Genomic DNA, 57,671 nt, shown 5'->3' on the forward strand with positions numbered 1-57,671 from the left:
ATTACCACACCCGCCGAGGCCAGTGAGCCGTAAATAGCGGCCGCTGAGGCACCCTTCAGAATCTCTATACTCTCAATATCATCCGGGTTCAGGTCAGCAATACGGTTTGAGGCGTTGTCCTGCGTAGAAGTGCTGCCCCCACCGCTTGCCGATGTCACTGCATTTAATCCCGAAGAGATGGAGGAGTTGTCCATGATGATCCCGTCCACCACGTACAGGGGCTGGGAGTTACCGAAAATAGAGGTAATGCCTCGTAGCTTCATGGAAATACCGCCGCCCGGCGCACCGGAGTTCGACACCACGCTTGCCCCCACCAGTTTACCGCTAATGGCGGCATCCATGGTCTGGGGTGTGGTGATACCAGATATTTCCCTGGTGTTGATCGTAGAGACAGCGTTTGCCGCGTTCGCCCGCTTCACCGTGGTGGCAAGGCCGGTTACCACTACCTCGTTCAGGTTCGTTACCCGCTCCTTCAATTGCACCTCCAGCTCAGTTACGGCCGGCGTGATATTGAAGGTCTGTGGCATGTAGCCGAGAAAGGAAAAGGTGAGCTTACCGCTTGCAGTAGGCAGCGTGATTGTGTAGTTGCCGTTTGCATCGGTGTTAGTGCCCACCGTAGTGCCGGGCACCACCACACTAACGCCCGGAAGTGCCCTGCCGGATCCGAAATCGGTAACGGTGCCCCGTACTGTTGTTTGCCCGAACAGGGCAAGTGGCACCATAAAAAGCAGCAACATAAGCAGCTTTAGGGGGTAATGTCTTTTCATAGAATTAAATTTTTAGGTGATAGAAAGGAAAAGAACTGACAAAGCAGTTTAACTACACCTCCGGCATTACCAGAGTATAGCATAAGATATGTATAAACTTTCTAATATTGCATTAACGTTACAACATACTTACACTGCCCTTACTCCTGCAACACATCACCATACTATTCTAACTATCAATATATAGCACCCGCACGAGCTCCTTACCTTCGTAAAACATGCCATAACACAGCATATAATATTTCCAACAAAAAAAAAGCCGCAACCAATGCTGGCTGCGGCTTCGCAAGTATAGGCAAAGGCGGGGTTAGCTCGCCAGCTCGTTTACGTACTGCACATACTCCTCGCGCGCCTGCTCCTGGCTCTTGCCCTGCTGATTTTTCCAGGCGTCCCACTTGGCGATGTTCTTAAAATCAAACCCGCCCGGGCGCTCAGTATTCACATCGCCCTCCGAGGCTTGCTTGTACAGCCCGTAAAGCTTCAGGAGCACATCGTTGCTGGGGCGCTCCGTCAATGTTTTGGACTTTGCCACTGCACTTTCAAATTCTTCTTGTGTTGCCATAGTTTCTGCTCTTCTTATTTATGATGATGATATTTCAAGGTATAAAAAATAGCGCTGCATGCATAACTTTTGTTCTTTTTGTTTGCGCTCCAAATTTCTTACATTTATAAGTCTGCTGTCGCTGAGGCTGCAGTTTTCCTAATCAAAACAGACTAGAAAAGAGCTAATCACTATGAAAAACCTCAAACCAAAAGCTGCCACCTCGGCCACGCTGCTGTCAGCCTGCCTGTTGGTGGGTGCTGGCTGCTCCTCCAGCAATACCGGAGGCAGTACCGCCACGGCAACTGCCACTACCGAGCAGGCCGCCACCGCCACTCCTGCCACCACACAGCTTCCGCAGCCGCCTGTGGCCAAGAAAGTACCGAAAGAGCTTACCACACACGGTGACACGCGCATTGACAACTACTACTGGATGAACCAGCGCGAGGACCCGGAAGTGATTTCCTACCTGAGTGCCGAAAACACCTATACCGACAAAATGCTGGCGCACACCAAAGACCTGCAGCAGCAACTGTTCGATGAAATTGTGGGCCGCATCAAGCAAAACGATGCCTCTGTCCCGTTTAAAGACGATGGCTACTGGTACTACACCCGCTACGAGGAAGGGAAGGAATACCCGATCTACGCCCGCAAGAAAGGCACCATGGAAGCCGCCGAGGAAATCATGCTGAATGCAAACGAACGTGCCGAGGGCCAAAGCTACTACTCAGCCGCCGGCATTAACGTGAGCCCAAACAACCAGCTGCTGGCTTTTGGCGAGGATACCGTGAGCCGCCGCAAGTATACGCTGCGCTTCAAAAACCTGCAGACCGGAAAGCTGCTGCCGGATGAGATTCCGAACACAACCGGCAGTGCGGTCTGGGCTAACGATAACAAGACGGTGTACTACACCATGAAGGACCCTGCTTTGCGCTCCTTCAAGATATTTAAGCACACCCTCGGCACACCCACCAGCCAGGACAAGGAAGTATACCACGAGGCGGACGAGACCTTCAATACCTTTGTTTACAAAACCAAGAGCGAGGACTACATCATCATCGGCTCTGGCAGCACGCTTTCGAACGAGTACCGCTACCTGGATGCCAACAAGCCCAACGGCGAGTTTAAGGTGATTCAGCCCCGGGAGCGCGGCCTGGAGTACAGCGTGGACCACTTCGGAAACAATTTCTACATCGTTACCAACAAGGACGGCGCAAAAAACTTTAAGCTGGTGCAGACGCCCGTGAGCAAGCCGGGCAAGGCCAACTGGAAAGAGGTGATTCCGCACCGCGAGGATGTGCTGTTGGAGGGCATCGAGATTTTCAAGGATTACCTGACGCTGCAGGAGCGCAAGAACGGCCTCACCCAAATCCGGGTGAAGAGCTGGAAGGATTCGAAAACGGATTATTACATTGATTTTGGCGAAGAGGCTTACACGGCCTATATCGGCAACAACCCCGACTTCGACAGTAACAAACTGCGCTACGGCTATACATCGCTCACCACTCCCTACTCTACCTACGACTACAACATGAAGACAAAGGAGCAGGAGTTGCTGAAGCGAGACGAGGTGGTGGGCGATTTCGACCCGGCAAACTATGAGGCCAAGCGCGTATACGCCACCGCCGACGACGGCACGAAAATCCCGGTGTCGCTGGTGTACCGCAAAGGAACAGTACTGAACGGCCAGAACCCGACGCTGTTGTACGCTTATGGCTCCTATGGCTCCAGCACCAACCCTGGCTTCAGTTCTGTGCGCCTAAGCCTTTTGGACCGCGGCTTTGTTTACGCCATCGCTCACATCAGGGGCGGACAGGAAATGGGCCGCCAGTGGTATGAAGACGGCAAGCTACTGAAGAAGAAGAACACGTTTACCGACTTTATTGATGCCGCCGAGTACCTGATTGAGCAGAATTACACGAACCCCGACAAACTGTTTGCCCAGGGCGGCAGCGCCGGTGGTTTGCTGATGGGTGCCGTAGTGAACATGCGCCCAGACCTGTTTGAAGGGGTGCTGGCCGCCGTGCCGTTTGTGGATGTGGTAACGACTATGCTCGACACCAGCATTCCGCTGACAACGGGCGAGTTTGACGAGTGGGGCAACCCTGCTGAAAAGCAATATTACGATTACATGCTGTCTTACTCGCCTTACGACCAGGTAGAGGCCAAGGAGTATCCGAACATGCTGGTTACTACCGGCCTGCACGACTCGCAGGTACAGTACTGGGAACCGGCCAAATGGGTAGCCAAGCTTCGTGACATGAAGACAGATGACAATATGTTGCTGCTGCACACCAACATGGAAGCTGGCCACGGTGGCGCCTCCGGTCGCTTTCAGCGTTATAAGGAAACCGCCCTGCAGTACGCCTTCCTGCTGAACCTGCTGGAGCAGCAGAATCAGTAAATCATAAGTATAGACCAAGTATAAAAGCAGAAAGGCGGGCCAAATGGTCCGCCTTTCTGCTTTTATACCTGGGTAGTGGCACCGGATTTACTTCACCTGCAGCACAATCTTGCCAAACTGCTTTCCTTCTTCCATATAGCGCATGGCCTGCTCGGCCTCCTCCAGCGGAAACGTCACATCCACCACCGGCTTTATCTGCTTCTCCTCCACCAGTTTCAGCATGTCAGCGAAGTCCTGTGCGGTACCCATGGTGCTTCCGTAGATGGAGAGCTGCTTCCAGAAAAGCTCGGCCGGATTGATCTGCCCGACCATGCCCGTGGTGCCGCCATACATGCTTAACCGCCCGCCCGGCTTTGCCAGTTTCACCAGTTGCACAAAGCCCTCGCCGCCGGCGCTGTCAATAATCACATCAAAGCCACCAGCCTGGCTTTTCAACTCTTTGCCCCAGTTTTCCTGCTTGTAGTTAACACCTCCCGCTGCACCTAGTTCTTTGGCCACCTGAATCTTTTCTTCTGATCCGGAGGTTACCCATACTTCAGCACCGGCCGCGAGAGCAAACTGTATTGCAAACAAAGCCACGCCACCGCCTGCACCTGTTACCAGCACTTTTTCGCCGGGCTGCAGCTCACACTTTGTGAACAGGGCGCGGTAGGCGGTAACACCTGCCAAGGGCAGGGCCGCCGCCTCTTCGAAGCTCATGTGCTGCGGCTTGCGGTGCAGGTTGTCGGCAGGCACTTTCACGTATTCGGCGAAGGCACCCTGCTCGGGCATACCCAATATGGTATACTTGGCCGCGTGCACGCGCGGATTGTCGCCCCAATTGCTCCCGGGATCAACCAGCACTTCTTGGTTTATCCAGGAGGCATCCACGCCCTCCCCCACTTCCGTTACCACACCGGCGCAGTCTGAGCCAAGTATGGCCGGGTATTCCTTTAAAAAGTATTTGCCCTTTTGTATCCATACATCGCGGCGGTTCAGGGCAGCGGCCTTCACCTGTACCACCACCTCACCGGGTCCGGCGGCTGGCTTATCAGTATCTATCAGTGTAAATGGCTGGTCAATGTCCTCTAAGTATACGGCTTTCATCGGTCTGCTTTTTTAGGGGTGATACGTTCTTGTATAGACAAAGATAGTATTTACGGCCAAAGTGCGCATCTTAGCCGGTTGGGTTTTACTTCCACAGCCGCTATCTTGCGCCTGAAGCAACAGACCTTTGAAATGAACACAAACCACACCATTCGCCAAGCCAGTACAGAGGACATCCCGGCCATCAAAAGATTAGCCGACGAAACCTGGGAGCCAACGTACAAGAGCATTTTGTCTAAAGAGCAGATAGATTACATGTTTGAGGTGATCTACTCAGAAGCGGCGCTGGAAGCGCAAATGAAGGAGGGGCAGACGTTTTTGCTCCTGCTCGAGGAAGCGCAACCGGTGGGGTTTGCGGCCTATTCCGTAAAAGACGCGGAAGCAAGCGTATACAAGCTGAACAAGATTTACCTGCTCCCGCAGACCCAGGGGAAGGGCTATGGCAAAATTCTGCTGCAGGAGGTAGAGCAGCAGGCAAAGAAAGCCGGCGCTGCCATACTTGACCTGAACGTAAACCGCCACAACAACGCCAAGGCCTTTTACGAACGCGCCGGCTACCACGTGCACCAGCAGGAAGACATTGCCATCGGCCCCTACTGGATGAACGACTATGTGATGCGCAAGGCGCTCTAAAACAAAAAGAGGATGGCCAATGGCCATCCTCTAAATACTCACTTTAAACTTAAATTACTTATTTGTGCGCGATTGGGTCTGCGTTTCCATCAGGGTCACCATTCACGGTTCCGTCTGTATTGACGTTTCCTAACAACAGCAGGCCAGCTACGTGCGGCGAAGCCATCGACGTACCGCTGATCGTGTTGTAGCCACCGTCTTTCCAGGTAGAGTTGATACCAACACCAGGAGCGCAGAAATCTACCGGCGGGTTGCCGAAGTTAGAAAAAGAGGCGAATCTATCACCGCTATCCATGGCAGACACCGTGTAAACGTTAGCATGGTTTGCGCGGGCTGGCGATGAATTGTTCGCATCGGCACCATCGTTACCGGCAGCCAGGGCAAACTTGATTCCTTTACCGGCGGCGGCAACAACTGCATCATCCAGTGCCTGGGAAACAGGGCCTCCAAGGCTCATGTTGGCTACATCACCACTTTTTCCGTTGGCAGCCACATAGTCCACACCAGCGATAACGCCGGAATAAGAACCGCTACCGCGCGAGTCAAGTACTTTCACGCCTACTACCTTTGCGCCTGGCACTACGCCAATCACACCGATTTCATTGTCGATGGCGGCAATAGTACCTGCCACGTGCGAGCCGTGTCCGTTGCCGTCGTCAGCGCTTCCGGCATCTCTGCCGCTTGTGAACATAGTTACACTTCGGGCTACGTCAACGTTCAGGTCTGGGTGATCCAGGTCTACGCCAGTGTCAATTACCCAAGCTGTAGCCGAAGAGGCATTACCAGCTCCTCCGCCAACGCGAGAAATACCATAAGGAATTACTTCTGCAGCTCCTCCGGAACCACCGGAGCCAGGCTTGGCCAGCATCACAATGCGATCTGGCTCAATGTAGGCCACACGCGGATCACGGCGCAGTTTCTCTGCTTCTGTTGCAGACATTTTGGCGGCCACACCATACAACGCCTGGCCGTAGGCTTGCTCTATCTGCACGTTGCTGATGCCGTTGGCCTCCAGCACACTTTGCGTCAGGTTACGCACGGCCTCCAGGCGCTGCGCATACGTCTGAGTGCCACTTAGGCGCTCGTTACCATCTTTATTAAATACAACTATAAACTGCCCTTCAATAATAGCACCATTTTGACTCTCTGCCTGAACCGCAACCGGCTCGGCTATGTCTCCGGTTTCTTCGCTGCAAGCAGTGAATGTACAGGCTGATGTTGCTACGGCTGCGCCAAACAAAACTGAGCGCATCAGTTTTTTCAAGTGTAAACTGTTTTTCATAAACTAAATTTAATGGGGATTAAAGATTAATTATAGAAACATTTATTCTAATATATTGACTTACGATGTTATACGCAACTTTTATTTGTAAAAATTTCATACACCTCCTCCTGAAGTTGCGTGAGGCCGCATTTATACATTCTTTGTTATAACACTGCTATTGCACCTGCAGTACTGTTGCGCCTGTTTTCTCAGCAATACCAAATCAACTCGCTGTTGCTCCAAAGTAGTTGCCGCTGCTGTTGCACTTGTTTTAGTACGCGGTTGAAATCCAAAGGGACAATACAAAATGTGCATTATTAAAAATTTTATATTTAACACAATTTTGAACCGAAGTATTAACGCTCGCAGCATGGGTTAAAAAATAAAAAAAGAGTATATTTATTAACCCAGAGTTAAAATTGACCGAACATGAAAAAAACTTTTATATTACCATTGTGCCGCAGCATGTTACTGGTAGGCTGCCTGTTGCCCCTCACCAACTGTAACAACGGCGCTGAAAATGCGAACGGAGAGCAGACAGCAGCTTCAGCCGATGATGAGCAGACACTGGAGCCATTAACAGAGGAAAATGCGGTGGCCAAACTGAAGGCTTTCGGGCAAAACAACCAGGACAGCATCGCGGTGATCGGAACTCGTTATGGCGAAATAAAAGTGCGGCTTTACAAAGACACGCCTTTGCACCGCGCCAACTTTGTGCGGCTTGCCCGGTCCGGCTTCTACAACCAGGGGGAGTTTTACCGGGTAATAGAGGGCTTTGCCATACAGGGCGGTGACTCAGACGAGCGAACCATCAGCCAGGGATCTTATAAAATACCTCCCGAACATAACCCAAAGCACATCCACAAGCGTGGCGCACTCGCTATGGCGCGCTACGGCGACGACCGCAATCCGGACAAGGAGTCGTCTTCGCATAACTTCTACATCGTTACCGGCGAGTCGGTTTCGAGGGAAGAGTTGCTGGCGTTTGAGCAGAAACATGGTATAGACTATACCCCGGCACAAGAGCAAACGTATCTGGCTGTGGGCGGCGAGCCGGGGCTGGATACAGAGTATACTGTTTTCGGGGAGGTGCTGGAAGGCATGGATGTAGTAGAGAAAATTGAGAAGGAACCAGTGGATGCCTCAGACTGGCCCCGCCAGATCATTCCGCACACCATCAAGATTGTGGAGGAATAGAAGTATTTTATACTTACCAAGTGTAACTGGCGCAAGCGTCCGCTTGTGCCGACGTGCATAATAACCCAGACTGGTACCGCATTCACTATTGTCATTTCGAACGAAGAGAGAAATCTATCTGAAATTCTGAAAAGATCTCTCCTATCGTCGAGATGACAAATTAGGCGATTAAGCATTGCCTGAAGCCTTCAATCGGTCCGTTTGATTCTAAACTACTAAACTGTCACAAGGCACAAGCGGACGCTTGCGCCAGGTATTTATGATTTAAGAATCTATTAATAGAAACAGAAACGGCGCTGCTTAACTGCAGCGCCGTTTCTGTTTAACAAGCTATAGGTCTATAGAAGTATAAAACCTGCTTAAGCGTGTTACCAGATCTTAATTCTTTCCTGATCGCTGCGCACCATTGGGTCGCTTGGCTCACAGCCGAAAGCTTCGTAAAACTGCGGCATGTTTGCAAGTGGGCCGTTGGTACGGAAGCGGCCCGGCGAGTGCGGATCGGTTAAAATCTGCTGGTTCTGCGCCTCGTCACGCATGTTTACGCGCCAGATCTGGGCCCAGGCCAGGAAGAACCGCTGCTCTGGCGTCAGTCCTGCAATTTTTTCTGGGTTGTTGTTCTCCAGGGCCTTCTGCAGTGCGGTGTAGGCAATGTTCAGGCCTCCGATGTCGGCAATGTTCTCGCCCAACGTCAAGCGGCCGTTCACGTGCAGGTTATCGAGTACCGTGTACTGGTCGTACTGATCGGCTACGGCGCTGGCCCGGGCGTTGAATTTCTCCAGATCCGCCGTCGACCACCAATCCTTCAGGTTGCCCTGGTAATCATACTTGGCTCCCTGATCATCGAACCCGTGCGTCAGTTCATGCCCTATCACGGCACCCATTCCTCCGTAATTTACCGCATCATCGGCATTCGGATCGAAGAACGGCGGCTGCAGGATGCCAGCCGGGAACACGATCTCATTCATACTTGGGTTGTAGTAGGCATTCACCGTTGGCGGCGACATAAACCACTCCTCACGGTCTACCGGCTTTCCAATCTTCCCGATGTTGTCGCGGAAGGCAAACTGGCTCGCCCGCATCACGTTGGCGGCATAGGAGTCACGGCTAATATCAAGTCCCTTGTAATCCTCCCACTTATCCGGATAACCGATTTTAACGGCAAAAGCATCCAGTTTCTGCAGCGCGCGCTGCTTGGTTTCATCGCTCATCCACTCCAGGTCGCGCACATGCTCCTTAAAAGCCTCCTGCAGGTTGTTTACCATCGTGATGGCTTTCTGTTTGGCCTCCGGCGAGAATGTTTTTTCTACATACAACTGACCCAGGGCTTCACCCAAAGCGCTGTCGGTGGCACGAAGCACACGCTTCCAGCGGGGCTGCATCTCTTTGGCGCCGCTCAGCACTTTGCCATAGAAGTTGAAGTTCTCCTGCACAAAGTCCTGGCTTAGGTATGGGGCCATGGTACGGGCAAGGTGCCAGCGGGTATAGGTTTTCCAGTCTTCCACCGGTACGCTTTTCAGCATGGCGTTAAGCTCTTTAAAGAATGCCGGCTGCCCCACAATAATTTCCTTGGCCGCCGTAGCACCCATGTTGGTGAGCATCTGGCTTATCTTCAGGTTCGGGTTCTGCTTGGCAAACTCCTGAATAGTCATCTTGTTGTAGTTCGCGTAGGGGTCGCGCAGATCTACACGGGCTTTGGAGGCCTCCGCCAGCTTGGTTTCGATGCGCATCACCGTCTGGGCTTTTTTTTGGGCTGCGGCCGCGTCATCACCCAGCAACTGGAACGTATTGCGCAGGTGCTCCTGGTAAGCAGTTCGGATAGTTTTGGAGCGCTCGTCGTCTTTCAGGTAATAATCGCGGTCTGGCAGTCCGAGCCCTCCCTGGCCTGCCTGTAGCGCATACTGCGTGCTCACCTTATCATCCTGCGACACATACATGCTGAAGAAGCCACTAATTCCCTTGGTCTTCAGGTCGGCTACCGTCTTGATCAAATCATCGGTAGTTTTGATGCTTTTGATCTTGTCCAGCTCAGGCTGTATTGGTTTTATGCCAGCCTGGTTGGCGGCCACCGAGTCCATGCCCACCGCGTAGTAATCGCCTATTAACTGAGCCGCAGAGCCTTTCGGTGCCGTGGTGTTTGATGATGCCTCCAGCAGCAATTCGCGCAATACAGCGTTGTTTTTATCAGCTAGTTCGTTAAAAGAGCCCCACCGGCTTTCCGAGGCCGGGATCGGATTGTTTGCCAGCCAGCCGCCGTTGGCATACTGGTAGAAGTCTTCGCATGGGTTGGCGGTGGTATCAAGGTTTGCCAGGTCAATACCACGGCCCATATTCATGGCTGGCGCCTCGGTGGCGGGCGTGCCGGAAGTTACCGCCCCGTCGGTACCCGACGAGGAACTGCAACTCCCCAGCAGCAGGGCTGCGAAAACAGCCGGATAGGATAACAAATAATGCTTTTTCATAAGCTGCGATTAGTTTTAACATTTTAGAACAGATACTTCTGCATTTTTGCACTGCGCCTGCATCAGAAAAAATTTTCTGAACAGGCTCCTACATGGATACTAAATCTATTGGCTGAGGTTGCTTTCTGGCTCTGGAACATGCCCCTGACCAGATTTCGCCGACCCAGCTCCCACACACGATACTAGGATAGCAGCCACTTGTACACCTTCAGGAGGCGGCGCTGGCTTACGCCCGAGCGGTAAAGACCGTAGATCAGATAGTATACTGCCTGCAGTCGGAGGACACCATGCTCCTTATACTTGCGCGCCGAGGTAACCACCTGCTGCGGCAGCACCACAAAAGGGGCTACCCGGCGCAGGCGTCTGATGATCTCCTGATCCTCCAGCAAGGTGAGCCGCTCATCAAACCCACCGCACTGCAAAAATACCCCGCGCCGCACAAACAGGCTCTGGTCCCCGAAGCGGAGCGCATCCACATCGAATCTCGTGAACCAGGCATTTGCTCTCAGAAACCAATGCGGCAAGTCGAACTTCAGGCGGTAGCAGCCACTGCCATTCCCGTGTTGAACAGCTTGCCGCAACTGCAACTCAAAGCCTTCGGGCGGAAATGTATCAGCGTGCAGAAAGTACAGGATGTCGCCCGACGCGGCTGTGGCGCCTGCGTTCATCTGCGGGGCACGCCCCCGGGGCCTGCAGCGCAGCACCAGCGCGCCCATTTCCTCTGCGATGTGCGTGGTGGCGTCTGTGCTTCCTCCATCCGCCACAATAAGCTCTGTTTCAGGGCTCGTGTGTTGCCGCAAATAAGCCAGCAGTTTTCCGATAGCGGCTGCTTCGTTTAAAGTGGGTATGATGATGCTGAGCTTCACGTTTTCTGCGGATGAAAGTATGGCTACGTACGAGCGGGAGGTGTGCTTTAGTTGTTGGCCGAATGCACTTTGTTGCCGGTGGATGGATAACACCTCTGAAAGCAAAGTGGCATGCGTTATACTTCTCATCCTGGTAGCAACACATTAACAATTGGCACGCAGTTACAGGACAAAGCCCGCAAGTATAAAAACCAACCTGTTTATATTTCAGGTAGAAAGTATAAAAAAAGCCCCGGCTACTGTAGCAGCCGGGGCTTTTTGAAGTATGAATTAAGTATTTACTGTACCGGACGGTTCTTCACATACTTATCCAGCCACTGGTCCATCTCCCACAGCATGTGCAGCACCGACTCTTTGGCGCGGTAGCCGTGGCTTTCAGCCGGCAGAAACACCAGGCGGGCTGTGGCACCGTGGCCTTTCAAGGCGTTGTAAAAGCGCGCGCTCTGGATAGGGAAAGTGCCGGAGTTGTTGTCGGCCTCGCCGTGAATGAGCAGGATCGGCTCGTTCACTTTGTTCGCAAACGAGAACGGCGACATCTGGAAGTATACTTCCGGGGCATCCCAGTAGGTGCGCTCCTCTGCCTGGAAACCGAATGGCGTGAGTGTGCGGTTGTAGGCGCCGCTTCGGGCGATACCAGCGGCAAACAGGTCGGAGTGCGCCAGCAGGTTACCCGTCATGAAGGCACCGTAGGAATGGCCACCCACGGCCACGCGCTTCGGATCAACCACACCCATTTTCACCACCTCGTCGATGGCCGCTTTCGCGCTGGACACCAGCTGCTTTACATAGGTGTCGTTTGGCTGGGCATCGCCTTCGCCCACAATCGGAATGTCGGTTCTGTCAAGTATGGCGTAACCCTGCGTTACCCAGAACAGCGGTGAGCCCCAGCTGATGCGGGTAAACTCGTAGGGAGAACTTTTCACCTGGCCGGCAGAGGCGGCATCCTTAAACTCACGCGGGTACGCCCACAACAACATCGGAAGCGGTGCATCGCCTTTCTTGAAATCTTTCGGCAAGTACAAAATGGCCGTCAGGTTCACGCCATCCTCGCGCTTATACTGCAGCATCTGCTTTTGCACGCCCTCCAGTTGCGGGTTCGGGTGCGGGAACTTCGTGATCTGCGTCAGCTTCTTGTCGTCCATGTCGCGCACGAAGTAGTTCGGCGGGTCGTTCTCAGACTCTCTTCTGGTGATGATCTTTTTGTCCTTCAGGTCGATAATATCCACCGGGCGCTCGTAGTAGGGCGCCTCTGATCGCCAGAGAATATCCGCCTTCTTCGACTTCAGGTTGAACTCGCTCACGTACGGACGGTTTCCCTCCGGCGAGCCGCCTTCGGAAATCATGTAGATGTTCTGCTTCTTTTTATCCGTCAGCAAAACGCTGCGGCCATACTTATTCTTGGTGAAAACAGGTGAGCCCGGATCGGTATAGTTGTCCTCGTAAGAGCGCTCAATCAGCACCACGCCGGCTTTAGAAGGTTTGGTTGGGTCAATTAGTACGCTGCGCTCCATGCGGTTTTTCCACCAGCGCTCGTTCACAATGGCCATGTCATCGCCCCAGTTCATGCCACGGTAGCGGTACTTGGTAGCGGCAATCTGTGTTGGCTTCGCGTTGAAAGGGGCCTGCAACATGTACACGTGGTCGCGCACGGCAGCCTCTTTGTTCGCGTCTCCCTCGTCCTGTGCCTCGGCCCAATAAAGGGTGGCAGGCTCATCAGGGCGCCAGTTGTAGCCGCGAGGGCCTTTGGCTACGGCATCAAACGCAATCGGGATATCCTCGGCCAGCGGCAGTTGCGCCAGCTCCTTTACTTTCTGTCCGTTACGGTTCCATACTTCCACCTTGTAAGGGAAATTATAATGCGGCACCAGGTAAGAGTATGGCTTCTGGATGGTTTGCACCAACAGGTACTGCCCGTCCGGCGAAGTTTCCACGCCTTTTATGATACCTGCCTCCCCTATCGGCTGCTGCTTCCCATCCAGCGACACCAGCTTCAGCTGCGACTGCATGTAGTAATCAAACAGCTGCTCGTCGTAGCGGTTCTTCAGCAAATCCTGGTAGGTGCGCGATGGCTTTACCTTGCCCAGGTTCTGCTGTACCGTCGGGCCGGCAGGCGCAGTCGGCACTTTTGGCATCTCGCCACGCTTCTCATCCACAAACTTCACCACCAGCGTTTTGCTGTCGGCCAGCCACTCAAACGGGCTGCCGCTGTAGGCATCATTCAACACGGCATCGGTCAATTTCTTGGCTTGCCTGGTGCCCAGGTCCGCCATCCACAGCTCAATGCCGTTGGCCTTCGTGTTTGTGAAAGCGATGGATTTCTCGTCCGGCGACCAGGTGATGTTGGACAGCTGCGCGTTCTGTGGCAGCCCTTTGATCTGGAACTCCTCGCCATTGCTTACCTTTTTCAGGGTGAGCCCATTGTAATAGTAGCCACGGCTCTGCCCGTTGGTGGCCGGGTTAATGCGCAAACCAGCCAATCGGCTTTCCGGCGCCGACACCTCTTCTATACTTGGGTAGCCTGGGCTTTCGAGCAGCAGCATCCAATCACCTTTTGCGCTGATGCTAACCGATGGTGTGTTTGGTGCCTCGATAATGGACGCGATGGTTTCGGGCGGGCGCTGGTATCCTGTGTTGGTGTCCTGCCCTCCCTGTGCCAGGGCGACAGGCGCCGCGCCACCCAGGAGCAGCAGGCACAGCAGGCGCGAGGCCGCCCGTCGGGCTGATCTGTTTTTGATGATGTTCATACTTGGTGATTGAAGTTGTAGGTTAGTTTCTGGTAAGTATAGACTGAAGTTAAGCGGTATAGTTTAAATATATCCAGGATTAATAAATACTTCTAATCTTCTATATATTTTGTTATATTGACTGTAGATTCTAAACACACGCCTGCAAACCACCAACCATATGAAAAACAAATACTTTATACTAAGTGCATTCCTGCTCCTGGCGTTTCCTGCCCTATCCCAGACAAAGCATTACTCCAAGCTGGAGATTAAATCGAAAGAAGTGTTTGAAGTAGGCCCTGACAATATGCTGGTGGTGGATACGCTCATCATGCACGATAAGTCGACTATTAAATTCTCGCCCGAGACGTTGGGTATTCTGAAGGCGAAGGTGGTCAGCGTTGGCAAGAACTGTACGATATCATCCAGGGGCGAGAAAGGCGAAGACGCAAAAAGCGCCCTGCCAGACAAGCCTGACTTGCATGGCACACCAGGCCAGAACGGCGGAAACCTGCAACTCGACATGCACTTTGCCTCCTTGGGAAGCCTGACCATCGACTCGCGGGGCGGTAAAGGCGGCGATGGGTATGACGGGAAGAACGGGAAAAGAGGAACAGCTGACCAGATGAGCACGAAGTCTGAAAAATCTTCCGGCGGAAAAGCAATTAATGTACCCTACATGATACTTGGCGTACCCGGAACCAACGGTACGAATGCCACATCGGGCCGGAGTGGCGGTAACGGGGGCGACATACAGCTAACTTACTCCACCGCCGACTTTATCCCTATCTTCAATATTTTCGATAGCCCCAACCGCAACAACAGCATTTACATGCTTTACAGCGCCGGTGAGATGGGCCGCAACGGGAAACCGGGCAAGGGCGGCATCAACAGCTGGGATGGGGAACTGGTGCTGATAGACAAACAGACTGCCGTTGATGGCACGGTCAAACTCCTGAAGGAAGATGATGCCTCGGTGCGTGACAATTAAAGCTTAGCTACCTATCCTATTTCCTCATATCATATGAAAAAGAAACCGCTACTCGCCTTAGCCCTGATGCTGCAATTCGCCTTTGTGGCGCAGGCGCAGCAGGAACCTGTGGACCTGGACATGGTGCACCGCATCAAACAGGAAGGCCTGCAGAACTCGCAGGTCATGAAAACCGCTTTTTACCTGACGGACGTTTCGGGCCCGCGCCTTTCCGGCTCCCCCGGCCTGACGCGCGCCAACGAGTGGGCGGTAAAGCAACTCACCGGGTGGGGCCTGAAAAACGCGCATCAGGAGGAATGGGGCACGTTTGGCCGCGGCTGGGAGGTGGAGAAATCCTACATCGCCATGGCAGCCCCCTACTACCAGCAGCTGATAGCCACCCCTAAGGCCTGGACGCCGGGCACCAACGGCGAGGTGAAAGCCGAGGCCGTGCTGGTGAAACTGGAGAAGGAGGAGGACCTGCAGCAGTACAAAGGCAAACTGTCGGGCAAAATCATACTTACCCAGATCGACAACGAGGCCAAAACCACTTTCGCCGCTGATGCCAAACGCTATTCAGAGGAAGAACTGCACGAGATGGCCATGAGCCTGGAGGCGAGCAGAAGCCAGAGCAGCTGGACGCCCGAGCGCATAGCAGAGTACCGCGCCCGCATGGCGCTGCGCAACAAGGCCAATGAGTTCTTTAAGGAAGAAGGAGCCGCTGTTATACTTAGTACCCGCGGCGGTATGCACGGCACGCACTTTACGAGCAACGGCGCCCCTTACGCCCCCGATGCCAAGCCTGCGCTGCCGGAACTGGAAATGGGCCTGGAGGACTATAACCGCATTGTGCGCCTGCTGGAGGCCAAGCAGCCGGTGAAGCTGGAGGTGGAAACCAAAACCCGCTTCTTCGACAAGGACATGAAGGGATACAACGTAATCGCCGAGATTCCGGGTACGGACAAGAAATTGAAAGATGAGGTGGTGATGCTGGGTGGCCATATCGACTCCTGGCATGGCTCAACCGGCGCCACCGATAACGCCGCCGGTGTAGCGGTGATGATGGAAGCCGTACGTATTCTGCAGGCCATGGGCGTTAAACCAAAGCGCACTATCCGCATTGCCCTCTGGACGGGCGAAGAACAGGGCTTGCATGGCTCCCGGGGCTATGTAAAAAACCACTTTGGCGACCCTGCCACCATGAAGCTGACCAAAGAGCAGGAAAAGCTGTCGGCCTACTATAACCTGGACAACGGCACCGGCAAAATTCGGGGGATTTACCTGCAGGGCAACGATGCTGTACGCCCGATTATGGAGGCGTGGCTGGCACCTTTCCACGATTTGGGCGCCACTACGGTAACTATCCGAAACACGGGCGGTACTGACCACCTGGCGTTTGATGCCGTGGGACTGCCGGGCTTCCAGTTCATTCAGGATGAGATAGACTACGATACGCGCACCCACCACACCAACCAGGATTCCTACGACCGCCTGCAGGCCGACGACCTGCGCCAGGCAGCCACTATCGTGGCCTCGATGGTATACCACACCGCCATGCGCGACAAGAAACTGCCGCGCAAGCCGCTGCCAAAGCCGCGACAGACGTCTTAAGTATAACGGGCATAAAGAAAAGCCGAAGCGGCACAGCTGGAAGTATAACTCCTGGCTGTGCCGCTTCGGCTTTTCAGCTATAGTTAGGCGATTGAATGTCAATTTAAAAATAAAGCAGCAGCAGTTAAAATACCTAGCATCCTCATCCTCAATCACCTGCTAAATTCTTTTATCAAAATTAAACTAAATATATGAAACCTTAGATAAAGAAAAATCAAATACTGATAGAACTAACTCTTGAAAGGCATGGTTACACCTATACCTGCTGCAACACATGACACCCCAATGAGAGAATTCAAGAGTGCCACTGGCAAGACATACCTTACCATAAGCCACGACAAGAAGAATCGCTGGATCTACAACAACTGGACCGGCTACGTATCGACCGACAACGTGAAAGTGGGCAGTACCTCCTTCCTGGAAGTACTGCAGCAAACAGGTTGCGCTTTTACCTTGATCGATAACCGGGAATTGGTTGGCCCCTGGGACCAGTCGTTGGAGTGGATCAAGAATGAGTGGGTGCCGGCCGCCAAAAAGGTAGGGCTGCGGTTTTATGCTCATGTAGTGAACAAAGACACTTTCGCGGAGGCAGCAGCACTGCAGATGCAGGACTTTGTGAAAGGTGAGTTTGAGATGCGCGTGTTCTACAGTATGCCAGACGCACAGGAGTGGCTGCAACAGCAGATGAGTGTGCCCATATAAGGCCGAATCGATTCCTGCATTTCATCGCAAAACAGAATAAAATTCCCGCTATCTCAACTTCTCCCTCCCAATTGTCCGTACATTCGTTACATGAGCAAGAGTTTTAACATACCTGACAAGGTAATTTACGTGTGCACAGGCAGCAAATGCAAAAAGAAAGGCGGCAAGGATCTAAGCAAGCTTTTCAGGGGGATGATAAAGGAAATGGATATGAAGGGACAGGTGGAGGTCATTAAAACAGACTGTACTGACCGCTGCGATTTTGCCCCCGTGGTAAGCATGCAGCCCGACAATGCCTGGCTGCCCTACACCGACGAGCAAAAGGCAAAGCAGGCGTTCCAGGAGCACATCCTCAACAACACAGTGAAGTAGAAAGTATAAAAGAGTATAAAGCAAAGGGCCTCCGGAAATCATCCGGAGGCCCTTTGCTTTATACTTGCTGTAATTTAATCTTCGTAGGTATTCTCATACTTTATCTTCGGCACACGCTTGTCGATCTCGTAGCGTCCGGTTCCGTCTTCGCCAATCAGCTCGAACAGCTCCAGCGCACGGCGGGCCACATACTCCTCCTCTATCTGCTCCTTCAGGAACCACTGGATAAACGAGAACGTCACGTAGTCTTTCTCCTTCTGGCATCTGTCTGCGATGCGGTTAAACGATTGCGTCACGGCTATTTCCTGCTGCAGGGCCATTTCGAACACGTTACGGAAAGAATCATACTCTACCTGCACATCGCCTATAGCCGGAGAAACGGCACGGCCACCCATATCAGAAACGTACTTGAACAGGCGCAGCATGTGCTCCCGCTCCTCGTCAGACTGCTTTTTGAAGTAGCCGGCGCTAAAGTCGAAGCCATTGCGGTCGCACCAGCTGCTCATAGCCAGGTACATGGCCGATGCTTCGGCCTCCATCTTGATCTGCTCGTTCAGTGTTTGTTCTATTACCTCGGTAAGTGAGGTTCTAAGTCTTAGTAAGTCCTTCATGGTAATTCTTTTTGGTGATTTCGATCGCGCTGCTTTTAAAGAGGCGCTCCTTTTAGATACATCAAATTACGGCCTTTGGTTGTAGTATAGCAACACCGGGCACAAATTCGGAAGCAGTCTAAATAAAAAGAGCACAGCCGCTTAGCTGTGCTCTTTCAAGTATAAAGTTTTTCTAAATCTCTTTTTCTGCTACACTAACTCAGCATTCAAGCACTGGTGCAGCATGCTGTTCAACTCCATCATAAAGCGGGCCGAAGCGAGCAGTTCTTTCAGCGCGATCAGTTCTGTCAGGGTAAGCACAAAGCAGCGGTCGCAGCCGCAAACAGAAACGATCTCATAATCAGAGCAGCGGGCCGGGCTGTTTGCCATCGCCTGCAGGTCGATGCTATCCACCACACGCTTCAAGCGTAAAAAAGCCTCCACCTTCAATACCGTGGCATGGCCAGCAAATGATAAAATCAAACGGTTGCTGCGGTCGCACTGGTAAACGGCACCTGTCTCTGAAGTATAAATTTCTGCTGTTTGGATGGCTGTCTGCTTCATGTGGCGTATCTTAGCTGTAGTGGTTTAGACTACATTACAAAGCTAAGGACTATTTAGAATGAGTCCAAACAATTAGCAAAAGTTATTTAGAATTATTTTAGATAGACTACAAGTATGGAAAATCAAGCCTTGCAAAAAGTGGTTCTCGCCGATAAGTTCGACCAGATAAACGACCACTGGAACCCACGCATTGCCGGAGAACTGAACGGACAACAGGTAAAGCTGGCAAAATTCATGGGCCCGTTTGAGTGGCACCACCACGAGCACGAGGACGAGTTTTTTATGGTGGTAAAAGGCGAGTTTGAGATGCACCTGCGCGACAAAGTGATAACCCTTCTCCCGGGTGAGTTCCTGATCGTGCCGCGCGGCGTGGAGCACCGGCCGGTGGCCCATCAGGAAGCGGAAGTGCTGATGTTTGAGCCCGCCAGCACCGTTAACACAGGCAACCTGGAGCACAGCGAACGCACCCGAAAGGATTTGGAGCGGCTGTAGTTTTCGTTGTTTGTTAACCGTTGTTCGGGTAAGTATAGGCAGTTTTGGGTAGAGAGGCTGTAGAAGTTTGAGTTGTCTGCTGTGGAATTGTACCTTTGCGCCGGGGTAACCAATCCTAAACTTCCTCCTTTTTGTTATCCCGAGAGGATATTTTACGCCAGCATTACCTGTCATCTCGAATAAAATGAGAGACCTATCTGGGATTCTGAAAAGATCTCTCCTACCGTCGAGATGACAATTGTGCTGATGATAGTTGTGCTGACGACATTGCACTATAGCCATTCAGCATCTATCACTATATACTTTCCTACTAAGCAGCGAAAAACGAGCAACAAATGACGAGCAATGAACTTACGCCTGCTTCACCTTCGGGGCTTTGGTGAGGATGGTTTTGAGGTGCAGGCGCACCAGGTCGCCCATGTTCTGGCATTTCAGGAACTCATCCTGCTTGTGGTGCTTTGCCAGTTCCTGCTTTAGCTGCTCTATCTTTTCGGGTGTGGAGATAACGTCGTTGCGCATGCAGTCGATGAGGTCTTTGAGGCGGTAGCGGGCGGCGCGCAGGCGGCGGAACATCAGGGTGCGCTCTTCGTTCTGGTACTGCTTCACCACATCCGGCTTCAGCAGTTGCAGCACCAGTTCCACAATTACGTTGTTGTCTTTAAAGAACTGGGGCAGGTACATTGTTTTTTTGCCCTCATACGTCTGCTGGTCAAAGTCAATGGGCCGCACCCGGTACTGCTCATCCTCAAAATCCGGCGTAATATCTACCACATAGTTATAAGCACGCATATCGCCAAGCAGGCGCACAAAGCAGCGCTCGTTAAACTTAACAAACTCCTTTGCCAGGCGCACCTTGTTGGTGGTGGGCCTTTCCACAAAATCCTTAATAAACACATCCCCCGGAATGCCCGCAATGTGCTCTTCAATCAGCGAGTCGCCATCTACCAGGTAGTTGATACGGCTTGGCGAAAGAATGTGCTCCAGTTCCAGCCCATAAATGCGGGAGGCATCGGCGCGCTTCACGTAAAAGTAATCGTAGTTGTCGTTTAGCTGGTTCATGATCTGCACCCGGAACGGGTTGGAGTTGCCGAAGGTGCAGTAATCGATGCGCGACACGTAGAGGTGCTCCATCACTGTCATATCGCCGTCTGTTTTCAGCAGGGCATAGATCATAGTGAGCCCCTCTTTCAGCTCCTGCTGCATGTGCTGATCGTATATCACCGACTCCCACAGCGTATCATTGCTCTTCTTGTCGAAGTATGGGTAGGAATCAGAGTAGTGCAGCAGGTCCTCGTACAGCACCGGCAATTTGGTTTCGCGGTCGTAGTAGTGCAGGTACTTGCGCAACCGCTCCTGCACCGGGTAAAACAGCTTCTTTTTGGAGATGTACACTTATATAATTATGAATTAAAAATTATGAATGGCTGGTATTCTATACGGTTACTGAACATAGGGCACCTCCTACAATTTCCGCTTTTTAATTCATAATTAATAATTCCTCATTCACAATTGAAAGAAACTAACTTTCCAACAGGTTATTCTGGTTGAGCACCTGCAGCACGTCGTTTTTGTAGAAGCGGCCGATGGGAATTTCGGATTTCCCGATGTCTACGGCGGTGGCAGAGAAAGCCTGAATCTTATCGAGGGCGACGATAAAGGAGCGGTGGATGCGCAGGAACTTGTCAGTTGGCAGCTTCTCCTCCAGGAAAGATATTTTCTGGTACGAGATAATCTCCTTTGTCTCTGTCTTCACCCGAATGTAATCCTTCAGGCTCTCGATGTACAGAACATCAGAGAGCATCACCTTCACCATTTTCTTGTCTGATTTAAGGTAGATGAAGGCCTCTGCATAAGTTGCCGGCACAGCAGCGGGGGCCACAGGCGCAGCCTGCAAACCGGACTGCACAGGCTCAGGCGCCGACACTTTGGACACCGCTTTCAGGAAGCGCTCGAAGGCAATGGGCTTGAGCAGGTAATCTACCACATTCAATTCAAATCCCTCAACGGCATAATCGCGGTAGGCGGTGGTAAAGATTACCTTTGGCGGGTGCGCCAGCGACTTAAGAAAATCTATCCCGGTCAGTTTGGGCATCTGGATATCGAGGAACATCAGATCGATGTGCTCACTCTGCAGGCAGCTATAGGCCTCCACGGCGTTGTCGCAGCGGCACACCAGTTCCAGCGTATCCAGCCGCTGAATAAACGTCTCCAGCACATCCAGTGCCAGGGGCTCATCATCCACGATCATACAGCGTAATTTCATAGTTTTGTTTAGATGTTAGACGCTAGATATTAGCTTATAGATTTTCAGTTAATGTGGAACCCACCCCTGCCCCTCCAGGGAGGGGAATTTTCAACTTTAGTAAAGTAAGCCCCCTTGCGCAGGTTATCAAGTATGTTTCTTCCTGGTTCCCAGGTTGGCCACGAGATAGGCTCCTTTTAACTAACAAGTGCAATTGCTGAAATACTAATGCAGATGTAAAATCTCTCACCCTGGCCCTCTCCCCAAGGGGCAAGAGATTTTTTTATACTTCTTTTACGCAAACATGATGCTCAACCTGGCGGAGTAGCTGTCCGGCTCGTCTTCTATCTCTAGTTCGTAGCGCTCCTCGTAGAGCAATTCCAGGCGGCGCTGCAGGTTTTTCAGGCCAATACCCGATGCCATGTCGCGGGAACATTTACTTGCTTTATCGCCGCATTTGCAGTTCTCCACCAGCAGCACCAGCTCCTCTTCCGTCACGCGCACATCTATCCGGATCCAGGCATTTTTGGTTTCGGTACTTACGCCGTGCTTAAAGGCGTTCTCCACGAACGGCAGCAACAGCATGGGCGCCACCTGCCGTCCGGCTATACTTCCGGTGGCCGAGAACTGCACGTCTACCCGATCGCCATAGCGCACCTGCTCCAGCGCAATATAGTTTTTGATGTAGTTCAGCTCCTTTTCCAGCGGCACCATGGCCGCGTTGGCTTCGTAGAGCATGTAATCCATCAGCCCTGACAGCTTCAGCACCACCTCCGGCGCATTGTCCGATTTCTTGAGTGTGAGCGAGTACAGGCTGTTGAGCGTGTTGAACAGAAAATGCGGGTGGATCTGGGCTTTCAGAAACTGAAGTTCCGCCTCCAGCTTGTCCTGCGTCAGGTTACGTGCCGACTGCTGGTGGCTGTACCAGTTCTTGAGCAGGGCAATCACCGCCGAAATGGCCACCACATAACTCACGTTCATCATGTTCTTGATAAAGCGGTACAGGTTCAGGTTGTCCTCCGTGCAGGTAGCCGAGCAGAAAAGCGGGTGAATCAGGAAAGGCATCAGCACAAATTGCATCACCGCCCCAATCGCCACTAAGAGCAGCAGCAGGTACACAAAAAACTCGAGGTAGCGTTTCTGGAGCAGGTAGCGCGGCAACAGGTAGTACATGTTAAAGTATACCAAGCCCATTTTAAAAGGCAACTCCACCAACTCCACCATAAAGGCATAGTAATAGTCGTCTATATAGCTGCCGTACAGCAGGCCGAAGAACACCACATACACCGACCAGAAAACCAGGTGCAGCAGCATACGGTTCTGAGTAACGCTGCGCAGTGTGGGCAGGCTCCAGGTGGTGCCGGTGTCAAGGGTGTTAGCGGTGCTCAGCTTTATCTCCATACTACAAAGGTAATTGTTCCGGTGCAGGTAGCCATTGTGCTGCGCTTAGTTTTAGACGGTTAGCCTTGTGCTTTGCCCAGGCTACAGCCTATACCTGCCCAACAGCGCCAGCCGTCGAAGGGTTTATACTTAAAGGTATGCAAGTGGCACAGATAACAGGTTGACGAAACTGCTCCTTTCCGCTGTTATAGTTAAAATACCAACAGGCGTTGATCGTAAAGCTCAAAACGCAACTATACAGATGCAACAGTACCTCGTGAGGAAATAATTTTCGCTTCTATTGCATTATATCCTTACAATCTGCAACTCACCCATCTTATTTAGAACCTCTTATTAAAACCAAAACAGCATTAACCCTATTACACAATGTTACTTTTTGCCATAAATATTCTCACATACTATGCCTTTAATACAATTAAAGACGCTTCAGATAAAAAAGTCATCTTAGCCAACTTTGAAATGTTACTTTCTGCTGAATACATTCTTTTATATTGTAATATTTCTTATAAATATTTGAATATGAAAAAAAATAAATATCAAACTCGGAGCTGCACTATGTGCTGCGGCGTTAATTTTCACGGGATGTGAAAAGGAAACGTTAGATCTTATGCCTACAGATAGTAATGAATCAAACACTGTTAACCACTCAAGTAGAGCTCAGGATGCCAAAATGGAAAGCTTCGCTAAAAGCTTAGCTCGTTCCCTTGAAAACGAAGCGGTAAGGAAATTCATCAAAACTGAAGCAAATAAAAAATTTGATGGAGACTTCGAGTTCCTTTACAAAGAATCCAGTAAAGCCTTGATAGCTAATGAAAAATTTGAAAACTTACTAGCTAAAGAACATAAAGCAATTAATCAACTTAGCAAAGATGCCGATGGAGTAGAATTTTTACATAACATTTCTAATGAGATACCACTTCTAAATATTGCAGTTCCTGCAAATATAGAAGAATGGAATACAGAAGAATATACACCACTTGTCGCTGTGATTCCTAGTAATTTTAATGATCAAACAGCAGGAACAATAAAAGCATATGATGCTAAAGGCACGGTTACTCTATTATCTATTAAAGACAAGCCAAACGTACCTGTTATAGTTGTTGGTCGAAATGAAAGGGTAGAATACAATAGCATCAATCAAACGTATTCACAAAAAAGCTATGCGGGCACCTCAGGCAAAGCAACAAATTACATACTACCCGATGATCCATATAGTGGCGGCGGTGGCGGTGGAACCACTACGAATTATTGTAGACAGAACTTAAAAACTGATTATATAACTGGCATATATTTTAGTGACTTGAGCTACTATGAAGCTTGGGCACTAGGTCAACCCGAAATAGTTTATCAGGTTAAGAATCCAAACAATGATTCTTTTTGGGCAATGGGTAATGTGAATGACAACAGAAGTGATTTTGACTATTGGTATAACATGAATGCAAATTCTAATTATTGGGACACTAATACTATGCCTAACACTGCCAGCTATTTCTGGTTCGAAGATGATGGAGGCTTTGAAACAGAACATAATGTTAGTGTAACATTCAAGTTATTTGGACAATCAGTAACTAAAAGTGTTAAATTCAAAATCAAAAATGATGATGATGTCATGGGCCACTTAGCTGTAGTAGTTGGTACTTGCCCATCGGGAGAATCTTATACTATGGGTGGAGGCGACGGCACGTTTAAATTTAAACTTGTGAGTAAATAAACTTCATAAAACTTGTATCTTGAAGTAGGTACTAATCCTTTTCAAGATACAAGTTTTATGAAGCAATATTAACACAATATAAATATCAGGCCATATAATTAAATATATCCTGATGATTTTTTTATTTAATGATTCCAAATATTTCAAAATGAAACAAATTTACACCCTACTGCTGCTAATAGCCGCGGCAGCCACCACCGCCTGTGACAAAGATCAGAAAACGCTGAACCAGTTGGATGGCACCTGGCAGGTTAAAGAGGTAACACACCTGAAGCAGGACACCACCAAACTCCCTTCCTCCGGCACCATCACCCTCACAAAGTGCAATCTGGATGATGCCGCCAAATCATGCCCCGGCACCTTTACCTTTAACAGCCAACCGAGTAAAGAATTGGTTTATTCCGTCATGGACAAAGGCAAAACAATCAACTTCACCGCCGCAGGCTCGCACGAAGGCTTTATGTATATGCTGTATGGCCCCTGGAAAGTTGTACAACAAACCGACGACAGGCTGGAATTGGAAGGGGAAGCGGCCTTGTCAGTGTTCAATGCCGCTACGCGCACACCCAAAAGAGTGGATGTGCGCATGGTACTGGAGCGGTAAACAAAACCAGTGCGTTATTTATACTTTGCAGTTCTGCTACTGACCTTAACAGGCAGCAGCTATGCAGCGTTGGCGCAGGCGCCCGCAGCACGGGTAACGGTGAGCGGCTTTGTACAGGATGCACGCTCAGGCGAACGCCTGGCCGGCGCAGTGGTTTCGGACGGAATCACCGGCACAACCACCAATACCTATGGCTTTTACAGTTTGCGCGTAACTGGCAGTAACCTGCAGTTGCAGGTACGTTATCTGGGATATGCCCCGCTTATACTACCGGCAGGCTCTCTGACCCGCGATACCCTAATCACACTGCAGTTGCTGCCACTGGCCAACCAGCTACAGGAGGTAACGGTAGCAGCCGAGAAAGTGACCGACCTGCAGCAGGCCAACCGCCTCTCGATGCGGAGTGCTGAACTAAAGCAGCTCCCGCGCCTGATGGGCGAGGCCGATGCCGTGAAAGCCCTGCAGCTGATGCCCGGGGTACAGGCTGGGCGCGAGGGCTCTTCGGACATGCATGTGCGTGGCGGCGGTCCCGATCAAAACCTGATCCTGCTCGATGGGGTGCCGGTGTACAATGTGTCGCACCTGCTGGGCATGTTTGCGGTTTTTAACCCGGATGCCATTAAAAACGTGGACCTGATTAAAGGCGGCTTTCCGGCGCCTTACGGGGGAAGGCTGTCTTCGGTGGTGGATGTGCAGTTGAAAGAGGGAAACAACCAGCGGTTCGCCGCCGAGGGTGCCGTGGGCATCGTCTCTTCCAAACTGCTGCTGGAGGGCCCGGTCAAAAACGAGAAAACAGCCTTTCTGATCGCCGCGCGGCGCACCTATCTTGATGCGTTCACAGCAGCCGCTGCAGCCATAAGCGGCGAGAAAGTCAGCAACTACAACTTTTACGACCTTAATGCCAAAATCAACCACACCTTCTCCCCGACTGACCGGGTATACCTTAGTGTGTATGGCGGCCAGGACAGGTTTTCGGACAAAGATGAGTTTTCAGGCACCGGTTATAAAGAGGAGCAGCAATTCAGGATGCGATGGGGCAATGCGACAGGCGCCCTGCGCTGGAACCACGTGTTCGGGCCCAGGCTGTTCAGCAACCTCACCCTAACGCACAGCCGCTACAGCTTTGCGCAGGATGCAGCGTTTCAGCTAGTCCGTCAAGAAGTAAAGACGCAACGGCAGACAGACTACAGCTCAAGTATAAAAGACTGGGGCGCTAAGGCTGACTTTGACTTGGCAGCCAGTGCACGGCACAGCATTCGGTTCGGGGGCAGCTATACGTACCATAACTTCAACCCCGAGGCCAGCACCCTGCGCACCGACACCCTTACCCTTACCTCAAGCTCCTTTTCTACCATTCGGGCGCATGAGTTTTATACTTATGCCGATGACCGCCTGCAGCTAAGCGAGCGCCTGCAGGCTATTGTGGGGCTGCACTTTTCGGGTTTTGCCGTGAACGGCGCCTTTTATACTTCACTGCAGCCACGTTTGAGCCTGGGTTATACTTCGGCGAAAGGTATAAGCCTGCGCGCATCTTACGCCACCATGGCCCAGTACCTGCACCTGCTTAGCAACACCTCCACAGGCACCCCCACCGACATCTGGGTGCCAGCCACCGATAAAGTAAAACCGCAGCGCTCGTGGCAGGCTACCTTAGGGGCTGCCGCCTCACTGGCGCAGGATAAACTGGAGCTTACATCAGACCTGTATTACAAGGAGATGCAGGACGTGGCGGAGTTCCGGAACGGGGGTGACTTTATAGGCGACTTTCTGCGGAGCGGACCACAGACCAATTTCTCTAACTTCGTGGCCCCTCCGTACGAAACCCGCATTGCAAGCGGCAAAGGCTGGAGCTACGGCTGGGAAACCATGTTGCGCAAACGCCAGGGCAGAACCACCGGCTGGCTTGGCTATACATTATCCTGGTCGTGGCGGCAGCTGGACAGCGTAAACTTTAACCGAAAGTACCCCTATACTTACGACAGCCGCCATAGTATAGCGTTCGTCGCCAACCACCAGTTTGATGAGAGGTGGAGCTTGGGAGGCAGTTGGGTATACCGCACCGGCTTTGCCACCACCCTGCCACTGGTCCGGTACAAAGCCTACCAGGAGCCGTCGGCGCAGCGCCCGGGAGTAGATGCGCCCTTCGTGGAGACAGTGGACTATCTGGGGGAGCGCAACAACTACCGGATGCCCGCTTACCACCGCCTCGACCTTAGCCTGACGCACACGAAAAAGAAAAAATGGGGAGAACGCAGCTGGAATGTATCCGTGTACAACGCCTACAACCGCAGGAACCCTTATTACCTGTACCTCAGCAGCACCAGTTCCAGCATAAGCTCTCCGCGCCGGCTCTTCAAGAAATCGTTGTTCCCGGTGCTGCCCTCTGTAAGTTATGGTTTTAAGTTTTAGGATGATGCTGATGAGAAAGACCCTGCTACTGCTTTGCCTGCCCCTGCTGCTCTGGAATTGCACCGACGTGGTGGAACTCGACCTGCCCGAGCAGGAGCCGCTGCTGGTGGTAAACAGCCTGTTTACGCCCGACAGCGCCTGGACTGTGGATGTCAGCGCCAGCCAGAACGCCCTCTCCACTGAGCCGTATGAGCAGGTGCAGCACGCTACGGTAGCAGTATACCAGGGCAACAAGCTTCTGTTCAACATGGACCATGCAGGAAACGGCAAGTATAAAGCGGCGGATGTGCTCCCGCAGGCGATGGAACATTATACGCTAAAAGTCACGGCTCCTGGTTTTCCGGCCTGTGAGGCTACCGGCTTTGCCCCTGCTCTGCCTGCAATAAGTTCCCTGAGAGTGACCAGGGCTTCTGCACCCAAAGACCCAAATATGCCTGAGGCAGAAGTAACCTTTATACTAACCGATGCGCCTAATGTTCAGAACTATTACTACATCAGCGCATACTTTCCGGACACGGCCCATACCGGCGAGGCGTATAAGTTTTACCTTAACCTGGACATGCAGGCTCCTTTTGAAGAGGAGTTCACCATGGGCGCGCTCTATTTCTTCAGCGACAAACTGATAGACGGTAAAGCCACTACACTGAAGCTGCGCTACGAACTACCGCAAAAAGGAACTCCCCTCTACCTGAACATCGCCCAAATCAGCCCAGACTATTACCTGTATGCTCAAACCTTAGCCAGGTATTCGGTAGATAACTTCATGACAACGCCGGGTCCGGTGCACAACAACATTAAAAACGGCTTGGGGATTTTCGCAGGTTACAATACCACCACCTACCTTATTCAATACTAATCCATAGTATAAATCCGCAGGAAGTCATACCTGAAAGAGGCAAGTATAACTTGTAACCCAGATGTGTGCCTGTGTATACCCTCGCTGCCGTTGGCCTGATTTCTACAGGCTAACGGCAGCCTTTTGTGCCGCTCCTATCCTCGCCATATAAGCCCGCACGTCGGCTGTTCGTCGGTAAAATCCGCGTGGCCCGCGCCCTTCGTACAAACATTGCATGGCTATGGCTACTACTCCAGGGGGTTGGTCTAAAAGCCCAAACGCGTGTTTATAAAGTAGTTATACTTGTACTGTTCTGGCGCACCAGTCACGCGCAGCACACCGACCGATTATCCACCACAAAAAATAAAACTATGAAAAAATCTATCACATTCCTTTTGGCAGCGGTGCTGCTGATAGGAGCAGCTCCTGCCACTCAGGCACAGGAAAACAACACTCTCACCACCAAAGAGGCAAACCAGTTGCTTCAGCGCATTGTGGGCAATTGGCAGGTAAACCGGTATGTAAGTGAGCCGGTTTCCTACGCCCTCACCGAGTTTAGGGGGAACGCCAACTGCAAGAAGGGCGCGAACTCTGAGTTTGTGCACGAAACCTCGCATGTAAGGCAACAGGACGGCAGTACCCTTACAACGGAGGGCTTCTTACGCTATGCAGCGGCTAAAAACCGCTTTGAGTTTGTGGAGCTTAACAAAAAAGGCAAAGAGGTTGTCCTGATGGTGGGCAACTGGTCGCCGGCTTATAATACGCTGGTACTGCGCCCGGTAATGAAAAACGGCCAATGGGACAAGAAAACAGACCCAAACATGCAGTGCCTGTACGTGTTCCGCAACGACGGCTCTTTCATGAAGATCGTGCGCACGTATGACACCGGAGTCAACTCCTACAGAGTAATCTCCCAAGATCATTATGCTTCCCGGGATATAGCAAAGTCGTAGCAAAGCGCATTCCTTGCAGCAGGAGCACAGGGCATGGATTCCATAGGAAACCGCGCCCTGTGCTCCTGCTTTTTGCTGCCCCTGCTACAGCAGCTCTTTGGCAGGGTCCCAGAACAGCTGGTCAAAATCCACCACCTTATCGTTCTGCACACGAACGCCCTCCTGCTCCAGCCGCTCCTGCATGGCGCTGGGCACATCGAAATGCTGCTTGCCCGTGAGCAGGCCAAGCCTGTTTACCACCCGGTGTGTGGGAATCTGGGAAGCCGAGAAAGGGTGCGCGGCAATCAGCGCCCACCCTACCATGCGCGCCGAGCCCTTGGAACCCAGGTAGCTGGCAATGGCCCCGTAGGAGGAAACACGCCCTCTCGGTATAAGCCGCACGACCTGGTACACATCCTCAAAAAAATTCCTCTTGTCTGGTTTTTCCTTCATAAAATAAAAATCGGAGACTTTTAAACCTTTAAAAAGGTTGTCTGTCTAAACATTGCACCTGTTTGTAGAGATTCACTACGTTATTTTTTTAAATAGTGGATAAGGCCGTAATTTTAAAGCTGCCGCAACAGGAACCGAAGAAACACCGCGTTAATTTTACTTATACCATTGCGCACACTATTTATACTTGTGTTTAAACATTCATGAACAAAACCGTTAAACCCATCCTGATACTGATAGCCATTGCGGTTGTCGCCTACCTGCTTGTAAGTAAAGTATTTTCCGGGACAGAAGAGCAAAAAACTGAGGCTAAGGGCGGCGGCGGACCTATGGCGCAGAAAGTAGCCGTAGACGTGTTTGTGGTATCGCCTTCGGCGTACCAGAACAAGATCACCTCTACCGGTACGGTTTTGCCAAACGAGGATGTGGAACTCCGCAGCGAGATTACCGGCCGCGTTACCAACATCAATTTTGAGGAGGGCGCGCGCGTGAAGAAAGGCCAGCTGCTGCTAACGGTAAACGATGCTGAGATGCGTGCCCAACTGCAGAAACTGCAATCCAACCAGAAACTGTACAGCGACATGGAGGCACGCCAGCGCACCTTGCTCGAGAAGGAGTACATCAGCGCGCAGGAGTACGACCAGGTAAGCAACCAACTGGCCACCGCCACCGCCGACATACAGGCCCTGAAAGCCACGTTGGCAAAGGCATACATTCGCGCTCCTTTTGATGGCGTAATCGGTTTGCGCCAGGTAAGTGAGGGCAGCTATGTTACAGCCAGCACCCCGATTGCCCGTGTGGTGGATATAAGCCCGGTTAAAATAGAGTTTTCGGTGCCCGGCCGCTACAGCCAGATGGTGAAAGAGGGCGATGAGATTACCTTTACCTCCGAGGGCAGTGCCGAGCGATACAAGGCCAGAATTTACGCCATACAACCTAACATAGACCCCACCACCCGCACCATGCAGGTGCGCGCCCTCTACGAAAACAAAGACGAGTCCATGAAGCCGGGAGGTTTCGTGCGGGTAGAACTGCCCCTGAAGGAAATGGAAGAAGCCATACTGATTCCAACAGAAGCCATCATCCCTGAGGCCTCAGGGCAGAAAGTGTTTTTAGCCAGAAGCGGCAAGGCTGTTCCTACTATGGTGAAGATTGGCCAGCGCTCCGAAACCCTTATTCAGATTCTGGAAGGCATTGCGCCAGGAGACACCATTATCCGCTCCGGTATTTTGCAGGTGCGCCCGGGCTCTGAGCTTAACATCCGGCAAGTAACAGAAACAGGCAAGTAGCGCATGTAGAAGCCAGGGGGTAGTGCGTTAATGGGGCGGTAAGCATCCGCTCCTGCACATAACAAGCCGCTCTACCTGAATTTCTACCTGGCGGGCACAGAAAAACCACAGGAAGGCGAAGTATAAAACGCCTTCTTCCGGAACAAACCTGCGGGTTTGGTGATACCCTGAAGCTGCAGTATTACTCTATAGCAAGTATAAATCTTTATGGCAAGCTTATCCAATATTAGTATAAAACGCCCGGTACTGGCCATCGTGATGAGCATCACGATCATGGTGTTCGGGTTTATTGGCATTACGTACCTGGGCGTGCGCGAGTACCCAAGCGTAGACCCGCCGATCATCAACGTGCGGACTTCCTACACAGGCGCTAACGCCGAGACGATAGAGTCTGAGATTACCGAGCCGCTGGAGGAGTCCATTAACGGTATTGCCGGCATCAGAACCCTTACCTCCAGCAGCAGCGAGGGAAGCAGCAACATTACAGTGGAGTTTAACCTGAACGTGGACCTGGAGACAGCCGCCAACGACGTGCGCGACCGTGTGGCGCGTGCGCAGCGCCGCCTGCCCGAAGATGCCGAGCCGCCCACTGTATCGAAAGCGGATGCCGACGCCAACCCCATCATCATGCTGGGTGTTAAAAGCGAAACCCGTTCGCTGCTGGAGCTTTCCGACATCGGCCTGAATGTGTTTAAGGAGCAGCTGCAAACCATACCAGGCGTAAGTGAAATTATGATCTGGGGAGACAAGCGCTACTCCATGCGCCTCTGGATGGACCCCGACAAACTGGCTGCCCTGCAGGTAACACCCCTGGAGGTACAGAATGCCCTTGTTCGCCAGAACGTGGAACTGCCGTCGGGAAGTATTGAGGGTGCCTCCACAGAGCTTTCCGTACGCACCATGGGCCGCATCTCCACCGTGGAGGACTTTAACAACCTGGTAGTCCGGCAGGATGACACCCGCCTGATCCGCTTCCAAGACATTGGCTATGCGCAACTTGCCCCAGAAAACGAGAAAACCGTATTGCGCTACAATGGTGTGCCGATGATTGGTGTCGTGCTTGTGCCGCAGCCAGGCTCCAATCAAATCGAGATCGCGGATGAGTTCTACAAACGCCTGGAACACATTAAAAAAGACATTCCGGAAGATCTGGAGCTTATCATCGGCTTCGACAACTCTCAGTATATCAGGGCCTCTATTTCTGAGGTAGAAGAAACCATCTACGTGGCGCTGGGGCTGGTAGTAATTATCATCTTCCTGTTCCTGCGCGACTGGCGCTCCACCCTTATTCCCGTGGTGGCCATACCAGTGTCGCTCATCGGTTCCTTCTTCATCATGTACGTAATGGATTTCTCCATCAACGTGCTTACGCTGCTGGCCGTGGTGCTGGCCATTGGCCTGGTGGTGGACGATGCCATTGTGATGCTGGAGAACATTTATGCCCGGATAGAAAAAGGGGAAGACCCCAGAAGCGCCGCCAAGAAAGGCTCCTCTGAAATATATTTTGCCATTATCTCCACCACGGTTGCGCTGGCAGCCGTGTTTATGCCTGTTGCTTTCCTGGAGGATACCACCGGTCGCCTTTTCCGGGAGTTTGGCATTGTGATAGCCGGTTCGGTTATTATCTCCTCCTTTGTATCGCTTACCCTGACGCCGATGATGTCGTCGCGCATTCTGAAGCACCGGGAGCGCCCAAACTGGTTTTACAGAAAGACAGAGCCCTTCTTTACTTCCCTTACCGACGGTTACCGCAGCAGCCTTGAAAGCTTTATGAAAGTGCGCTGGGTTGCCTTTGTACTGGTTATTCTTTCGGCAGGAGCCATCTGGTGGCAGATTTCTACCCTGCAGTCGGAGCTAACGCCAGACGAGGACAGAAGCGGCCTCCGGATTAACGCCACCGGCCCTGAGGGTGCCTCTTACGAGTTCATGGACAAGTACATGAATGAGCTGACAGCCCTGGTAAACGATTCGGTGCAGGGCATTGCAAGTATAACCTCGCTAACGCGAAACTCTAACTCAGGCTTCATTCGCCTGCGCCTGGTTGACCCTGACAAGCGGGAGAAATCTCAGCAGCAAATTGTGGATGAGTTACCGGCACTCCTGAACCAGATACCCGGCGCCCGTGCTTTTGCCTCAGGCGACAAAGGCCTTGGCGGCGGTCGTGGTTCCGGGCAGCCGGTGCAGTTTGTGGTGCAGTCGCAGAGTATGGAAAAGCTGCGTGAGGTGATTCCTCCTTTCCTGGAGGCGGCGCAGGCGGACCCTACCTTCCAGTTTGTGGATGTCAATTTGAAATTTAACAAGCCGGAGCTACGCGTAGAGATCCTTCGGGAAAAAGCGCAGTCGTTGGGTGTGAGCGTGCGTGACATTGCCCAAACCATGCAGCTTGGCCTTAGCGGGCAGCGCTTCGGCTATTTTGTAAAAGGCGGCAAGCAGTACCAGATCCTGGGCCAGGTAAGCCGCGAGAACCGCAGCGAGCCATTGGACTTGCGCAGCCTGTACGTGAAGAGCAGCTCTGGAGAACTGATACAGCTGGATAACCTGATCGAGTTGTCCGAAGAAAGCGCCTCACCGCAAGTATACCGCTTCAACCGATTCGCCTCGGCTACCTTCAGTGCCTCTTTGGCCAAAGGAAAAACGATTGGCGACGGTGTGGAAGCGATGGATGCCATTGCCGACCAGGTACTGGACGAAACGTATCAAACCTCTTTGACTGGCCAATCCAGGGATTTCTCTGAAAGCTCCGGCAGCTTGCTCTTCGCTTTCCTGCTGGCCCTTGGGCTGATTTACCTGGCACTGTCAGCACAATTCGAAAGCTTCCGCGACCCTGTTATCATCATGTTTACGGTGCCACTTGCACTGGCTGGAGCACTTGTCAGCCTGTGGTACTTCGACGAAACGATGAACATCTTCAGCCAGATAGGTATGATTATGCTCGTGGGTCTGGTAACTAAAAACGGTATCCTGCTGGTAGAATTTGCCAACCAGCGGAAAGAAGAGGGCCTCACGAAGCTGGATGCCGCCGTAGACTCCGCCGTTTCGCGTTTCCGCCCGATCCTGATGACGTCGCTCTCCACCATACTTGGCACGCTGCCGATTGCCCTCGCCTTGGGTGCAGGTTCTGAGAGCCGCGCTTCCATGGGTATCGCTGTGGTGGGCGGCTTGATTTTCGCCACAGGCCTGACGTTGTATGTTATTCCGGCTGTATACTCTTACTTCTCATCAAACAGGGCTACCCGCGTGGAGGACACAGAGGAGGAAATGAAACCAAAAACCGCCGTGAAGGCATAATCATCAAAGCTAAATACTACCGCGCCGACGCATGTTTAAGTTTAAGAAAGCCGCTATACTTGTTTTTTCTGTTGTACTGCTGTTGCCTCACCTGGCCCAGAGCCAGGACCTGTTAACCCTGGAGGAGGCCATTCGCATCGCATTACAGCACAATTATGATATCCGTATTGCCGACACTCAGGACGAGATAGCCTCTAATAACGCGACCCGCGGCAATGCCGGTTTTTACCCAACCATTACCGGCAGGGCTGGCCGTGATTTCTCCGACAATAAAACACGCAACCAGTTTGAGAATGAGCCAGCGCGCGAAATCGACAACCTGAGAAACAACAGCACAAACGCCAGTGTGCAGTTGGCCTGGACGGTGTTTGACGGAGGACGGATGTTTATTGCCCATAACAGGCTGCTGGCGCTCGAGAAGTCTGGACAGCTTTTGACAAAGGCCACCGTGGAGAACACCGTGGCAGACATCTCAGATGCCTACTACGAAGTAGTGCGACAGGCGCGCCTGATTGATGCACTGGAGGAAGCCATTGAAATATCGCAGCAGCGTGTAACCATTACGCAGGAGCAGGTAAACGTGGGTGTGAGCGCAAAAGTGGAAGTGCTGAGGGCCCAGGTTGATTTAAACGCCGACCAATCGGAGCTGCTGCGACAGCAGGAAGCGCTGCAGAACGCCAAGATAAACCTGAACCAGCTTCTCGGACGAAACCCAACCATCGGCTTTGTATCCACCGATACCATTATAGTAGACAAGCAACTGGAGTACCAGGTGGCAAATGCAAACCTGATTGAGGCAAACCCGAGCTTGCAGCGCCTGCAACTCGAGCGCGACATTGCTCAGTTCGATTTACGGGCTGCCCGTGCGCTGCGCCTGCCTACGATTGGGGTTACAGGCGGTTATGGCTACAACCAGTCGTTGCAGGACCCTGTAATTTTTGGTAACACCGTGGGAACAAACGAGAGCCAGCGCCAAGGCTTTAACTACGGCCTTTCCTTGTCGCTGCCCATCTTTAACGGCTTTAACATCAACCGCCAGGTGCAGAACTCACGCATCGGCATCGAAACAACACAGCTGCAGTATGCGCAGGAGCAGAACAGGCTGGAGTCGGAGCTGGCACGTGCCTACAGCCAGTATACCAACCGCCTAAAGCTGCTGGCGCTGGAAGAAGCCAACCTGAAGCTGGCCGACGAGAACGCCAACATCGCGCTGGAGCGCTACCGCCTGGGTTTGCTTACTGCCATCGAACTGCGTGAGGCCCAGCGAAACCAACTCATCGCCACCAATCGCCTGATCAACATCCAGTACGAGGCGAAAGCCGCCGAGGTAGAGATTAAACGCCTGACCAGCGAACTGCTGCAGTAAAACCGACCGTAGCGGGCTTCGTATGAAGTATAGCATTTTAAAAGTATAGCCATGGCTATACTTTTTCTTTTTTAAGGCTATCTTAGTACCACTTGGTTTACCCTATGGAGCTAGCGCTTTTCCAGATTTTAGGTATTTCCCTGGGCCTTGGCCTGCTGGTTGGGCTGCAGCGGCAGCACGACCAGTCAGAACTGGCGGGCATACGCACGTTCCCGATCATCACCATGTTCGGCACCATCTGCGCGTTGCTGGCCCAGAACTTTGGCGGATGGATTATTGCCATGGGCCTGGTGAGCCTGGCCGGATTGGTGGTTGTGGCCAACCTCATGAAGCTCAGGCAGCCGCCGTTTGACGTTGGCCTGACCACAGAGGCTGCCGCCCTGCTGATGTTTGCAGTAGGTGCCTACCTGGTGCCCGGCAGCAGTACCGTGGCAGTGGCTGTGGGCGTTTTAGTGGCCGTTCTCCTGCACCTGAAGGAGTACCTGCACCGCATCGTCTCCAAAATAGGGAGCAAAGACCTGAAGGGCATCATGCAGCTGGCGGTCATCTCGCTGGTCATCCTTCCTATACTTCCAAACGAAACCTACGGACCTTACGGCGTCTTAAACCCGCACAACATCTGGCTCATGGTGGTGCTGATCACGGGTATAGGCCTGCTCGGGTACTTTGCCTACAAAGTACTGGGGCAGAAAGCCGGGACGCTGCTAGGAGGTGTGCTGGGTGGCCTTATTTCAAGTACAGCCACTACCGTGAGCTACGCCCGCCGCACGAAATCCTCCCACACCGGTAGCACCCTTGCGGCGATCGTAATCTTCATCGCCTCGGCTGTCTCGTTTATTCGCATAATTACTGAGGTGGCCGTGGTGGCTCCGGAAACGCTTGCTACTGTGGCGCCGCCCCTGGCTGCCGTGTTGCTGCTGATGCTGGTTTTAGGAGGTGGCCTATACTTCTTTAAAGACGACGGTGAAAGCCAGATGCCCGAGCAGGGCAACCCGGCGCAGCTGAAGACGGCCTTTGTTTTCGGGGCAATTTACGCCATGGTTATACTTGCCACGGCCTTTGCGCGGGACCAGCTGGGCAGCAGTGGCCTGTACATTGTGGCTGTTATCTCAGGCTTAACGGATGTAGATGCCATTACGCTGTCCACTTCCCGCCTGATGACCACCGGTGATCTGACACATAGCAGCGGCTGGCGCGTTATCCTGGTTGCAGCGCTTTCTAACCTGGCTTTCAAAGCGGGGCTGGCAGGTGTACTTGGAAGCCGCTCTGTTTTCGGAAAGGTTGCCCTACTCTTCGGTATCGTAATAGCTGGCGGCCTCCTCGTGTTGTGGCTGTGGCATGACCATTTTCAGCTCCCTCTAGGCATGTTTGGGAGTGGGGAATAAGTGGTGCCGCTAGAGAGCTTTTGCTTCAATCACTGCCCCAAAGTATACCTCCCTCTTTAAGCTTAGCCTATCTTTAAAAGAAGACATCCCGGACAGAACCTGCCCGGGATGTGAAAGAATGTGCTATTCACCTAATTTATTCTTTTTGCCTGGCAAGCCATCAGGCAAGCAGGTAAAAGTTAACTTTTCTTCTGCTCTTCAGGCGTTACCATTGCATCGATGGTTTCAATAGAGCCATCCGGGTTGTGCTTCAGTTCCGTCACTTTCACGCTTCGCAGGTGGGTTTTACCGCCTGATAGCGAACTGTCGTGGAAGAACAGGTACCATTTGCCGTTATGCTCTACAATGGAGTGATGGTTGGTCCAGCCAAGTACAGGCTTCAGGATTACGCCCTGGTAAGTGAAGGGTCCCATCGGGCTGTCTCCGGTGGCATAGGCAATGTTGTGCGTGTCGCCGGTAGAGTAAGAGAAGTAGTACTTGCCGTTATACTTGTGCACCCAGGCAGCCTCAAAAAAGCGTCTGTCGTTGTCGCCTGTCAGCAATGGCTTTCCGTCCTTGTCCAGAATCTGCACATCCTTTACGCCACCATCAAAGCTCATTAAGTCTCCGCTCAGCTTCGCTACCTTCGGCATTAATGCTGGCTGGTCATCTGCCGGATATTCATCCGTCGCCTTATACTTCCCGCTGCTCCAGCGCTGCAGCTGGCCACCCCAGATACCGCCGAAGTACATGTAATAATCCCCGTTATCGTCTTTAAACACGGCAGGGTCAATGCTGTAGCTGCCCGTGATCGGCTCAGGCTGCGCCTTAAAAGGCCCTGTTGGGGAATCGCTGGTGGCTACACCAATGCGGAAGATGTCCTGCTTATCTTTAGCCGGGAAGAACAAATAATATTTACCGTCTTTTTCTGCGGCATCAGGTGCCCACATCTGTCTTCCGGCCCAAGGCACATCCTTAATATCCAATGCCACATCGTGCAGAGTTACCTCTCCTCCCACACTATCCATCGACAGCACGCGGTAATCCGTCATGGCGAAATGTGAGCCGTCATCTTTCTCAGGAACCTTCGCATCAATGTCGTGCGACGGGTACACATAGATCTTGCCGTTAAACACGTGTGCGGACGGGTCGGCCGTAAAAATCTCTGTTACCAAGGGCTCTGATATCTGAGAAGTCTGCTCCGCTGTCGCTTCCGTATTATCGGTTTCCACTTCCGAATTGGAGCTTTGGCAACCACCTGCCAGCAGAGATGCAACCAGCAGGGTAAATGCTGTTTGTTTAAGAGGGGTTTTCATTATCATGTTCTGATTTATAGTGATGAATCTTTGAAACTAATTTACTGATTAAATCTACTTTATGGAGGCTGGTGCGCTGTTATAAATGGCATCGTTGCCAGCATAGTCAAACCAGTTGAAGGTAGCTTTTGCTGTGGAGGGCTTGCCTTGCGAGGTGGCAAACACCCCCAGGGTTGTTCCAACGAAACCGCCCGCCTTGCGGGTGCTCAGGTAGGTGCCGTCCACGTTGTCCTGCAGTAGTTTCCAGCTTCCTTCCTTGGTGGCATAGTAGAAACTGTACTTGCTGCCGTCGAACGCAATTCTGAGCTGCAGCGGATTTTTGCCTTCCTTTTTGCTTAGCGGAGCTTCAGCAAGCACCGTATTATCGGCTTTCCTTAACTGCACCACCTGCTTGCCCCTGGAGCGTGTCTTGCCAAGAGCGTAATGGTTCTTCTCTCCCTGAAAGGCCGCAATTCCCGCAAACTCATTCTCGGCGGTGGGTTGAAACTGCATTTTGGTGCTGGCACTCCCCTTCAGGTGCTGCTGTCTCCTGGCAACAAAGGAGGGGTTGCCTTTCCCGGTAAGTTCCTCCGGGCGCACCTCCAGGGTCAGGCTGCCTTTGGGCTGGCTCAGGCTGTACCAGTCAGACTGTGGGGTACGCAGCATTATCCAATACATAGGCAACTCACTTTCCTCAAAGTCCTCCCGGTAGGTAAAGTTGCCGTTCAGCGGAAAATCACTTCCCTTGTTTTCCGGCAGATTCGGGCGCGTGTAGCTGTATTGCACCAGGTCGTTTCCCGCGTTGATGATAGGCCAGCCATCTTTCCAAGTAACCGGAGCCAAAAAGGTTTCGCGGCCAATGTTGTAGTGGTCTTCTGTATCGTAAGGACGGGTTGCCAGGAAAATAGCCCACCAGTCGCCGTTCTGCGTCTGCACCAGGTCGGCGTGGCCCGTGGCCGATACAGGGTTCGGACGGTCGTTTGGCAGGTGGCGCTGTGTAAGTATGGGATTATTCTCGTCCGGAATGTATGGCCCATCTACCTTTTCACTGCGCAGAATTACCTCCGAGTGGTTAACGCTTGTTCCGCCTTCAGCCGCCATCAGATAGTAGTAGCCGTTATGCTTGTAAATGTGCGGCCCTTCAATCCAGACAGGCTTTTTAGAAATATCTACGCCACCATTCACCAGTATTTTAGGCTCCCCCACGGTTTTCAGGTTTTTATAATCAAATTCCTGCATGCGGATGGTGCGGTGGCCGTCATACTGGGGTTTGTTATCTGGCGCTTCGCTGTTGTAAATAATGTAGGCTTTGCCACTTTCGTCGAAGAACAAGGAAGGATCGATGCCACTAGCCTCCGGCAGCCACACCGGGTCTGACCATGGCCCTGCCGGATTTTTGGCCGTCACCACGAAATTACCGCCATTGTCAATCAGCGTGGTTACCATGTAAAAAGTGCCGTCGTGGTGCTCAATAGTTGGAGCAAAAATCCCGCGCGAGACGCCGAGCCCTTCCGTGTCTAACTGCTCCGGTCGGTTTAGTATGTTTCCGATTTGCTTCCAGTTTACCAAGTCGGTGCTGTGGAAAATAGGCACACCAGGGTAGTAGGAGAACGTGGAAGTGATCAGATAATAATCGCTGCCTACACGGGTTATACTTGGGTCCGGGTAAAAACCCGGAAGGATAGGATTCACAAACGTATCCTGTGCCTGAGTTGCCAGCGAGCTTAGTGCCAGGGCGGTAGCCACACAGGCTCGTTTGAGAAGGCTTTTATACTTTGCCATAGTTGTGTCGTTTCTTTTGGAGTTTTCGGAGTGGTGACATTCTCACCATTATAAACTTATTTTACTGCTGTGCCTGCCGTGGCTTTTGTACTTTCTGGCGGGCCCAGGTAACTGGGTTTTCCTCCTTCTGTCTCCACTACTATCTTTTGCAGTACTACTCCCGGGTCTACCATCCATATTTTCAGCACATGCTGCCCTGGTTTGCTTACCTGGTGCTTCGACTCGGTTATGTTGATGTTATCAGCCACCCACTTGTCCCAGGAGTTATTGCCCTTGCTGTCTTTGTGGATGTTGATGATTTGCGGTGCGGCATCGTCAATGGCAATGGCATAGCGCAGTCCTTCCGAAGCGTTGTAGTTTAGCGTCGGCGAGGCGTATACTTCTACATTAACTTCACCGCTGTTGAGCAAATACAGATCATACTCCAAATGCGGGCTATTCTTGCCTGGCTGCTTGCTTGCTGCCGTTACCGGAAAAGGCGACACGGCTGAACCTGTGCGGCCCAGGTCGGCTATAACTTTCCATTCCACGCCTTCAGCACCTACGGCACGGGAATAATTCGCCGCCTCCATCGCTACATAGCCGTTGCTTTCCACGAAGCCCTTTACATTTTCAGCCTGCAGCGAAGCCGGGTTGTTCACCACCGCCTGCACCACCACGCGCTTTCCGTTCGGGCCAGTGATGGTGATGGGCACACGCTGTACTCCTTTCGGTGCCTGCTTCCAGTCGGCGCTAACCAAGATGCGCTGCTGGTCCTGCACTGTTCCCTGCTGCTGGCTTACCTTCAGCCAATCGGCTCCCGTTTTCACGGAATACCTGAACGGCGCCTGTCCGCGGTTAAACACTTCGATGTAGTACGCTTGCTGTCCGAAGGGAGTTAATTCCGGCAAAACGGCTTCGCCTTTTGCGGCAGGCCACCAGGCAGTGTCACCCTCTATTGCAACACCCATTTCAGCACCTGCAGGCAGTTTAATCTCCTTTACTTCGGGCAGCACGTCTTTCTCAGGCTGTTGCCAGTATGTATAGCTGATGTGCGTCTGGTCCATCATATGGCTCCATTTGCCATCAGCAATATCCTCGTTGTAGATTCTGGAGAGTTCCTGGTCTAAGGCGAAAAGCGCCTCTGCCCTTTTCGCCATATCGTTTGTGGCGGCGCGGCCCTGCCTGGCGTAGAGGCGGTTCTTGGCTACCGTTAAGTACAGTGCGTTTAGATTAGCGCTGGCTTTTACCGGGTGCAGCACCAACTGGAAGTACGCGTCTTTATACTCAGCCGGAATCGCTTTGTAGAGTTGCTCGGCTTTCTCTGTCAGCGCCATGTAATCAGCTACCACGGTTTCAAATTCGCGGTAGTTAGTCAGGCTGTAGGTTTCCGGTGATAAAAGCTCCGGCTTGCGTCGGGAGTTATACTTGCCATACTTGGCGAGCAGTTCGGCGATCTCTTCAGCATACTGCTCCGGGAACTGCTGCGCTGCCCATTGCTTCGTGTACTCATCCAAGCGCTCTGCAGGCCATTTCTCCGGGTTCCAGGCATAGTCCAGGAAAAAGGAAGTGGGGAATTCCATTGGCTTGATGTCGCCTACGTTCACGATCCAGATCCGGGTGGCGTCGTGCTTGTAGGCCAGGTGCATCTGCTCCCAAATGCGCGGCAGCGGGTTGGTGTTGATCCATTTGTAGTTGCGCGGTCCGCCCACGTAGTCGAAGTGGTAGTAAACGCCGTAGCCGCCAGCATGCTGCTTCTCTCCCACTTTCGGCAACTTGCGGATGTTCCCCCAGTTGTCGTCAGCTAAAAGCAGCGTTACATCGTCCGGCACGCGCATTCCTTTGTCGTAGTAGTCCTGCACCTCTTTGTAGAGCGCCCATATCTGCGGTGTTTCAGAGGCTGGCTTACCGGTTACTTCTGAAATGATCTTGCGCTGATCTTCCACAATTTTCTCCAACAGGGCAATATTGCTGCCTTCGCTCATCGGCTCATCGCCATCGCCGCGCATGCCTATGGTTACGATGCTTTCGTTGTCGCCCATGCGCTCAATGCCCTTGCGCCAGAAATCCTGCAGGTTCTCTTTGTTCGTCTGGTAGTTCCAGGGGCCTTTACCATAGCGTTCCCACTCCACGTGTGCCCGCGATAGCGGCTCGTGGTGCGAGGTGCCAATCACCACACCGTACATATCTGCCAGTTCCGGGCTTTTCGGATCATCATCATAAATAGACCTGCCCCACATGGCTGGCCAGAGGTAGTTGCCTTTCAGGCGAAGGATCAGCTCGAACACGTGGGCGTAGAACTTAGAGTTAAAGCCGCCAAATTTCTCGGTAGCCCAGCCCGCCAACGCTGGTGCCTCGTCGTTGATGAAGATGCCCCTGTACTTAACCTTCGGCTCGCCGTCGGTATGGCGCCCCGCCTTAACATACAGGTTCTGCTGCTGCTTTACCGGCACATCCGCCCAGTAATACCACGGCGACACGCCGATTTCTGCCGACACATCATAAATGCCGAAAATAGTGCCGCGCATGTCGCTGCCGGCAATTACCAGGGCCTGGTCCACGCCGCGCATCGGCTTGTCGACCACCTGCACCAGGTACGTTTCCCATTTACCGGAAATGCCTGACACATCCAGCTTCTTGTTTTTAACCAGCTTATCGATTATGGGGCTTTGGCCAAGCGTACCAATCAGCACCACCTGCTTCGCCTTCGGCGCTTTCTTATCCACCGTCAGGTTTGGCTGCACATTGGTTACCCGCTTCAAATCCGCCTGCAGGTCTTTTGCCGCCCTGATCACGCCTTCATCCGCTCCCGTGCTCAGAAACAAAGGAGCAGACTTACCGGCTACCGAAAGAGGAAAGCTGCCGTTTGTTTTAAAGGTGGAGATGTAAGTGGAATCGTTAACGGCTGCCAGGGCTGGTTGCACCAACGAAATTATGAACACGGCCAGCGCAGTCAGAATTAGCTTGTGCCTCTGATGAGGCTTGTCCTGGGGCGAAGTATAAGGGAAGCGTATCATTTTCATTTCCGGTAATTTACAGCAGCCAAAGGCCGCTTCGTTTATAAAAATTCGAGGCACTACAGCTGCACCAGCTTCTCACGCGGTGTGAGGAAGTGCATCAGTACCCAGGCCAGCAGGTATGCAAATGCGCAGACGGTGAAGATAATGTTGTAGCCGGCGCCAAGGTTGCCAAGGTTGATGTAGTAGTCGAGGACAGCGCCAATAAACAGCGGGAACAAGGCCCCTCCTATTGAGCCTGCCATGCCACCGATGCCTACCACAGAGCTCACGGCACGCTTCGGAAACATATCAGACACCGTGGTGAAGATATTCGCACTCCAGGCCTGGTGCGCGGCGGCGGCCAGACTGATTAGGCCAACGGCAACCCACATGTTGGAAGTATAACGGGCCAGCATGATCGGCACCACCAGCAGCGCGATGATAAGCATGGCTGTTTTGCGTGCTCTTACAACAGGCATTCCTTTTCGGATAAGGTAAGACGACAGGTATCCCCCGCCTATACTTCCCACCGTAGTGGCTGTGTACACGATGGCCAGCGGCAAGCCCAAACTGCTAAGGTTAAGCTCAAAAGTGGAACTGAAGTAAGAAGGCAGCCAGAACAGGAAGAAGTACCAGATCGGATCGGTAAAGAACTTCCCCACAATAAACACCCACGTCTGGCGGATAAAGAGGAGCTTTCCCCATTTCAGCGGCTTTTCGTTATCCTCGGCAGGAGCTTCGTCATGGTCGCTGTGGATGTAGTCGAACTCTCCCTTGCCCAGGCGCTTCTGCTTTGAGGGAATCTCATAAAAAATGAGCCAGAAAATTAACCAGATAAAGCCGACGGCTCCTGTTATGATAAAAGCCTCTTCCCAGCCATAGTTTACCACAATCCAGGGCACCAGTAACGGGGCGGCGATGGCTCCCACGTTGGCGCCACTGTTAAAAAGTCCTGTCGCCAGCGCCCGCTCCTTTTTCGGAAACCACTCGGCCACGGCTTTGATGGCAGCCGGAAAGTTACCTGACTCGCCCACACCCAGCGCTGCCCTGGCCACTCCGAACCCGAAAGTTGTCCGGGCGATCGCGTGCCCCATGGCGGCCAGGCTCCATACCACGATGGAAAGGGAATAGCCCATTTTTGTCCCGATCTTGTCGATAATCCGCCCGAATACCACCATGCCCAGCGCGTAGGAAGCCGTGAAAGCCGTTACGATGGCGGCATAGTCACTCTCCGTCCAGCTGAACTGTTCTTCCAATACGGGCTTCAGGATGCCGACCACCTGCCTGTCGAGGTAGTTGATGGTGGTGGCCGTGAACAGGAGGAAGCAGATGGTCCAGCGATAGGAACCGATCTTTACTCTTTCTGTGGCTGGTTCAGTGGTAAGGGGAGCGCTCATGGTAAGGTTAGGTTCAGGTGATAGGTTATGCCGGGAAGTAGTTTTTAGCGTTGTAGTAACAGATGTCCTGCACCATTTTGCCTAACCACGGAATATCCGCCGGCAGCAGGCCCTGCTCCACGTCATTGCCAAAAATATTGCAGATTAATCTTCTAAAATACTCGTGGCGCGAGTAGGACAGAAAGCTGCGTGAGTCGGTGAGCATGCCGATAAAGCAGCTGATCAACCCCATACTGGAGAGGGCATTTATCTGCGCTGTCATCCCCTCTAACTGATCCAGGAACCACCAGGCCGAGCCAAATTGCATTTTGCCTTTGATGCCGCTTTGCTGGAAGTTGCCTACCATAGTGGCGAAAGCGGCGTTGTCTGCCGGGTTCAGGTTGTAGATGATGGTCTTGGCTAGCTGTCCCTCCGTCTCCAGCGCATTGAAGAAAGCGGCCATTGTAGCGGCTTGTGACTGATCGCCGATGGAGTCGTAACCCGTATCGGGGCCATTTACCTGCAGCATGCGCGCGTTGGTGTTGCGCAGGGCACCCAAATGGAACTGCTGCACCCATCCTCTTTGATGGTACATCTTACACAGTTCTTTAAGTATAAAATAGCAAAACTCATCCTGGTGCGGAGCCGCTTCGGTATCATCTCCGGCAAGCACGGCTGCAAACACCTTCTCCAGCTTACCCGAAGTGGCTTTTGCCACAGGAAGACTCGACAAACCGTGGTCGGCAATACGGCACCCGTTTGTGTGGAAGTAGTTTACCCGCTGCTCCAGCGCCTCCAACAGGGTATCTATACTTGTAATCTGCACGCCGCTGGCTTCGGAAAGCTGTTGCATGTAGTTTCTAAAGCTCCCCCCTCCGATCAGGTTCAGTGATTTATCAGGCCGGAAAGAAGGCAGCACCTTCGTTTGCAAGGAGGAGGCGGCAACTTGCTGATGGTACGCCAGATTATCCACCGGGTCATCGGTGGTGCCCACCATTTCCACTTTAAAGTGCTTCAGCAAACCTTGCGGTGTGTACTGTGGCTCCCGTAGCAGTTCGTTACATGCATCGTATACTTCCAGCGCGTTCTCACCGGAAAGCAACTTGTTAAAGCCAAAAGGATTCTTCAGCTCCATGTGCGCCCAGTGGTAGAGCGGGTTTCGTAAGGTATAGGGAACCGCCTCGGCCCACTTTACAAACTTCTCCTCGTCGCTGGCATCGCCCGTAATATACTTCTCCTCCACGCCAAGCGTGCGGAGCGCGCGCCATTTATAATGGTCGCCGGCCAGCCAGATGTCCGTCATGTTGCGGAAGTTCTCGTTCCGGGCAATTACCTCCGGCGATAGGTGGCAGTGGTAATCGATGATGGGAAGGTTCTTGGCGTAGTTATGGTATAACTGGCGCGCCGTGTCCGTTTGCAGCAGAAAATCCTCTTTCAAAAAGCTTTTCACCTGCTTCGGAAACAAGAACTTGCTTGCCGCTGCCTCTGCTCGTATGTCTTTGTTCATGTAAATAATCTTCTAAATTGACCGCTCAATCCCCATTTCCAATCCGCGCAATTCAGCCAGCCCGCGCAGCCTTCCAATAGCCGAGTAACCCGGGTTTGTCTCTTTGTGCAGGTCGTCGAGCATCTGGTGGCCGTGGTCAGGGCGGAAAGGAATCGGCTGCTCGCGTTTCTGGTTGATGGCAACCAGCTCTTTCATCACGCCATACATATCCACATCGCCAGCCAGGTGGTCAGACTCGTAGAAGTTACCTTCTTCATCCTTTTGCACATTGCGCAGGTGCGCAAAGTATACACGATGTCCTACCGCCCTGAGGATGTCAACAGGGTCGTTGTGCCGGCCTGCGCCCAGCGAGCCGGTGCAGAAGCAAATGCCGCTTGCCGGGCGATCGACTCTGTTGATGATGTAAAGCAAATCCTCTTTGGAACTGGCAATGCGGGGCAAACCAAGTATGGCGTAAGGCGGATCGTCCGGGTGGATCGTCATGTTGATGCCCGTCTCCTCGCACACATCCATGATGGACTCCAGGAAATAGGCCAGGTTCTCGCGTAAACCTTCGTGGCCAATGTTCTTATAGATGGCAATGCTCTCCGTTAAGTGCTCCAGCGTAATGAATCCCTCCATCGGGACCCCCATTCGGATAATTTCGCTTAGTTCATCCAACTGCTGCTGCGACATAGAAGAGAATCGCTCCTTTGCCTGCTGCACCACCGATTCTGCATAATCCTGCTCAGCACCTGCTCTTTTCAAAATGAACATGTCGAAAACCGCCAGGTCAGCCCAGTCGAAGTATAGGGCTTTAGCACCATTCCAAAGCTCAAGCGCCAGGTTGGTGCGCGTCCAGTCGAGCACGGGCATAAAGTTATAGCAAACGGTACCGATGCCGCAGGCAGCCAGGTTGCGCAGGGTCTGGCGGTAATTCTCCAGGTATACTTCGCAATCAGCGCTGCGGGTCTTTATCGCTTCGTGTACCGGAACGCTCTCCACCACCACCCACTTCAGTCCGGCGGATTCAATGATATTCTTTCGCTCCTGTATTTCCTCCAGCGGCCACACGGCTCCGTGCGGTATGTGGTGCAGGGCGCTTACAATGCCCGTTGCGCCTGCCTGTTTCACATCCTGCAGCGAAACAGGATCGTTGGGTCCATACCATCTCCAGCTTTGTATCAATGCCATATAAGGGGTTCTTTGATCAATGTTAAAACTAAACTGCCAACACGGGAAGTATCACAATGTCGGCAGTTCAGGTATAAGTTATGTTTGTTGAAGGAGGGGCGGTTATACTTGCCACCGCCACTAAAAACGCATAGGTAAAAAGGAATCCCAAAGGGAAGCCTCTTTACCTCTATGCTTACTGAATCACTAATAAACTTTCTTTATCACCTCCATTGGAGTAGTGTGTCAATTTTGAACAGGATGCTACCGGTTAATTGTATCCTGGGTTTTGGTAAGCTGCTTTTTCAGCAGGGGTCATATCCATCCTATCCAACTGGATTTGTGGAATAGGGCGCAGGTAATGGTAGGGCTGGATATTGCGCGTTATCGTTTGCGGCGTATGGTCCCCGTAGTTGTTACCGGCAATCTGGTAGGTGCCGGCGAGTTCTTCCCACATTTGGGTGCGGGTCAGGTCAAACCAGCGGTAACCTTCACCGTAGTACTCACGCGAGCGTTCTGCCAGAATATAGTTGATATCTATTGTTGCCGGCGTGGCAGCAACCATCTCGGCGCTGTGATCTTCCACTTTAACAGAGTTTCCGTTGTTGTCGTAGCGCCACTTACCGGCACGTGCACGAATCACATTAATCAACTCTCTGGCGCTGTAGCCAGCCTGTGTATTGGCTCCCATCACGGCTGCTTCGGCTGCTACAAAGTATAGCTCCGAGAACTTGGCAATGTTGAAAGGACGGGTGCTGGCGGCGTTTGGCTGTCCCAGTCCGTCGCCGTTATCGGTGCGGTAGGTACCCATCTTCCAAAGGCCTGGATACACGATCCTGCTGATATCACGGGGCCCTATCACGAAGTCAGATCTTCCGGGTAGTTCTCCTGCACCAATGTTGTTTTTACCTGCTCCAGTAGGGTAGTTTATAGGTGTTGCTGGTTGCTCATCCAGGAAAGTCAGGATTGGCTCACCTGGATTAACCGGCAGATTGTTTGCGTTATAAACAACTGGTGCATTCACACCACCTTTCGGCCAGTTGCCCCGGTAAACTGTGGCAAAAGTACCGTCGTAGCGGGAGTCATTTGTTTTGTCGGCAAAGGTGTTGGTGATTACGCCAATGGTCGGAGCCATACGTGTCCACGGACGCCCCAGGTGTTGTTCTGCGGCACGTTGAACAGAGCTTACTTTATTTGTCCAGTTCGGGTCCAGTGCGCTTCGGATGTTGGTGTAGTTCCAGGTCATCATCCACACGGCAAAGTTCTCGGGGGCACCACCATTACTCCAGGTAAGGCTGGCTCCGTTATAGAACTCGCTAGTCTCGGTGTGGTCCGCATAAAGCAGTATTTCCGGGTTACGGTCGTTAGTGCCCACGTGTACATCATAGTAGGTTGGCATCAGGCCGAAAGGCCCTGGATTCTGGATGCCGTTAATGGCCACATCGTATGCCTGCTGAAAGTACCACTGCGCATTATGCCCGTCAGGATCAGTTCTGGATGTCTCCGGATAGGTAGGAATGTTATCCGGGTTTAGCAGCCACCAGCCATAGGTCAGGTATGCTTTTGCCAGAAAGAGGCGCGCAAGCGTTTGTGTTGCGCCGCCGGTAAGGCGCGGGTTTGCCGGCAACTCTTCTACCGCTTGCCGCAGATCCGGGAAAATAGCCTTTGTATACACCTCCGGCACAGTATTGCGCACAGAGTACCTTACAGGGTTATTGTTAAACTTCAACTCCCCCGCACCCAGGTCCAGCGGCACACCACCGAACGTTTGCACCAGCTGGAAGTAATCGAATGCGCGGAAGAACCTTGCCTCGGCAATTACCGCGGCCGGTACAGTTCCCAGTTCGGATGCATTTTCAATAACGCCGCTGGCAGTATTGATGTTAGAGAACGCGGCTCCCCACAACACATCGGCACGGCTATCAGTGGAAGTAATCTCTCCCTGGCCTGAAATATCCATCACCTTGAAGTTCTGGTCCGCACTCTGCGCGTAGGTAGCCTCATCGGTACCGGTCTCGGTGGCGTTATAGTAGTAGGCCTGGCCGTATATGTAGCGCAGGTGCGCATACATGGATGTCACCCCTCCGTAAACACCTGTCTCGGTTTTGAAAAAGCTGGGCTCGTAAATGCTGCGTGGCTGTTCTTCCAGAATGTCCTCGCAGGAAGACAGGGACAGTGCCATCATGATGGCTGTTCCTATGAAAGCTTTATTTTTTATGAATTTCATCTTTGTCTTTAATTAAAATGTCACGTTAAGACCAATCAGGTAGTTCCGCGTTGAAGGGGCGTTCGTGCCAATCGTCAGCAGGCGGCTCGGAGTACCAGTAGTTACCGCCACGTTTTGGTCAGCGTAGGAGTTGGTTTCAGGGTCCATACCTGACTCTCTGTGGTAAGGGGAGAACAACACAAATGGGTTCTGCGCTGTAGCATAAACGCGCAGGTTGTTGATGCCAACTTTTTCCAGCCAGTTACTGCTCGAGAAGTTATAGCCTAGGGTAACAGTGCGTATTTTTAGGTACGAAGCATCAAAGTAGCCCAGTGTGCTGGCATATTTAGGGTTGTCACCACTTCTTATGCCTGCCGGATTTGGATATTTGGCGTCCGTGTTCTCCGGTGTCCAGTAATCCACATCCACGTTTCCACGGCGTCCGCTTAACAAGTTAAGGTAGCCCTGCGCTCCATAAAGCGTACTGTTAAGTATTCCACCGCTCTGGAAGGCTGCTACAGCCGTCAGGTCAAACCCTTTGTACCCTACGCGGGTGTTGAAGCCTCCCTGGAAGTCAGGGTTCGCGTTCATAACCTGTCTGTCGTCTGGCCCAATCTGTCTTACAGGCGTACCATCAGCATTGTAATCGCCGGTGTAGCGCACTTTGATCATACCTGGGTTTCCGCCCGGCTCCAGGATATCCCGGTACGGATCCTCCGCTTGCCAAAGACCTACTCTCTCATAGTCGTAGATAACATTGATGGGCTGACCTACAAACAACCAGTTGCCTCTGTCCTCGCTTGCACCGGAGGCAAGTGATACGATCTCGTTGCGGTTGCCATAGATATTAACACCGGCTTCCCATGTCCAGCCGTTCAGGTCTTCCAGAATTACGCCATTAAGCGAAAGCTCGAGTCCTTTATTCTGTGTTGCTCCGATGTTTGCTGTGTAGCTGTCCACGCCCGAAGTAGGAGGCAGACCAAGGCTTAGCAGGATATCATCGGTGTTTGTAACATAGTACTCTACCGTACCAGACAGGCGGTTGTTCAGAATGGCGAAATCAATTCCGTAGTTCCAGGTGTTCGAATATTCCCATCCCAATGCCGGGTTAGGTAGCTGAGTCACGTAGTAACCGGTGGCATAATTATCAGGACCAAAGTTGTAAGGTCTGGTGCTTAGAAGTCCGAGCGTGGAGTAAGGAGAAATCGCCTGGTTGGAAGTTTGTCCGTAGCCAGCACGCAGCTTCAACATGTCTATCAGGCCAACATTCTCCATAAATGATTCTCTGGCGATGTTCCATCCAACTGACACGGCAGGATAGGTATTCCATTTATATCCCGGAGCAAGTCTTGAGGAACCATCAGAGCGCACGGTAGCGCTAATCATATAGCGGTCGTCATAAGAGTACATGGCACGGCCCATCCACGACAACAAGCCCCACTGGTAATACTGCTGATCGCCAGGATTAACAGTGATTTCCTCGGCGGCCTGGCCTATGTTGTAGAACTGGAAGGCATTGGAAGGAATGTCTCTTCCCGCAATGCGTGATCTGTCGTACTGCTCCTGCGAGGAGGAGTACAGTCCTACCAGGTTCACGTTATGCTTCCCTGCAAAAGTGCGGTCGTATGTAAGCAGGTTTTCAAGGGTCCAGTTGGTTGTTTGTGCGTTACTAACAGAAGCAGTGGAGAGCGTGTTAGGATCAACAGCGTTTATACCTGCCGCCGTGAAGGCGCCTCCCTGGCTCTGGCGGAAATTCAGACCAAGGTTGGCACGGTACTTCAAACCCTCCACTCCCGGAATCTGCACTTCACCATAGATGGTGTTGTAGGTGGCAAACGCTCTCGTCTGGCTAAGCCACAGATCATCTAAACCACCTTCTTCTAACATATCTCTGGTGTATACCCATGTTTCATCCAGGGGCATCCGTACAGTTCTCTTCAAACTACCATCCTCATTGTAGGGGTTAGCAAGAGGAGACAAGCTTAAGATATTGTATAAGCCCACATTATTACCCTCCGTAAGGTTATAGTTGTTATAGGTGGTAAAGCCCATGCGGAAACGCTTACCTATTCCCTGGTCAATGCTACCGCGCATGGAGTAACGCGTATACTGCTGCGTAGGAATCACGCCTTCATCCTCAAAGTAGCCCACGCTGAAGTTGTAGCGACCCTGCTCAGTGCCACCCGAAACGCCTACATCATGGCTTGTTGTCATACCGGTTTTGTACAGCAGGTCTTGCCAATCCGTATCTACGCCCTCGGCCTCATCCACTCCCAGCTGTCCGTTAAACTGCCCGGCTGCCTGGCGCAGCGCAAAAAGTTCAGGTCCGCTCATCATATCATATCTGGCGAAAACTTCTTTCACACCATGAAAACCATTGTAGGTTACTTGTGGCTTCTGGCCTGCTTTTCCTGTTTTGGTTGATATCAATACAACTCCGTTGGCGCCACGTGAGCCATAAATGGCCGTTGCCGAGGCGTCCTTCAGGATATCAATGCTTTTGATGTCGTTCGGGTTGATGTCAGAAATAGCACCAGGAAAAGGAATTCCATCCAACACCACCAGTGGGTCGTTTCCACCAGAAATGGAGCGCGTACCGCGGATTCGGATTTGCATGGAAGCCCCCGGCTGCGAGGATGACTGTGCAAACTCCACTCCAGGCAAGCGCCCTTGCAAGGCCTGCGTAATGTTACCTGAAGGCACCTGCGTAATTTCTTCTGAACTAATGGAAGCAACAGAGCCTGTCACAGCTTCTGCACGCTGCGTACCATAGCCCACCACTACTACCTCTTCCAGGGCCTTTGCATCTGTTCCCAACTGCACGTTAATTGTGTTACGCCCATTAACAGGCACCTCCTGCGACTCATAGCCGATGTAAGAGAACACCAAGGTTCCGTTTCCATTAGGAAGATTGATAGTATAGGTACCGTTTGCATCCGTAGGCGCAGCAGTTTGCGTGCCTTTCAGGAGCACAGTTACACCAGGCAAGCCTATGCCCGCCTCGGCATCTGTCACACGCCCTGTCACCGTGAAGGGGGCAGACTGCGCCAACGCCTGAAAGTTAACCGCTACACAAGTGAGCAGCATAAGCGCCAACTTGAAGACCCCGGGCACAGTCGCCCACCTGGTCTTCGGTTCAGAACTCTGCGTATAATAATGTTTCATAAGAGGTATGATTTTTAGTTGAGTTGCTTTAGAAGCTGTTTATCGCCCGGTGCAGCCGCAGCTTCACTGGTTCAGTAGAATCTTTAGAGTTTGTTCCCGCCAGCATTGCCACTGGCACAACTAAGTTTATACTTGCCTTGCAATCCGTTGCATTCGGCTCAATCACACCTCAGCCACGGCATGCAAGACAAGTTGTAGCTTTTTTCGGTAGCCCTGCGCTTCCCTGCTCAACGGCCTGCCCTCCATGCAAGAGCGGGCTACCGCCTACCTTTAATCTTCTTTGACTCAACCCTTTGACCTTGAATCCCGCAGGTCAGCACTGCCTGGAAACCCGAAATCAGGAGTGAGTACTTCCTCACTAGGATGTAAACTTCAAATAAATTTTAAACTTTTGCAACCGATTGCAGAAACTTTTTTTTCTTGAATACGCATTACAAGACAAAAGATTCATGCATAAAGCCAATAAACATAAATTTATCACCCGTAGCTCGTGGCTCAAAGCCTAAAAAATGCTAGTTTTCAGAGAGAAATACAGTATTTTGAAATAAATTACTATAATTTGTGGTAACTAAGCGCTCACTCTAGTAATTTTAGAACGACAAAGAGTGTGTTAAATACAACACAAAGCTGCAATCGGTTGCAGTAATTTTTATTCGATGGGAAAATTTATCTTTAGAGATGGATAAGGAAACAACCATTTACGATATAGCGAAGGAATTATCTATCTCCCCTACCACTGTGAGTAGAGGCCTGAACGATCACCCCGCCGTAAACAAAAAAACCAGGCAGCGCATTTATGAAGCCGCTACGCTGATGGGCTATCGCTCCAACACCTTTGCCAGCAGCCTGCGTAAGCAGCGCACCAACACCATCGGCGTAATTGTGCCTATGCTCAACAGTAATTTTCAGTCGTCGGTGCTGGCGGGCATGGAGAGGGTGGCAAACGAGGCCGGCTATAACCTGATCATCAGCCAATCGCTGGAGACAGTGCAGAAGGAGATTGCCAACGCCAAAACCATGTTCGATAACCGGGTGGATGGCCTGCTTGTTTCCATTGCCTACGACACGGAGAACGTGGATCACTTTGAGCCATTCTTCAGCCGCGGGATTCCACTGCTGTTCTATGACAGGGTGCCCGAGCATAAGAAATGTACCAGCATTGTGATAGACAACATTCAGGCTGCCTACAAGGCCACCGCACACCTGATTGAGCAAGGCTGTCGCAACTTAGTACACATTAGCGGTAGCCTGAAAGTGAATCTATACCAGGAGCGCCTTAAGGGTTTTAAATATGCGCTGATGGATAATAACATTTCTTTCAGCGATGCCTGCGTGATTTCTACGAATTTAAGTGTGGAGGCCGGTATTTCAGCAGCCCAGCAAATCCTGCAGATGGACCCGATGCCTGACGGCATCTTTGTCTCAAACGACACCTGTGCAGTTAGCTGCCTCAAGACACTTAGCCAGGCCGGCATCTCCATTCCGAACGACGTGGCCATTGTTGGATTCAACAACGACCCGATTACCCGCATTGTGGAGCCAAACCTGACAAGCATTAACTACCCTGGCGAGGAAATGGGCGAAATGGCGGTTCGCAGCCTCATCAATTACCTTGACGGGGCCTCCGATGTAGCCATTACCAACACGATTACCCTCAGGTCAGAACTGGTCGTGCGGGCATCATCAACCAGAAAAGGAGAGGCATCCTAATTGGCCACTGTCACCACGCCAACCAAGAAACTCCGTATTCTATAACCTAAGCATAACAGCATGAATCAAAAGTCAGTCTGTCTTCTAGCACTCCTGTTTTTAAGCACTCTCTTTAGCGGCAGCCTCAGGGCAGAAGACGGGTACAAGCTCTGGCTGCAGTATGACCAGGTGCAGGATGCTACCAAACTGCAGGCATACCGACAAACCGTAAATGAATTGGTCGTGCAGGGCAGCTCTCCTACCCTGACGGCAGTGCAGAAGGAGCTGCAGATGGGCCTGCAAGGGCTGTTGGGCAAACCCGTGCCTGCCTCGAAGCAGGCAAACCAGCAAAACATACTTGTTGCCGGTACGCCGGCAAGCTCTGCGCTTATCAAGGCCCTGAACCTGGATGCGAAACTAAAAACGGTAGGAGACGAAGGGTACCTGCTGCTGACGGCAAACCAGAACGGTAAAAAGCAGACTGTTATCGCGGCAAATACCGACATCGGGGTGCTATACGGCAGTTTCCATTTTCTTCGGCTGCTGCAAACGCACCAGGATATCAGCAATCTCTCTGTTGCAAGTGCACCTAAAATCAAGCACCGCGTGCTGAACCACTGGGATAACCTGGACAGAACCGTGGAGCGTGGCTACGCGGGCTTTTCGCTTTGGGACTGGCACCGCCTACCCGGTTATATCGACCAGCGCTACATCGACTACGCCCGTGCCAACGCTTCTATCGGCATCAACGGCACTGTACTAACCAATGTGAATGCCAATGCGCTGGTATTAACAGAGGACTATCTTAAGAAGGTAGCCGCACTTGCCGATGCTTTCCGCCCTTATGGCCTGAAAGTATACCTGACTGCCCGTTTCAGCGCCCCAATTGAGATTGGCGGCTTGAAAACTGCCGATCCGCTGGACCCGCAGGTGCAGGCGTGGTGGAATAAAAAATCAGACGAGATCTACTCTCATATTCCGGATTTTGGCGGCTTCCTGGTGAAAGCCAACTCAGAGGGCCAGCCGGGGCCGCAGAACTACGGCAGAAACCATGCGGATGGTGCCAACATGCTGGCAGATGCCGTAGCCGGAAAAGGCGGCATTGTGATGTGGCGTGCCTTCGTGTACAGCGAAGATGAGCCCGACGACCGCGCCAAGCAGGCCTACAATGAGTTTAAACCGTTGGATGGGAAGTTCCGCGACAATGTGTTGGTGCAGGTTAAGAACGGTGCCATCGATTTCCAGCCGCGTGAGCCGTTTCACCCGCTGTTCGGAGCGATGCCGAAGACGCCGCTCATGATGGAATTCCAGATCACGCAGGAGTACCTGGGCCAGGGCACCACGCTCGCCTACCTCTCCCCAATGTATAAGGAGACGCTGGAAGCAGACACCTATGCCGAGGGCAAAGGCTCTACTGTGGCCAAGGTTGTAGACGGCACACTTCATAACTACCAACAGACAGGTATAGCCGGTGTGGCCAACATTGGCAACGACCGCAACTGGACCGGCCACTTGTTTGGGCAGTCGAACTGGTACGCCTTTGGGCGCCTGGCCTGGAACCATGCCCTTTCATCCGAGGAGATTGCGGAGGAGTGGGTGAAGATGACCTTCACCAATGACAACAAGTTTGTGGCACCGGTAAAGGATATGATGCTGACCTCGCATGAGGCGGTGGTGAACTACATGACCCCGCTCGGCCTGCACCACATCATGGGCTGGTCGCACCACTACGGCCCCGGCCCCTGGATAAAGGACAAGCACCGCGCTGACTGGACTTCTGTTTATTATCATAAAGCCGATGAGAAAGGCATTGGTTTTGACCGCACCAAATCAGGCAGCAACGCCGTGAGCCAGTACTTCCCTCCCGTTGCCAAGACGTACGGAAACATCAAAAAAGTGCCGGAGAAGTACCTGCTGTGGTTCCACCATGTGCCGTGGGACTACAAGGTTAACTCGGGCAGAACCCTTTGGAACGAACTGGCCTACAGGTACAGCGCCGGCGTGGATTCGGTGCGCCAGATGCAAAAAACATGGGACAGCCTGCAAGGCAAGGTGGATGAGGAGCGCTTCCAGCACGTGAAACAGCTTTTGGCCGTACAGGAGCAGGAAGCAGAATGGTGGCGCGACGCGTGCCTGCTGTACTTCCAGACGTTCTCGAAGCGACCTATCCCTGCAGACCTGGAAAAGCCTGCCCATACGTTGGATTACTACATGAGCCTGGACCCCAAATTTGTCCCTGGCATTTAATTTTACCTATACAAACAACATGAATTCAGATTCTAACGCAGCGACAAAAGTAGCCATTGTAACAGGTGGCGCTTCAGGGTTGGGCTATGCCATTGCTGAAAAATTTGTGCAGCAGCATATTCGCACCATCATTGTCGGAAGAAACGAGGAGAAGCTACAGGCGGCAAAGGAGCAGTTTGGCGAGCTTTGCACCTACAAAGTATGCGATCTGTCCGACCTGGCCCAGATACCAGGCTTGGTGCATGAGATTGTGGAAGAGTTCGGGCAGGTTGACATCCTGGTGAACAACGCTGGCATCAACATGAAAAAGCCTTTCGAGGAGGTAACAGACGAGGATTTCCAGCGCATTATACTTACCAATGTGACCGCCGTGTTTGCGCTGAGCCGCGAAGTGGTGAAAGACATGTTGCCACGTAACCGGGGCAGCATTATCAATATCAGCTCCATGGCCTCGCAGTACGGCATTCCGAAAGTGATTGCCTATACCGCATCCAAATCGGCTATTGAGGGCATGACTCGTGCCATGGCTGTTGAATTATCGCCGGAGGGTATCCGCGTGAACTGCGTGGCTCCCGGTTTTATCGCCACGGACATGTCGGCGAAGGCCCTGAACAACGATCCCGAGCGCAAGAACAAAGTACTTTCCAGAACACCAATGGGTAAATTGGGCACACCGGCTGATGTGGCTGAGGCGGTTTACTACTACGCCACCGAAGGCGCCAAGTATGTAACCGGTACCGTGCTTCCGGTGGATGGCGGGAACTCTGTTGGGTTTTAGAAAAAACATACTTGAGGTACAGATGGCTTGACTGCTCCTACTTCAGCTACCAATTGCAATACAAGAACAAGCAGCTGCACGGCTGCGGAAGCACTTTATACACCTGATATAAACTTGAATGATGAACCGATACAAAGCCCTTTTTGCTCCCGGCCTGGTGGCTGCGCTGCTCGCTACCTCCTGCACCGATACAAATAAAACCACGACTGAAGGAGAAAAAGCGGCACAAACCGCTACGAAAGCACCCGTTTCTTTGAAAGAGGCATTTGAAGGTGATTTTTACGTGGGCGCTGCCCTAAACGGCAGGCAGGTTAGCGGCAACGACGCAAAAGCACTCAACATCATACAGGAGCAGTTTAAT

42 protein-coding genes (2 of these 42 cut by a window edge) are annotated in these 57,671 nt (G+C 52.2%); 21 read left to right on the forward strand and 21 right to left on the reverse strand.

The features are described 5' to 3' along the window. Window positions 1-767, reverse strand: the 5' end (the start) of a protein-coding gene (locus A0W33_RS03815; protein WP_068836939.1) for a SusC/RagA family TonB-linked outer membrane protein. Its footprint begins 2,200 nt before the window's first position; only the first 767 of its 2,967 coding nucleotides appear in the window; it begins with the start codon at window positions 765-767; the stop codon falls past the left edge of the window. Window positions 768-1,074: 307 nt separating this feature from the next. Further along, window positions 1,075-1,329, reverse strand: coding sequence for an acyl-CoA-binding protein (locus A0W33_RS03820; protein ID WP_068836940.1), 255 nt, complete (start codon window positions 1,327-1,329; stop codon window positions 1,075-1,077). Window positions 1,330-1,501: 172 nt separating this feature from the next. Here A0W33_RS03820 and A0W33_RS03825 point away from each other — a divergent pair, with 172 nt between their 5' ends. Beyond that, window positions 1,502-3,712: a S9 family peptidase gene (locus tag A0W33_RS03825; RefSeq protein WP_068836941.1), complete on the forward strand. Its 2,211-nt coding sequence runs from the start codon at window positions 1,502-1,504 to the stop codon at window positions 3,710-3,712. 87 nt (window positions 3,713-3,799) lie between these two features. On the opposite strand, the gene A0W33_RS03830 is transcribed toward A0W33_RS03825, so the two are convergent. Continuing rightward, on the reverse strand, window positions 3,800-4,798 hold the full coding sequence (locus A0W33_RS03830) for a quinone oxidoreductase family protein (RefSeq protein WP_068836942.1): 999 nt from the start codon (window positions 4,796-4,798) through the stop codon (window positions 3,800-3,802). Window positions 4,799-4,930: 132 nt separating this feature from the next. On the opposite strand from A0W33_RS03830, the gene A0W33_RS03835 reads away from it, so the two are divergent. Further along, complete coding sequence (locus A0W33_RS03835; protein ID WP_068839913.1) at window positions 4,931-5,431, forward strand: GNAT family N-acetyltransferase; 501 nt, start codon at window positions 4,931-4,933, stop codon at window positions 5,429-5,431. A gap of 58 nt (window positions 5,432-5,489) precedes the next feature. On the opposite strand, the gene A0W33_RS03840 is transcribed toward A0W33_RS03835, so the two are convergent. Beyond that, complete coding sequence (locus A0W33_RS03840; RefSeq protein WP_068836943.1) at window positions 5,490-6,713, reverse strand: S8 family serine peptidase; 1,224 nt, start codon at window positions 6,711-6,713, stop codon at window positions 5,490-5,492. Between the two features lie 411 nt (window positions 6,714-7,124). Here A0W33_RS03840 and A0W33_RS03845 point away from each other — a divergent pair, with 411 nt between their 5' ends. Then, a complete protein-coding gene (locus tag A0W33_RS03845) occupies window positions 7,125-7,892 on the forward strand; it encodes a peptidylprolyl isomerase (RefSeq protein ID WP_068836944.1) in 768 nt (255 codons plus the stop codon). A 368-nt stretch (window positions 7,893-8,260) separates the two neighbouring features. Here the strand turns inward: A0W33_RS03845 and A0W33_RS03850 are convergent, their stop codons facing one another. From A0W33_RS03850 to A0W33_RS03860, 3 genes are all read right to left on the reverse strand, one after another. Continuing rightward, window positions 8,261-10,351, reverse strand: coding sequence for a M13 family metallopeptidase (locus A0W33_RS03850; protein WP_068836945.1), 2,091 nt, complete (start codon window positions 10,349-10,351; stop codon window positions 8,261-8,263). 182 nt (window positions 10,352-10,533) lie between these two features. After that, the gene (locus tag A0W33_RS03855) at window positions 10,534-11,346 is read right to left on the reverse strand and encodes a TIGR04283 family arsenosugar biosynthesis glycosyltransferase (RefSeq protein ID WP_082815116.1); all 813 of its coding nucleotides are present in this window, start codon (window positions 11,344-11,346) and stop codon (window positions 10,534-10,536) included. 149 nt (window positions 11,347-11,495) lie between these two features. Continuing rightward, complete coding sequence (locus A0W33_RS03860) at window positions 11,496-13,961, reverse strand: S9 family peptidase (protein WP_068836946.1); 2,466 nt, start codon at window positions 13,959-13,961, stop codon at window positions 11,496-11,498. A gap of 160 nt (window positions 13,962-14,121) precedes the next feature. Between A0W33_RS03860 and A0W33_RS03865 the strand changes: the two genes are divergently transcribed. From A0W33_RS03865 to A0W33_RS03880, 4 genes are all read left to right on the forward strand, one after another. After that, window positions 14,122-14,931 (forward strand): hypothetical protein, encoded by an 810-nt coding sequence (locus A0W33_RS03865; protein WP_068836947.1) that lies wholly within the window; start codon window positions 14,122-14,124, stop codon window positions 14,929-14,931. A 33-nt stretch (window positions 14,932-14,964) separates the two neighbouring features. Beyond that, window positions 14,965-16,521: a M28 family metallopeptidase gene (locus A0W33_RS03870; RefSeq protein ID WP_068836948.1), complete on the forward strand. Its 1,557-nt coding sequence runs from the start codon at window positions 14,965-14,967 to the stop codon at window positions 16,519-16,521. Between the two features lie 285 nt (window positions 16,522-16,806). Continuing rightward, window positions 16,807-17,223, forward strand: coding sequence for a hypothetical protein (locus A0W33_RS03875; RefSeq protein WP_068836949.1), 417 nt, complete (start codon window positions 16,807-16,809; stop codon window positions 17,221-17,223). Between the two features lie 90 nt (window positions 17,224-17,313). Beyond that, window positions 17,314-17,595, forward strand: a complete 282-nt coding sequence (locus A0W33_RS03880; RefSeq protein ID WP_068836950.1) for a (2Fe-2S) ferredoxin domain-containing protein — start codon at window positions 17,314-17,316, stop codon at window positions 17,593-17,595. Between the two features lie 74 nt (window positions 17,596-17,669). Here A0W33_RS03880 and A0W33_RS03885 read toward each other — a convergent pair whose 3' ends face one another. Together A0W33_RS03885 and A0W33_RS03890 are read right to left on the reverse strand one after the other, a co-directional pair. Continuing rightward, a complete protein-coding gene (locus A0W33_RS03885; RefSeq protein ID WP_068836951.1) occupies window positions 17,670-18,206 on the reverse strand; it encodes a ferritin in 537 nt (178 codons plus the stop codon). 189 nt (window positions 18,207-18,395) lie between these two features. Then, entirely contained in the window at window positions 18,396-18,749 is a 354-nt protein-coding gene (locus tag A0W33_RS03890; protein WP_068836952.1) for a hypothetical protein, read from the reverse strand. Window positions 18,750-18,863: 114 nt separating this feature from the next. On the opposite strand from A0W33_RS03890, the gene A0W33_RS03895 reads away from it, so the two are divergent. After that, window positions 18,864-19,241, forward strand: a complete 378-nt coding sequence (locus tag A0W33_RS03895; protein WP_068836953.1) for a cupin domain-containing protein — start codon at window positions 18,864-18,866, stop codon at window positions 19,239-19,241. Window positions 19,242-19,592: 351 nt separating this feature from the next. Here the strand turns inward: A0W33_RS03895 and A0W33_RS03900 are convergent, their stop codons facing one another. The 3 genes from A0W33_RS03900 to A0W33_RS03910 all read right to left on the reverse strand — a co-directional run bounded on the left by A0W33_RS03900 (window position 19,593) and on the right by A0W33_RS03910 (window position 22,884). After that, window positions 19,593-20,633: a hypothetical protein gene (locus A0W33_RS03900; protein ID WP_068836954.1), complete on the reverse strand. Its 1,041-nt coding sequence runs from the start codon at window positions 20,631-20,633 to the stop codon at window positions 19,593-19,595. A 127-nt stretch (window positions 20,634-20,760) separates the two neighbouring features. Then, entirely contained in the window at window positions 20,761-21,504 is a 744-nt protein-coding gene (locus tag A0W33_RS03905; protein ID WP_068836955.1) for a LytR/AlgR family response regulator transcription factor, read from the reverse strand. Window positions 21,505-21,777: 273 nt separating this feature from the next. Next, window positions 21,778-22,884, reverse strand: coding sequence for a sensor histidine kinase (locus tag A0W33_RS03910; RefSeq protein ID WP_068836956.1), 1,107 nt, complete (start codon window positions 22,882-22,884; stop codon window positions 21,778-21,780). Between the two features lie 607 nt (window positions 22,885-23,491). Here A0W33_RS03910 and A0W33_RS03920 point away from each other — a divergent pair. The 5 genes from A0W33_RS03920 to A0W33_RS03940 all read left to right on the forward strand — a co-directional run bounded on the left by A0W33_RS03920 (window position 23,492) and on the right by A0W33_RS03940 (window position 29,396). Then, on the forward strand, window positions 23,492-24,595 hold the full coding sequence (locus A0W33_RS03920; RefSeq protein ID WP_074937244.1) for a DUF3103 family protein: 1,104 nt from the start codon (window positions 23,492-23,494) through the stop codon (window positions 24,593-24,595). Window positions 24,596-24,743: 148 nt separating this feature from the next. Beyond that, window positions 24,744-25,199 carry a hypothetical protein gene (locus A0W33_RS03925; RefSeq protein WP_139237198.1) on the forward strand — a complete coding sequence of 152 codons (456 nt, stop codon included), beginning with the start codon at window positions 24,744-24,746 and terminating at the stop codon, window positions 25,197-25,199. A 9-nt stretch (window positions 25,200-25,208) separates the two neighbouring features. Further along, window positions 25,209-27,608 (forward strand): TonB-dependent receptor, encoded by a 2,400-nt coding sequence (locus A0W33_RS03930; RefSeq protein ID WP_074937247.1) that lies wholly within the window; start codon window positions 25,209-25,211, stop codon window positions 27,606-27,608. A gap of 10 nt (window positions 27,609-27,618) precedes the next feature. Then, window positions 27,619-28,464, forward strand: a complete 846-nt coding sequence (locus tag A0W33_RS03935; RefSeq protein ID WP_172798086.1) for a DUF4249 domain-containing protein — start codon at window positions 27,619-27,621, stop codon at window positions 28,462-28,464. Window positions 28,465-28,814: 350 nt separating this feature from the next. After that, window positions 28,815-29,396 (forward strand): DUF1579 family protein, encoded by a 582-nt coding sequence (locus tag A0W33_RS03940; RefSeq protein ID WP_068836961.1) that lies wholly within the window; start codon window positions 28,815-28,817, stop codon window positions 29,394-29,396. Window positions 29,397-29,480: 84 nt separating this feature from the next. Here A0W33_RS03940 and A0W33_RS03945 read toward each other — a convergent pair whose 3' ends face one another. After that, window positions 29,481-29,828 carry an MGMT family protein gene (locus A0W33_RS03945; RefSeq protein WP_068836962.1) on the reverse strand — a complete coding sequence of 116 codons (348 nt, stop codon included), beginning with the start codon at window positions 29,826-29,828 and terminating at the stop codon, window positions 29,481-29,483. 203 nt (window positions 29,829-30,031) lie between these two features. Here A0W33_RS03945 and A0W33_RS03950 point away from each other — a divergent pair, with 203 nt between their 5' ends. From A0W33_RS03950 to A0W33_RS03965, 4 genes are all read left to right on the forward strand, one after another. Next, complete coding sequence (locus A0W33_RS03950; RefSeq protein WP_068836963.1) at window positions 30,032-31,117, forward strand: efflux RND transporter periplasmic adaptor subunit; 1,086 nt, start codon at window positions 30,032-30,034, stop codon at window positions 31,115-31,117. Between the two features lie 207 nt (window positions 31,118-31,324). Then, on the forward strand, window positions 31,325-34,405 hold the full coding sequence (locus A0W33_RS03955) for an efflux RND transporter permease subunit (RefSeq protein ID WP_068836964.1): 3,081 nt from the start codon (window positions 31,325-31,327) through the stop codon (window positions 34,403-34,405). 31 nt (window positions 34,406-34,436) lie between these two features. After that, window positions 34,437-35,771, forward strand: a complete 1,335-nt coding sequence (locus A0W33_RS03960; RefSeq protein WP_068836965.1) for a TolC family protein — start codon at window positions 34,437-34,439, stop codon at window positions 35,769-35,771. A 104-nt stretch (window positions 35,772-35,875) separates the two neighbouring features. After that, a complete protein-coding gene (locus tag A0W33_RS03965) occupies window positions 35,876-37,156 on the forward strand; it encodes an MgtC/SapB family protein (protein ID WP_068836966.1) in 1,281 nt (426 codons plus the stop codon). Window positions 37,157-37,335: 179 nt separating this feature from the next. Here the strand turns inward: A0W33_RS03965 and A0W33_RS03970 are convergent, their stop codons facing one another. The 8 genes from A0W33_RS03970 to A0W33_RS04005 form a co-directional block, all read right to left on the reverse strand. After that, complete coding sequence (locus tag A0W33_RS03970; protein WP_068836967.1) at window positions 37,336-38,457, reverse strand: glycoside hydrolase family 43 protein; 1,122 nt, start codon at window positions 38,455-38,457, stop codon at window positions 37,336-37,338. Between the two features lie 48 nt (window positions 38,458-38,505). Continuing rightward, on the reverse strand, window positions 38,506-40,212 hold the full coding sequence (locus A0W33_RS03975) for a glycoside hydrolase family 43 protein (protein WP_172798087.1): 1,707 nt from the start codon (window positions 40,210-40,212) through the stop codon (window positions 38,506-38,508). A 56-nt stretch (window positions 40,213-40,268) separates the two neighbouring features. Continuing rightward, window positions 40,269-43,214 (reverse strand): glycosyl hydrolase 115 family protein, encoded by a 2,946-nt coding sequence (locus A0W33_RS03980; protein WP_229802252.1) that lies wholly within the window; start codon window positions 43,212-43,214, stop codon window positions 40,269-40,271. Between the two features lie 53 nt (window positions 43,215-43,267). Next, window positions 43,268-44,587: an MFS transporter gene (locus tag A0W33_RS03985; protein WP_068836968.1), complete on the reverse strand. Its 1,320-nt coding sequence runs from the start codon at window positions 44,585-44,587 to the stop codon at window positions 43,268-43,270. Between the two features lie 25 nt (window positions 44,588-44,612). After that, the gene (uxaC, locus tag A0W33_RS03990; RefSeq protein WP_068836969.1) at window positions 44,613-46,073 is read right to left on the reverse strand and encodes a glucuronate isomerase; all 1,461 of its coding nucleotides are present in this window, start codon (window positions 46,071-46,073) and stop codon (window positions 44,613-44,615) included. 12 nt (window positions 46,074-46,085) lie between these two features. After that, window positions 46,086-47,246 carry a mannonate dehydratase gene (gene uxuA, locus A0W33_RS03995; protein ID WP_068836970.1) on the reverse strand — a complete coding sequence of 387 codons (1,161 nt, stop codon included), beginning with the start codon at window positions 47,244-47,246 and terminating at the stop codon, window positions 46,086-46,088. A 250-nt stretch (window positions 47,247-47,496) separates the two neighbouring features. Then, entirely contained in the window at window positions 47,497-49,452 is a 1,956-nt protein-coding gene (locus A0W33_RS04000) for a RagB/SusD family nutrient uptake outer membrane protein (protein WP_068836971.1), read from the reverse strand. 12 nt (window positions 49,453-49,464) lie between these two features. Then, window positions 49,465-52,596 (reverse strand): SusC/RagA family TonB-linked outer membrane protein, encoded by a 3,132-nt coding sequence (locus tag A0W33_RS04005; RefSeq protein WP_068836972.1) that lies wholly within the window; start codon window positions 52,594-52,596, stop codon window positions 49,465-49,467. A gap of 678 nt (window positions 52,597-53,274) precedes the next feature. On the opposite strand from A0W33_RS04005, the gene A0W33_RS04010 reads away from it, so the two are divergent. The 4 genes from A0W33_RS04010 to A0W33_RS04025 all read left to right on the forward strand — a co-directional run. Then, a complete protein-coding gene (locus A0W33_RS04010; protein WP_068836973.1) occupies window positions 53,275-54,306 on the forward strand; it encodes a LacI family DNA-binding transcriptional regulator in 1,032 nt (343 codons plus the stop codon). 60 nt (window positions 54,307-54,366) lie between these two features. Then, window positions 54,367-56,532, forward strand: coding sequence for an alpha-glucuronidase family glycosyl hydrolase (locus A0W33_RS04015; protein WP_068836974.1), 2,166 nt, complete (start codon window positions 54,367-54,369; stop codon window positions 56,530-56,532). Window positions 56,533-56,551: 19 nt separating this feature from the next. Then, window positions 56,552-57,310, forward strand: a complete 759-nt coding sequence (locus A0W33_RS04020; protein WP_068836975.1) for an SDR family NAD(P)-dependent oxidoreductase — start codon at window positions 56,552-56,554, stop codon at window positions 57,308-57,310. A 118-nt stretch (window positions 57,311-57,428) separates the two neighbouring features. Beyond that, window positions 57,429-57,671: the start of an endo-1,4-beta-xylanase gene (locus A0W33_RS04025; RefSeq protein ID WP_068836976.1), read on the forward strand. Its footprint extends 936 nt past the window's final position; only the first 243 of its 1,179 coding nucleotides appear in the window; it begins with the start codon at window positions 57,429-57,431; its stop codon lies beyond the right edge, outside the window.

It is taken from the genome of Pontibacter akesuensis, from assembly GCF_001611675.1.
In the GTDB taxonomy this organism is placed as follows: Bacteria; Bacteroidota; Bacteroidia; order Cytophagales; family Hymenobacteraceae; genus Pontibacter; species Pontibacter akesuensis.

What these genes read in the sequence shown, in the direction of transcription:
- A0W33_RS03970 (WP_068836967.1), bottom strand. Translation starts at nt 38,457, where the DNA reads ATGATAATGAAAACCCCTCTTAAACAAACAGCATTTACCCTGCTGGTT.
- A0W33_RS03940 (WP_068836961.1), top strand. Translation starts at nt 28,815, where the DNA reads ATGAAAAAATCTATCACATTCCTTTTGGCAGCGGTGCTGCTGATAGGA.
- A0W33_RS03865 (WP_068836947.1), top strand. Translation starts at nt 14,122, where the DNA reads ATGAAAAACAAATACTTTATACTAAGTGCATTCCTGCTCCTGGCGTTT.
- A0W33_RS03890 (WP_068836952.1), bottom strand. Translation starts at nt 18,749, where the DNA reads ATGAAGCAGACAGCCATCCAAACAGCAGAAATTTATACTTCAGAGACA.
- A0W33_RS03895 (WP_068836953.1), top strand. Translation starts at nt 18,864, where the DNA reads ATGGAAAATCAAGCCTTGCAAAAAGTGGTTCTCGCCGATAAGTTCGAC.
- A0W33_RS03950 (WP_068836963.1), top strand. Translation starts at nt 30,032, where the DNA reads ATGAACAAAACCGTTAAACCCATCCTGATACTGATAGCCATTGCGGTT.
- A0W33_RS03825 (WP_068836941.1), top strand. Translation starts at nt 1,502, where the DNA reads ATGAAAAACCTCAAACCAAAAGCTGCCACCTCGGCCACGCTGCTGTCA.
- A0W33_RS03925 (WP_139237198.1), top strand. Translation starts at nt 24,744, where the DNA reads ATGAAACAAATTTACACCCTACTGCTGCTAATAGCCGCGGCAGCCACC.
- A0W33_RS04005 (WP_068836972.1), bottom strand. Translation starts at nt 52,596, where the DNA reads ATGAAACATTATTATACGCAGAGTTCTGAACCGAAGACCAGGTGGGCG.
- A0W33_RS03975 (WP_172798087.1), bottom strand. Translation starts at nt 40,212, where the DNA reads ATGGCAAAGTATAAAAGCCTTCTCAAACGAGCCTGTGTGGCTACCGCC.
- A0W33_RS03845 (WP_068836944.1), top strand. Translation starts at nt 7,125, where the DNA reads ATGAAAAAAACTTTTATATTACCATTGTGCCGCAGCATGTTACTGGTA.
- A0W33_RS03945 (WP_068836962.1), bottom strand. Translation starts at nt 29,828, where the DNA reads ATGAAGGAAAAACCAGACAAGAGGAATTTTTTTGAGGATGTGTACCAG.
- A0W33_RS03910 (WP_068836956.1), bottom strand. Translation starts at nt 22,884, where the DNA reads ATGGAGATAAAGCTGAGCACCGCTAACACCCTTGACACCGGCACCACC.
- A0W33_RS04010 (WP_068836973.1), top strand. Translation starts at nt 53,275, where the DNA reads ATGGATAAGGAAACAACCATTTACGATATAGCGAAGGAATTATCTATC.
- A0W33_RS03820 (WP_068836940.1), bottom strand. Translation starts at nt 1,329, where the DNA reads ATGGCAACACAAGAAGAATTTGAAAGTGCAGTGGCAAAGTCCAAAACA.
- A0W33_RS03985 (WP_068836968.1), bottom strand. Translation starts at nt 44,587, where the DNA reads ATGAGCGCTCCCCTTACCACTGAACCAGCCACAGAAAGAGTAAAGATC.
- A0W33_RS03885 (WP_068836951.1), bottom strand. Translation starts at nt 18,206, where the DNA reads ATGAAGGACTTACTAAGACTTAGAACCTCACTTACCGAGGTAATAGAA.
- A0W33_RS04015 (WP_068836974.1), top strand. Translation starts at nt 54,367, where the DNA reads ATGAATCAAAAGTCAGTCTGTCTTCTAGCACTCCTGTTTTTAAGCACT.
- A0W33_RS04020 (WP_068836975.1), top strand. Translation starts at nt 56,552, where the DNA reads ATGAATTCAGATTCTAACGCAGCGACAAAAGTAGCCATTGTAACAGGT.
- A0W33_RS03960 (WP_068836965.1), top strand. Translation starts at nt 34,437, where the DNA reads ATGTTTAAGTTTAAGAAAGCCGCTATACTTGTTTTTTCTGTTGTACTG.
- A0W33_RS03980 (WP_229802252.1), bottom strand. Translation starts at nt 43,214, where the DNA reads ATGAAAATGATACGCTTCCCTTATACTTCGCCCCAGGACAAGCCTCAT.
- A0W33_RS03850 (WP_068836945.1), bottom strand. Translation starts at nt 10,351, where the DNA reads ATGAAAAAGCATTATTTGTTATCCTATCCGGCTGTTTTCGCAGCCCTG.
- uxaC (WP_068836969.1), bottom strand. Translation starts at nt 46,073, where the DNA reads ATGAACAAAGACATACGAGCAGAGGCAGCGGCAAGCAAGTTCTTGTTT.
- A0W33_RS03840 (WP_068836943.1), bottom strand. Translation starts at nt 6,713, where the DNA reads ATGAAAAACAGTTTACACTTGAAAAAACTGATGCGCTCAGTTTTGTTT.
- A0W33_RS03905 (WP_068836955.1), bottom strand. Translation starts at nt 21,504, where the DNA reads ATGAAATTACGCTGTATGATCGTGGATGATGAGCCCCTGGCACTGGAT.
- A0W33_RS03920 (WP_074937244.1), top strand. Translation starts at nt 23,492, where the DNA reads ATGCCTACAGATAGTAATGAATCAAACACTGTTAACCACTCAAGTAGA.
- A0W33_RS03935 (WP_172798086.1), top strand. Translation starts at nt 27,619, where the DNA reads ATGAGAAAGACCCTGCTACTGCTTTGCCTGCCCCTGCTGCTCTGGAAT.
- A0W33_RS03830 (WP_068836942.1), bottom strand. Translation starts at nt 4,798, where the DNA reads ATGAAAGCCGTATACTTAGAGGACATTGACCAGCCATTTACACTGATA.
- A0W33_RS03860 (WP_068836946.1), bottom strand. Translation starts at nt 13,961, where the DNA reads ATGAACATCATCAAAAACAGATCAGCCCGACGGGCGGCCTCGCGCCTG.
- A0W33_RS03875 (WP_068836949.1), top strand. Translation starts at nt 16,807, where the DNA reads ATGAGAGAATTCAAGAGTGCCACTGGCAAGACATACCTTACCATAAGC.
- A0W33_RS03855 (WP_082815116.1), bottom strand. Translation starts at nt 11,346, where the DNA reads ATGAGAAGTATAACGCATGCCACTTTGCTTTCAGAGGTGTTATCCATC.
- A0W33_RS04000 (WP_068836971.1), bottom strand. Translation starts at nt 49,452, where the DNA reads ATGAAATTCATAAAAAATAAAGCTTTCATAGGAACAGCCATCATGATG.
- A0W33_RS03880 (WP_068836950.1), top strand. Translation starts at nt 17,314, where the DNA reads ATGAGCAAGAGTTTTAACATACCTGACAAGGTAATTTACGTGTGCACA.
- A0W33_RS03870 (WP_068836948.1), top strand. Translation starts at nt 14,965, where the DNA reads ATGAAAAAGAAACCGCTACTCGCCTTAGCCCTGATGCTGCAATTCGCC.
- uxuA (WP_068836970.1), bottom strand. Translation starts at nt 47,246, where the DNA reads ATGGCATTGATACAAAGCTGGAGATGGTATGGACCCAACGATCCTGTT.
- A0W33_RS03965 (WP_068836966.1), top strand. Translation starts at nt 35,876, where the DNA reads ATGGAGCTAGCGCTTTTCCAGATTTTAGGTATTTCCCTGGGCCTTGGC.
- A0W33_RS03955 (WP_068836964.1), top strand. Translation starts at nt 31,325, where the DNA reads ATGGCAAGCTTATCCAATATTAGTATAAAACGCCCGGTACTGGCCATC.
- A0W33_RS03835 (WP_068839913.1), top strand. Translation starts at nt 4,931, where the DNA reads ATGAACACAAACCACACCATTCGCCAAGCCAGTACAGAGGACATCCCG.